The sequence below is a fragment of the Stutzerimonas stutzeri genome (genome assembly GCF_002890915.1).
GTDB lineage: Bacteria > Pseudomonadota > Gammaproteobacteria > Pseudomonadales > Pseudomonadaceae > Stutzerimonas > Stutzerimonas stutzeri_AF.
The window spans coordinates 1-56990 of sequence record NZ_POUT01000007.1 but is presented as its reverse complement, the minus strand read 5'-3'; the positions used below and the strand labels follow the sequence as shown (position 1 = coordinate 56990).

The window sequence follows — 56990 nt, the reverse complement described above, 5'->3', positions numbered from 1 at the left end:
CGCCCTCGGCGGTTACGCCATGGGCATGTACCTGATGCGCCAGAGCGCCGGCGACGGCCTGCCGGCATTCATGAGCTTCCTCGCCTGGAACGAGCTGCCCTGGTACTGGTATGGCACCTCGAGCTTTCTCTGGGCCATGTGCCTGGTGGTGCTGGCGCCCGGCGTGCTGGCCTTCGTCTTCGGCTTCTTCGCCTTCCGCTCGCGGATCAAGGGCGTGTACTTCTCGATCATGACCCAGGCGCTGACCTTCGCCGGCATGCTCCTGTTCTTCCGCAACGAGACCGGCTTCGGCGGCAACAACGGCTTCACCGATTTCAAGACCATCCTCGGTTTCTCGATCTCGGCGCCGGCGACCCGCGCCACGCTGTTCCTCGCCACCGTGGCGCTCCTGGCCGGCAGCCTGTACCTGGGCTTTCGCCTGGCGCGCAGCAAGTTCGGCCGGGTGCTCACCGCCCTGCGCGACGCGGAGAACCGGCTGATGTTCTGCGGCTACGATCCGCGCGGCTACAAGCTGTTTATCTGGGTATTGAGCGCCGTGTTGTGCGGCCTGGCCGGCGCGCTCTACGTGCCGCAGGTGGGCATCATCAACCCCAGCGAGATGGCGCCGACCCAGTCCATCGAGGCCGCGGTGTGGGTCGCCCTCGGCGGGCGCGGCACGCTGATCGGCCCGCTGCTGGGCGCCGGCCTCGTCAACGGCATGAAGAGCTGGTTCACCGTGGCCTTCCCCGAGTACTGGCTGTTCGCCCTCGGCGCGCTGTTCATCCTCGTCACCCTGTACCTGCCCAAGGGCGTGATCGGCCTGCTGCGCCGGAGGGGAGAATCATGAAAGTCGTACCCACTCCCGAACTCATCGATCCCGTCGACACCGGCGGCAACGGCCGCGACGCCATCGGTCTCGGCCGCACGGCAGGCGAAGGCCTGGATGCACGCCACGGCACCATCCTCAGCCTGGAGGACATCAATGTCAGCTTCGACGGCTTCCGCGCGCTGACCGACCTCAGCCTGTACATCGGCGTCGGCGAACTGCGCTGCATCATCGGTCCCAATGGCGCCGGCAAGACCACCATGATGGACGTGATCACCGGCAAGACCCGTCCCGACAGCGGCAGCGCCTGGTTCGGCGACACCCTCGACCTCACGCGCCTGAGCGAGGTGGAGATCGCCCAGGCCGGCATCGGCCGCAAGTTCCAGAAGCCCACGGTGTTCGAGGCGCTTTCCGTGTTCGAGAACCTGGAGCTGGCGCAGAAGACCGACAAGTCGGTGTGGGCCAGCCTGAAGGCCAAGCTCAACGGCGAGCAGAAGGACCGCATCGACGAGGTGCTCGCCACCATTCGCCTCGAAAATTCCCGCAACCGGCCGGCCGGGTTGCTGTCGCACGGCCAGAAGCAGTTCCTCGAGATCGGCATGCTGCTGATGCAGGACCCGCAGCTGCTGTTGCTCGACGAACCGGTGGCCGGCATGACCGACGCCGAGACCGAATTCACCGCCGAACTGTTCAAGCGCCTGGCGCACAAGCACTCGCTGATGGTCGTCGAGCACGACATGGGCTTCGTCGGCACCATCGCCGACCACGTCACCGTGCTGCACCAGGGCCAGGTCCTGGCCGAGGGTTCGCTGGAAACCGTGCAGAACGACGAGCGGGTGATCGAGGTGTATCTGGGGCGTTGAGCAAAAAGGGTGGATGGCTTCGGCCATCCACCCTACGCCCGCCGAATCGTAGGGTGGATAACGCCGCAGGCTTATCCACCGAAAGCGGCGCAGCCTTTTCCAAGCGTCACGCAAGAAACAAGGACATCGACATGCTGCAAGTCCAGCAACTGCACCAATACTACGGCGGCAGCCATATCCTGCGCGGCCTGACCTTCGAGGCGAAGGTCGGCGAGGTGACCTGCCTGCTCGGGCGCAACGGCGTCGGCAAGACCACTCTGCTCAAGTGCCTGATGGGCCTGATCCCGGCCCGGGAAGGCGCGGTCAGCTGGGAGGGCAAGGCCATCACCGGCTACAGGCCGCACCAGCGGGTGCAGGCCGGCATCGCCTACGTGCCCCAAGGGCGGGAAATCTTCGGCCGGCTGACAGTCGAGGAGAACCTGCTGATGGGGCTGTCGCGTTTCAGCGCGAAGGATGCCAAGCAGGTGCCGGCCTTCATCTACGAGCTGTTCCCGGTGCTCGAACAGATGAAGCACCGCCGCGGCGGCGACCTCTCCGGCGGCCAGCAACAGCAGCTGGCCATCGGCCGCGCGCTGGCCAGCCGGCCGCGCCTGCTGATCCTCGACGAACCCACCGAAGGCATCCAGCCCTCGGTGATCAAGGAAATCGGCACGGTGATCCAGAAGCTCGCCGCCAAGGGCGACATGGCCATCCTGCTGGTCGAGCAGTTCTACGACTTCGCCGCCGAGCTGGCCGACCAGTACCTGGTGATGAGCCGCGGCGAGATCGTCCAGCAGGGCCGGGGCGAGACCATGGAGGCCGACGGCGTGCGCGGGCTGGTGGCAATCTGAACCGCGGACGATTGTGCACCATAGCGATGCATTCTTACCTGTGCGCACCAGGTTGGCGCACGCATTGCGTCATGCGAACCCCATGGCTGCCGCCGATGGCGCAGCAACACCGGCCGCGCTGGCCTCGCACCAAGGCGGCGCATAACGGCACGGCGCTTGCTCTGCCAACCGGACCGAACGAAGAACCTTGCGCCCCGATGAATGCCCATGCCCCGCTGTTCACCCCCCACTGGCACGCCGAACTGGAACTCGGCTATGCCCGCGTGGGCGGCGTCAGCCGGCCGGTGCTGCGCCGCCACACCGGCCCGTTGCGGGTGCAGAAGCACCTGTATGCCGAGGGGCCGGAGGTCTGCCAGCACATCATCGTGCATCCACCGGGCGGCATCGCCGGTGGCGACCGCCTGGACATCGACGTCGCGGTCGGCGCTGGCGCCTGGGCCCAGCTGACCAGCCCCGGCGCGGCCAAGTGGTACCGCGCCGCCGCGCCTGCCTGCCAGCAGCTGCGCTTGCGCGTCGAAGCCGGTGCCACGCTGGAATGGCTGCCGCAGGAAACCATCGTCTACTGCGCCGCGCAGGCCGAGTTGGGCACATGCATCGAACTCGAAGGCGATGCGCGGCTGTTCTACTGGGACGTCATCGCCCTCGGCCGGCCAGCCGCGAACGAGCGCTTCGATGCCGGGCACTTCCAGGCGCGGCTGGACATTCGCCGCGACGGCGCGCTGCTCTGGCACGAGCGCCAGCGTGTCGCCGGCGGCGACGGTCTGCTGGACTCGCCCATCGGGCTCGACGGCCAGCCGGTGTTCGCCACGCTGATCGCCAGCGGCGAGATCGATGCCGCGCTGCTGGAACGCTGCCGTGAACTGCCGGGCCGGGTGCGCGGCGACCTGACGCAATTGCCGGGGCTGATCGTCGGCCGCTGCCTGGCCCGCGAAGCGCTGCACGCGCGCGCCTGGCTGATCGGATTGTGGCGCCTGCTGCGCCCGCAACTGCTGGGGCGCGAGGCCGTACCACCACGTATCTGGAGCACCTGAAACAGATTTTTGTAGGAGCCGGCTTGCCGGCGATCAGCGGGCGCCGCATCGCCGGCAAGGACCCGGTGTCTCCCCGGGCTCCTACCAGTTGAAAAACAACCCCGTAGGGTGGAAAACCGCGCAGCGTTTTCCACCGACAGGACCGAAGACACCCCGATGGGCAAGGCTTCCCCGTTGCCCATCCCAGACTGGAGCCGTTATGGATTTGTCGCCGAGAGAAAAGGACAAACTACTGATCTTCACCGCCGGCCTGGTCGCCGAACGCCGCCTGGCGCGCGGGGTGAAGCTCAACTACCCGGAGGCGATGGCCTACATCTCCGCGGCGCTGCTCGAAGGCGCCCGCGACGGCCAGACGGTGGCCGAGCTGATGCACTATGGCACCACCCTGCTCACCCGCGAGCAGGTGATGGAGGGCGTGCCGGAAATGATTCCGGAGATCCAGGTCGAGGCCACCTTCCCGGATGGCACCAAACTTGTCACCGTTCATCAACCGATTCCCTGAGAAACTGGTCAATGTCTACCTGACCTCTTCCCGAAGGATTTTCACCGTGCTGATACGTGACGCCCAGCAAGCCGACCTCCCAGGCATCCTGCAGATCTACAACGACGCCGTGCTGAACAGCACGGCGATCTGGAACGACACGCCGGTGGACCTGGCCAACCGCCAGGCCTGGCTCGCCGAGCGCGAGGAACAGGGCAACCCGGTGCTGGTGGCGCTGGACGACGACGGCCTGGTGATCGGCTACGCCACCTATGGCCCGTGGCGCCCGCACGAGGGCTTCCGGCATACCGTCGAGCACTCGGTGTACGTGCGCGACGGCCAGCGCGGCAGCGGCATCGGCCGCGGCCTGATGCGCGAGCTGATCGGCCGCGCCCGCGCCGCCGGCAAGCACGTGATGGTCGCCGCCATCGAGAGCGAGAACCGCGCCTCGATCCACGTGCACCAGCAGCTCGGCTTCATCCATGTCGGCCATATGCGCCAGGTGGGCTGCAAGTTCGGCCGCTGGCTCGACCTGACCTTCATGCAACTGATCCTCAACACGGAGCGCAGGACCCCATGATCCCCGGCGAATACCAGATCCAGGACGGCGACATCGAACTCAATGCCGGCCGCCGCACCCTGACCCTGAGCGTGGCCAACGGCGGCGACCGGCCGATCCAGGTCGGCTCGCACTACCACTTCTTCGAGACCAACGACGCCCTCGCCTTCGACCGCGAACAGGCGCGCGGCATGCGCCTGAACATCCCCGCCGGTACTGCAGTGCGCTTCGAACCGGGGCAGAGCCGCGAGGTGGAACTGGTCGAGCTGGCCGGCAATCGCCGCGTGTTCGGCTTTGCCGGACGGGTGATGGGCGACCTCTGACGCGGCCCGATTCGTAGGGTGGAAAACGCCGAAGGCTTTTCCACCGTGACCCTGACCGGTGGATGGCTGCGGCCATCCACCCTACCGAGACGAAACGCATGAAGATTTCCCGCCAAGCCTATGCCGACATGTTCGGCCCCACCGTCGGCGACAAGGTGCGCCTGGCCGATACCGAGCTGTGGATCGAAGTGGAGCAGGACTTCACCGTCTATGGCGACGAGGTGAAGTTCGGCGGTGGCAAGGTCATCCGCGACGGCATGGGCCAGGGCCAGCTGTGCGCCGCCGAGGTGGTCGACACGGTCATCACCAACGCGTTGATCCTCGACCACTGGGGCGTGGTCAAGGCCGACGTCGGCCTCAAGGACGGGCGCATCGCCGCCATCGGCAAGGCCGGCAACCCGGACATCCAGCCCGGCGTAAGCATCGCCATCGGCGGCGCCACCGAGGTGATCGCCGGCGAGGGCATGATCCTCACCGCCGGCGGCATCGATACCCACATCCACTTCATCTGCCCACAGCAGATCGAAGAGGCGCTGATGAGCGGCACCACCACCATGATCGGTGGCGGCACTGGCCCTGCCACCGGCACCTACGCCACCACCGTCACGCCGGGGCCGTGGCACATGGCGCAGATGCTCAAGGCCGCCGAGGCCTTCCCGATGAACATCGGCTTCACCGGCAAGGGCAACGTCTCGCTGCCCGGGCCGCTGGTCGAGCAGATCGAGGCCGGCGCCATCGGCCTCAAGCTGCACGAGGACTGGGGCACCACCCCGGCGGCCATCGACAACTGCCTCGCCGTGGCCGACCAGTACGACGTGCAGGTGGCGATCCACACCGACACGCTGAACGAATCCGGCTTCGTCGAGACCACCCTCGGTGCGTTCAAGGGCCGCACCATCCACACCTACCACACCGAGGGCGCCGGCGGCGGCCATGCGCCGGATATCATCAAGGCGTGCGGGTTCCCCAACGTGCTGCCGAGCTCGACCAACCCGACCCGGCCGTTCACCCACAACACCATTGACGAGCACCTGGACATGCTCATGGTCTGCCACCACCTCGACCCGAGCATCGCCGAGGACGTGGCCTTCGCCGAAAGCCGTATCCGCCGGGAAACGATTGCGGCGGAGGATATCCTGCATGACCTCGGCGCCTTCTCCATGATCAGCTCCGATAGCCAGGCCATGGGCCGCGTCGGCGAGGTCATCACCCGCTGCTGGCAGACCGCCGACAAGATGAAGAAGCAGCGCGGACCGCTGGCCGAGGATGCGCCGGGCAACGACAACTTCCGCGCCAGGCGCTACATCGCCAAGTACACCATCAACCCGGCGATCACCCACGGCATCGCCCACGAGGTGGGCTCGATCGAAGTGGGCAAGTGGGCCGACCTGGTGCTCTGGCGCCCGGCCTTCTTCGGCGTCAAGCCGACGCTGATCCTCAAGGGCGGGGTCATCGCCGCCAGCCTGATGGGCGACGCCAACGCCTCGATCCCGACCCCGCAGCCGGTGCACTACCGGCCGATGTTCGGCAGCTACGGCGGTTCGCTGCACGCGGCGAGCTTCACCTTCATCAGCCAGGCTGCGTTCGCTGCCGGCGTACCCGAGCGGCTCGGGCTGAAGAAGAAGATCGGCGTGGTCAAGGGCTGCCGCGAGGTGCAGAAGACCGACCTGATCCACAACGGCTACCTGCCGCGGATCGACGTCGACCCACAGAACTACCAGGTCCGCGCCGACGGCCAGTTGCTCTGGTGCGAGCCGGCCGAGGAACTGCCGATGGCGCAGCGCTACTTCCTGTTCTGAGGCCGGCCCGGCCCTGGTGGGCTTCAGCCCATCAGGGCGTAGTCACGCCGCCACGAGCGCTCAGCGCAACTGGCTGTCCTTGCTGCCGCGGCGGTTGTAGCCGCTGAAGGTGGCCTCGCGCTTGTCCTGCTCGCTCTGGCAGGCGATGCACAGCCGCACGCCCTTGACCGCCTGGCGGCGCGCCTCGGGAATCTCCGCCCCGCACTCCTCGCAGTGCGTCAGGCTCTCGCCCTGGCCCAGCTTGCTGCGGGCCCGCTGGATGGCGTCCTCGATGGTGCTGTCGATCTGCTCCTGCACCGCGCCGTCGTTCGCCCAACCTGTGGCCATGCTGTCCTCGCTTGCCGGCCGTTCGGGGTGCCGGCGCTTGCTGATGTGCATTCGAGTCCATGCCCAGCTTGCGCGTTCGCCCGGACGAAAACCAGCGCCTCGGGATGCCCCAGGCCGGCCGCGCATCACACGCGGCCAAGGCCCGGCGCAGAGCGGCGCCGCCTGTCGAGAGAAGCCGTCCAGGCGACGGATGGGGCTCGCCGGCGGATATCGCTGGTTATGCTTGCGGTGCCCTGCAACGAGATCCGCTCCCACCTGCCGCCGCCCATGTACCCGCCATGACGCTCAAGAACACCCTGCTCCGGCTAGCGCTGCTGCTGGTCGCCGGCTGCGCCACGCAAAGCAAGGTGGTGGAGCGCGAGCTGGGCGATTTCGACCTCAAGCTGGGCTCCGCCCCCACCCGCAGCATGGCCCATGGGCTGGTGCAGCCGACGACCGCCGGGGTCTTCCACGGCGGCCTCGACCTGAGCCATGCCAGCGGCTGGTATGTCGGTCAATGGTCGCCCAGCGTCGGCCTCGGCGAAGGCAGCCAGCTGGAAATGAATTCCTACCTGGGCTATGCCCGCCGCCCCCTCGACGAAGCCCCGGGCTACGAGCTGGGCGTGATCCACTACAGCTTCCCGGAAATCGCCGACCGTGACCGCGACGAATTCTATGCCGGGCTGAACTTCGCCGGCACCCGCCTGGGCGCGGCGCTGAGCAGCAAGCCGCGGCGCACCGACAGCACGCTGTACCTCGATTTCGGCTCGGTGACGCCATTCGGCGTCGGCCTGCGGCTGAAATACGGCACCTATGCCCTGGACCGGCCCCGTTTCTTCGATGACGGCAGCAGCGTACGGGTGTTCAACGACTGGTCGCTGAACCTGTCGCGCCCCTGGCAGGGCATCCAGCTCGACTTTTCCTACACCGACTCGGACCTGCAGGGCCCCGAGTGCGGCGCCTACTCCGGGCAGAATGGCCAGTGCGCCAGCCTGCTGATGTTCAGGGCCGAGCGGCCGCTGTACTAAGAGCCTGTTCACGATCTCGCGAGCTAGAGCCCTGCAGATCATGAACAGGCTCTAAGCGCAGCGGGTCACTCCTTGACCTGCATATATTCCTCGGCCCAGACCACGTACTCGTCGGCGGTGGAGTATTTCACCGACAGCTGCGAGGCGTTCAGGTCCAGCGCATCGATCTGGCGCTGCTCGCGCAGGCAGTCGTAGGTAGCCTTGATCGCAGCGAAGTAGGCGGCGTGGCCGTTGACCACGATGCGCACGCCGAGCTCGGCCAGACGGGCGTTGTCGCGCAGGTTCGGGTTGCCGTAGGTGACCAGCATCAGCGGTGTGCTGAGCTGGCTGGCGATGCTGTGCAGATGGTCGAAATCCTCGATACCGACCAGGCAGATGGCGTCGGCGCCGGCCTTCTCGTAGGCCTGGGCGCGGGCGATCACCTCCTCGAAGCCGATCACGCCGGCATTGGTGCGGGCGATGATGGCCAGCTCCGGATCGACCCGCGCCTCCAGCGCCGCGCGGATCTTGCCGACCGCCTCGAACATGCCGATCAGGTCGGTGGACTTGCGGCCGAATTTCGGCGGCAGCAGGGTGTCCTCGATGGTCAGCGCGGAAATCCCGGCGCGTTCCAGCTCGGTCACGGTGCGCATCACGTTGAGCGCGTTGCCGTAGCCGTGGTCGGCATCGGCGAGCACCGGCAGCTGCGCGACGCGGCAGATGCGCGTGGCCTGCTCGACGAACTCGCTGAGGGTGATGAGGTTGAAGTCCGGCGCGGCCAGGACCTGCAGGGAGGCGACCGAACCGCCGAGGATGCCGACCTCGAAGCCGAGGTCGGCGGCGATGCGCGCCGACATCGGGTCGAACACCGAGGCGGTGTGGTAGCAGCGGTCGGCGCTCAGGAGCTGGCGGAAGTTGCGGCGCAGGGTGTGATGGGAAAGTCGCATGGTGGTTACCTGAGTTAAGCGGGCACGCAAGGGTCGAAACGCCCTGTCGAATCAAGATGGTTGGAAGCTGTCCGGACGGTCAAACGACACACCCGGGCGCCGAAAAAACGGTGCGGGATCACCCTGGGCCGCTCTGCCGGCGCTGCACATAGGCCATGAACAGGCCACTGGCGATGATCACCGCCATGCCGAGCAGGGCCCCGGCATCCGGCGCATGATCGAAGGCGACGTAGCCGACGATACCGGCGAAGACTATCTGTCCGTAGGTGAACGGCGCCAGCGTGGCCGCGCTGGCGAAGCGGAAGGCATTGGTCAGCAGCAGGTGGCCGAGCATGGCCATGCCGCCGAGCGTCGCCATCAGCAGGCCGTCATGCAGCGTCGGCGTGCGCCAGTTGAAGACCACCAGCACGCTCATCGTCACGCAGCCGACCAGGCTGGTGAGGTAGTTGCTGGTCACCGGGTGGTCAGTGCCAGCCAGGCGCCGCGTGACCAGCTGGTAGACCGTGAACGACAGCGCCGCGCCGAACGGCAGCAGCACCGCCGGGGTGAACAGCGCACTGCCCGGGCGCACGATGATCAGCACCCCGACCAGGCCGAGCACCACCGCGATCCACTGGCTGCGGCTGACCCGCTCGCCGAGCAGCGCCGAGGCGACGGTCACCAGCAGCGGCGTCAGGAAGATCACCGCGGTGGCCTCGGCCAGCGGGATGTAGTGCAAGCCATTGATGAACAGCAGGCTGACGCCGACCAGGCTCAAGCCACGCAGCAGCTGCGGCCAGGGGCGCAACGTGCGGAACACGCGCTGCCCCATGCGCGGCACGAACAGCGCGGTCATCAGCAGCGTCTGCGCGACATAGCGCGCCCAGATGACCAAAAATACCGGGTAGAACTCGGAAAGGTGTTTGGCCAGCCCGTCATGGCTGGCCAGCAGCAGCCCCGACAGCAATATCAGCAGAACGCCGTAAAGCGGGTGGTGATCGTTCAAGGAAAGCCCCAAGCGGCTTGTTAGTGAGCTAATGATTATGCCTGCAATTACCGCCCCAGTCAGGCGAAGCGGCGAATCGCTGGCGCCTCGCATTTGGCGCGCACTGACGCTGAAGACGTTCCCGTAGCAAAAACGCCTCACCTCATGGAATGAGGTGAGGGGCACCGCCGCCATGCGGCCTCCCGCACGGGCAGGCCACCGCCCGGACATCCCGGCTTTCAGGTATGATGCCCGGCTTTTTGCCGAGCCGCGCGGCGTACCGCGGCGCCCGAGTGTAGTCGAGATGTACCAGCTGAGACCGATGCAGGAGCGCGATATTCCTGCCGTACTGGCGATCCAGGAACAATGCTATGCCGCCGAGGTGCTGGAAGAGGAAGCGGTGATCCGCTCGCGCCTGGCCGCCTGTCCACAACTGGCCTGGGTCGCCGAAGATGCCCGGGGTGTTTGTGGCTACCTGTTCGCCTACCGCTCGCGGCTGGGCAAGGTGACCCCGCTGGACGGCGAGTTCCAGCCGCACGACGAGGCGGACTGCCTCTACCTGCACGACCTCGCCGTTGCCAGCCGCGCCGCCGGCTGCGGCATCGGCCCGGCGCTGGTGCGGCATAACCTGCAACAGGCCAGGAGCGCGAAGCTGCGCTACTCGGCACTGGTCTCGGTGCAGGACTCGGCAGGCTTCTGGTCGCGCCTGGGCTATGCCGCCCACGACGAACTGGAACCGCGGCAGGCCGACAATCTGGCGAGCTACCGCATCCCGGCGGTGTATATGGTGCAAAGCCTGCACCATTAAGGCGCCTGTCCCGAATTCTCGCTCACAATGCGCACCATACGGGTGCGCAACAGCCCCAATATCTGGCACGCCTGCGCCAGGCAGCGGCGGGATGCGCGCGGCTGCCGAGGGTTGGCAAGCACCTTGCTCGGAATCCGGAAACATCCCGACCGGAACTCCGCAATGCTGGTGATTCGCCAACGCATCGAGGCCCGCCCAGACTGGCAGGCCGAACTCGAACTGAGCTACGACGCCCGCAGCAAGAGCCGCCTGCGCTGCTTCAGCCGCGATGGCGAGGAAGTCGGCCTGTTTCTCGAACGCGGCCAGCCGCCGCTGCACGACGGCGAATGCCTGCTCGCCGGCGACGGTCGCGTGGTGCGGGTACGCGCCCGCCCCGAGCAACTGCTGCACGTCACCTGTGCCAGCGCCTTCGAACTGACCCGCGCCGCCTACCACCTGGGCAACCGCCACGTCGCCCTGCAGCTCGGCGATGGCTGGCTGCGCCTGCTCGACGACTACGTACTCGAGGACATGCTGCTGCAGCTGGGCGCCCGGGTCGAACACATCGAGGCGCCGTTCCAGCCCGAGCATGGCGCCTATGGCGGCGGCCATCATCATTCCCACGCCGGCGAGGCGGAATTCAGCTACGCGCCGCGCCTGCACCAGTTCGGCGTGCGCCCGTGACCGCCAGCGGCATCCCATCGTCCTGGGCATTGCTCCGGCTGGCCAGCCCGCAACTGCCCATCGGCGGCTACAGCTATTCCCAGGGCCTGGAGATGGCGGTCGAGAGCGGTCTCGTAGCCGACCCGGACAGCGCCCGGCGCTGGCTGCAGGACCAGCTGCTGCTCAACCTGGCCCGCTTCGAGGCGCCGCTGCTGCTGGCCCATTGCCAAGCCGCGGCGCAAGGCGACTGGCCGCGCCTGCTGCGGCTGGCCGCCGAGCACCGCGCCAGCCGCGAAACCCGCGAATTGCAACTGGAAAGCCGGCAGATGGGCTATTCGCTGGCCCTGCTGCTCGACGGCCTGCCGGAACTCGATGCCGAGGCGCGCCGCTGCCTGGCCGAGGCCGGCGAGCCCGGCCTGGCCCTGGCCTGGGCGCTGGCTGCCCGCGCCTGGCACATCGCCCCCGCCGAGGCGCTGGCCGCCTGGCTCTGGGGCTGGCTGGAGAACCAGTTGGCGGTACTGATGAAGACCCTGCCGCTGGGCCAGCAGGCCGCGCAGCGGCTGACCTCGCAACTGCTGCCGATCCTCGACCAGGCGCAGCGGGAGGCCAGCGGGCTGCCGGAAGAAACCTGGGGCAGCACGCCGTTCGGGCTGGCGCTGACCAGCATGGCGCACGAGCGGCAGTACAGCCGGTTGTTCAGATCGTGAGGGCCTTTTCCAGCCTCGCCATGGGGTCGTGCACGTCGCCTGCAGGCATACGCTGGTGCATGGCCTCCGCAGGAGCGTGCCATGCCCGCGAAAGACGGCCACGCGGTGTACGGGTTTCGTTCGCAGGCATGGCCTGCTCCTACAGGACTGCCCATCGCCCGGCCCGGCGCCAACCCCGTTCACCAGCCAGCGCGCCCCCACGCTCGAGCGATGCAGCCATCTACGCCGGGCCTGTGCCCGACTATCCGCTTTCGTCAAGAGGAAACCAACCATGACCACCCAACCCCTGCGCGTCGGCATCGGCGGGCCGGTCGGCTCCGGCAAGACCGCCCTGACCCTGGCGCTGTGCCAGGCGCTGCGCGAGCGCTACAACCTCGCCGTGGTGACCAACGACATCTACACCCAGGAGGACGCCCAGTTCCTGGTGCGCAACGAGGCCCTGGCGCCCGAGCGCATCATCGGCGTGGAAACCGGCGGCTGCCCGCACACGGCGATCCGCGAGGACGCCTCGATCAATCTCGAGGCGGTGGAGCAGCTCAACCGTCGCTTCCCCGGCCTCGACCTGATTATCGTCGAGTCCGGCGGTGACAACCTCTCGGCCACCTTCAGCCCGGAACTCTCCGACCTGACCCTCTACGTGATCGACGTCTCCGCCGGCGACAAGCTGCCGCGCAAGGGCGGCCCGGGCATCTGCAAGTCCGACCTGCTGGTGATCAACAAGATCGACCTGGCGCCCATGGTCGGCGCCTCGCTGGAAGTGATGGAGCGCGACGCGCGCAAGATGCGCGGCGACAAGCCCTTCGTGTTCAGCAACCAGAAGGTCGGCCAGGGCCTCGACGAGATCATCGCCTTCATCGAGAAACAGGGAATGCTCAACGCCGCCTGAGCGGAATCAGGCCTGCAGGAACGAGCCTGCTCGCGAAAGACGCGCAGGCCGGCGCCAGCAAGGACCCGGCGCCTGCAACGGCACACCACAAATCCGACCGGCGCGAATGGCCTTCGACGATTCGCGACCGCCATGCCAAACCAGAGGAACACCGCATGAATCTGCACAGAAAACTCGCCTTCGCCTGCGCACTGCTGCTCAGCCCGGCCCTGGCCTTCGCCCATGCCGGCCATGACCATGCCGGCCTGCTGTCCGGCATCGCCCACCCGGTATTCGGCCTCGACCACCTGCTGGCGATGCTCGCGGTCGGGCTCTGGGCCGCGCAACAGCAGGGCAAGGCGCGCTGGGCGCTGCCGCTGACCTTCGTCGCGACCATGCTGCTCGGCGGCCTGTTCGGCTTCGCCGGCCTCGAGATGCCGCTGATGGAAACCGGCATCGCCGGCTCGGTGCTGGCCCTGGGGCTGCTGGTGGCGCTGGCGGTACGCCCGCCGCTGGCGATCGCGGCGGCGCTGACCGCGCTGTTCGCCCTCGGCCATGGCGTCGCCCACGGCCTGGAACTGCCGGAGCTGTCCAGTCCCTGGGGCTATGCCGCCGGCTTCGTCGCCGCCACCGCTGCCCTGCATGCCGCCGGCTATGCGCTGGTGCGTTACCTGCCGCAGGCCGCCGCGCCGCTGGTGCGCATCGCCGGCGCCGGCGCGGCGCTCACCGGCGCCTGGCTGCTGGCGGCCTGAGAGTCAGGCAACGGCGGCGTAGCATCGTATGCGCTACACCGCCGTCCCGCCCTGGCGCAATGCCAGGCTGAGCCGGTCGACCACTTCGGCCCAATCGGCATCCTCGAGAATCTCGTCACGCAAGAAGGCCGCCTGGGCCGGACTCCAGAATGGCGCGTCGGCCAGGTACATGCCTTCCGGCAGGGGCGAATGGGTCTCGATGAAACGCTTGATCGAAGCGTCGTCGTTGGGCAGGCCCAGTTGCTCGAACAGGTTGTGGAAGGCGTGGATCGACTGTTCCATGTGAATCTCCGGTATGGAAAGCGGGAGTGAACGACTTGAGTATCGTCCATTCCCGCGGATGCGCTGGCCGCGGCGGGGCGGATCAGCGGAACGGCGGCTCGTCGAAGCTGCGCAGCTTGCGCGAGTGCAGCGAGTTGAGCTGGTTGCGCAAGAGATCCAGCGCGGTGATGCCGATCTTCAGGTGTTGCGACACCGCCCGCTCGTAGAAGGCATTGGCCGAGCCCGGCAGCTTGATCTCGCTGTGCAGCGGCTTGTCCGACACGCACAGCAGCGTCCCGTAGGGCACCCGCAGGCGGTAGCCCTGGGCGGCGATGGTGCCGCTTTCCATGTCCACCGCCACCGCCCGCGAGAGGTTGATCAGCGGCCGCTCCTGCGCCCAGCGCAACTCCCAGTTGCGGTCGTCGTAGGTCAGCACGGTGCCGGTGCGCAGGCGCTTCTTCAGCGCTTCGCCCTGCTCGCCGGTAACCTGCGCGGCCGACTCCTGCAGCGCCTGCTGCACCTCGGCCAGGGCCGGCAGCGGGATATGCGGCGGCAGCACGCGATCGAGGATGCCGTCGCGGCGCATGTAGGCGTGGGCCAGCACGTAGTCGCCGATCGACTGCGACTGCCGCAGCCCGCCGCAGTGGCCGATCATCAGCCAGCAGTGCGGGCGCAGCACGGCGAGGTGGTCGGTGATGTTCTTCGCGTTGGACGGACCGACGCCGATGTTGACCAGGGTGATGCCGTGGCCATCCTCGGCGATCAGGTGGTAGGCCGGCATCTGGTAGCGATGCCACATCATGCTGCCGATGATCGCCTGGGCCTCGCCCTCCTCCGTGCCGCGCTCGATCACCACGTTGCCCGGCAGCACCATGCGCACGAAACGGGTGTCCTCGCGCAGCTGGTCGAGGCCGTGGCGGATGAACTGGTCGACGTAGCGGTGATAGTTGGTCAGCAGGATCCACGGCTGCACGTGGCGCCAGTCGCTACCGGTGTAGTGCACCAGGCGGCGCAGGGAAAAATCCACGCGCGCGGCATCGAACAGCGCCAGCGGATAGGGATCGGCGTGTTCCCAGTCGTACAGGCCATCGGCGATGTCGTCGCTGGCGGCGGACAGGTCGGTACTGGGGAACACCCGCGCCAGCTCGGCCGCGGTCACACCGCTGCCGGCCAGCTCGTCGCCCTGCTCGATGACGTAGGGATAGGGGATGTTGCGCTCGCTCATGCCGACTTCGACCTTGACGTTGAAGTCCTGCATCAGCGGCCGCAGCTGGTCGAGCAGGTAGGTGCGAAACGCCGCCGGATGGGTCACGGTGACGCTGTACACGCCCGGCGCCTGGACCTTGGCATAGGCACGGGTGGAAGCCGGCACCTCGCCATGGCATTCGTAGGTCAGGCGCAGCTGTGGATAGCGGAACAGGCTGCGTTCGTCGGCACTCGGCTCGGTGCGGCTGGCGACGTAGCGCTTGAGCGCCCGCTCGAGCGCCGCAGTGGCGCGCTGGTGGAGCTCGGCAAGGTAGTCCACGGCTGCTTCGGCGCTGGTGGCAATGCGAAAAGTATCACCGGCTGGGTTCATGCTGGATTTCCTTGTTCAGTCGTTGGAAACATCTTGCCTGCTCGGCGGCGACAGCGATAGCGCCGCGCAGGCATTTGCCTGTTGCCCTGCGGCAAGCCGGTCGGCCAGCGCCTGCAGGGCGCCCTTCAGCGCGACCAGCCCGGGCGCCGCGGTCAGGCTCAGGCGCACCGCATCCGGCGCGCCGGGCCCGACGGCGAAGGCCTGCGCAGCCGCCGCCTCGATGCCGGCCGAACGGCAGATACCCGACAATCCGCTTTCGCCCACCTGTGCGGCCAACCACAGGTGCGGAGAAGCGCAGGCCGGCACCCGTGGCCCAAGCATCTTGCGCGCCAGACGCCAGCGTCGGGCCACCTCCTGGCGCTGCCAGTGCAGCCGCCGCAAGGCGGTGCCGTCCTCGATCCATTGGCAGGCGATGCGCAGGCACAAGGGCGACAGCGCCCAGCCGGTGCCCTGTGCCTCCGGATCGATACGCGCCAGCCATCGTCCATCCGCTGCAATGAAGCCGAAACGCAGCCCCGGGGCGACGGTCTTCGACAGGCTGCCGACCAGCACGCTGCGCTCGGCCAGCAGCGCGGCGAGCGGCGCCTCATCGCCGAGCGCACCGTAGACGTCGTCCTCGATGACCAGCAGATCGTGCCGGCGCGCCACCACGGCGATCGCCTCGCGGCGCTGGGCGTCCATGCTGACGCCCGTCGGGTTCTGCATGCAGGGCGTCAACACGGCCACCCGGGCGGCCGTGGCGCGGGCCAGGCGATCGAGCGCGTCCGGCAGGATGCCCCGCCCGTCCATCGCCACGCCGTGCAACGGCAAGCGCAGCTGGCGGGCGGCGGCCTTGATGCCGGGCGAGGTCAAGGCTTCCACCAGGATCGGCTCGCCCGGTTCGCACAGCCCCAGCAACGCAGCGAACAGCCCCTGCTGCGCACCGGCGCAGAGCATCAGCTGGCGCGGCGGCACTTCCAGGCCGCGACCACGCAGCCAGGCACTCACGGCCAAGCGCCCACGCTGCATGCCGGCTGCCGAGGCATACCCCTGCAGCTCGGCGAGATCGGCCGCCGCGCCGAGTTCGAACAGGCTACGCGGCAGGTCCTGATCTTCCCTGTCGATCGCCGGCAGGTTGGTCGACAGATCGAGCGATACCGGCTGCGCGTCGGCCTGCTTGAGCAGAAACAGGCTGGCCTCGCGGCTGCTGGCCAGTACATAGGTCCCGCGCCCGACCTCGCCGCCGACCAGGTGCCGGCGCGCCGCCTCGCGATACGCCTGCATGGTGGTGCTCGGGTTCAGGCCCAGCGCCCAGGCCAGCCGACGCTGCGGCGGCAGCCGGTCGCCGGGCTTCAGCTCGCCCTGCTCGATCGCCCGGGAGATCGCATCCACCAGCGCCAGATAGAGCGGCTGGTCGTCATCGACAAGTCTGGGAAGCCACATTGCCTGCCATGCAATATAAAGATTTACCCATACAATGCGCGGCTCTAGGATCTTCGTCAAACCCGCCGAGGAGCCGCCCATGTTCGATCTCACCGCACTGCGCCAGGCCGCCGGGCTGATCGCCCAGAGCGTGCCGCCGACCCCACAGCATCGCTGGCCGCTGCTGGCCCGGCGACTGGGCTGCGAGGTCTGGGTGAAGCACGAGAACCACACCCCCGCCGGCGCCTTCAAGGTGCGCGGCGGCGTGCTCTACGTCCAGCGCCTGCTCGAACGCGAGCCGCAACTGCGCGGCATGATCAGTGCCACCCGCGGCAACCACGGCCTCAGCCTGGCCATGGCGGCGCAGAAGGCCGGCGTGCCGCTGAAGATACTGGTGCCGGAGGGCAACTCGGCGGAAAAGAACGCCGCGATGAGTGCCTGCGGGGCACAGCTCATCGAATTCGGCCGTGACTTCGATACGGCCCGCGAGCGGGCGGCACAGCTTGCCGCGCAGAGCGGCTGGCACCTCGTCCCCGCCCTGCACCCGGACCTGATCCAGGGCGTTGCCACCTATGCGCTGGAACTGCTCGAAGCCGCACCGCCGCTGCGCCGGGTCTACGTCCCCATCGGCATGGGCTCGGGCATCTGCGGCATGATCCGCACCCGCGATCTGCTGGGCCTGGAGACAGAAATCGTCGGCGTGGTGTCCAGCGCCGCGGATGCCTACGCGCAGAGCTTCGAGCAGGGCCGCATCGTCTGCACCGAGACAGCCGAGACCTTCGCCGACGGCCTGGCCTGCCGAATGCCGGCCCCCGAGGCGCTGGACATCATACGAACGGGCGCGGCACGCATCCTGCGCGTCGAGGACGCGGCCATCCGCGCAGCGATCAGGGCGCTCCACGAAGACACCCACAACACCGCCGAAGGCGCCGGCGCCGCCGCCCTGGCCGGCGCCATGCAGGAACGCGAGCGCAACCAGGGCGAGCGCATCGCGGTGGTCCTCAGCGGCGCCAATATCGATCGCCGGCTGCTCGCGGGCATTCTTGGCGAGTAGCCGGGGGCGAACGTCAGTTCAGTGCAGCGTTCATCATCTCAGTCGAGATGGCCGCTGCTCCGTTCGAGAAACGCGGTTCATCCCCGCGGGTGCGGGGAACACATCCCCTCGAGCGTGATCTTGTCGTCCAGCATCGGTTCATCCCCGCGGGTGCGGGGAACACAGCCTCGGCCTCAGTGCGGGCCTGTTCGTCGGCGGTTCATCCCCGCGGGTGCGGGGAACACCTCGCCGGACTCGGCGTCGCCGAAGTCGATTTCGGTTCATCCCCGCGGGTGCGGGGAACACTCGTCCAGGGCAATCCGAGCTCGGTTGACCGTCGGTTCATCCCCGCGGGTGCGGGGAACACGCGCCGCTCGGGGCTTACTTCGGTGCGACGACCGGTTCATCCCCGCGGGTGCGGGGAACACGTGCGGTCCTGGCTGTTGGTCAGCAGCGCCCACGGTTCATCCCCGCGGGTGCGGGGAACACTGATTGACCACAGCGAAGCCATCCCGCGCAATCGGTTCATCCCCGCGGGTGCGGGGAACACAAGTCGACACCGATATGCAGCGCCTCGCCTGGCGGTTCATCCCCGCGGGTGCGGGGAACACTGCAGGGCAACATCGCGCCGGACGTCGTCGAACGGTTCATCCCCGCGGGTGCGGGGAACACTGGATGGGCTGGCGGGTGACGGATATCGCCGACGGTTCATCCCCGCGGGTGCGGGGAACACGGTTGCATAGCCCGGCGGCACTGGGCCGGGGTCCGGTTCATCCCCGCGGGTGCGGGGAACACGGCGTCAACCGGGCCGGCGCCGAACGGCTCGCCGGTTCATCCCCGCGGGTGCGGGGAACACATCCGCTTCGCGGCGCGACTGCGCAGGGCGAACGGTTCATCCCCGCGGGTGCGGGGAACACTCGCCTACGCCGACAACAAGCGCCGCACGATACGGTTCATCCCCGCGGGTGCGGGGAACACCAAACCCGACCGAACCCGTTCAGGCGCCAATGCGGTTCATCCCCGCGGGTGCGGGGAACACGACCTGCTGCCCGACCTCAGCCTGCCGCCCCACGGTTCATCCCCGCGGGTGCGGGGAACACGCTGTGATCGACACCTCCGAGGTGCAAGCCACCGGTTCATCCCCGCGGGTGCGGGGAACACAACCGAGGGTGGCGGCCAGGGTTACCAGGCCACGGTTCATCCCCGCGGGTGCGGGGAACACTAGTCCGCCGCCAGGGTGATGAGGTAGTCGGGCGGTTCATCCCCGCGGGTGCGGGGAACACACCGGGCAGCCCCATACCCGGTTCAGTTCGCGCGGTTCATCCCCGCGGGTGCGGGGAACACCCTCGTCTCCTGCTCGCTCATGCCTGGCTGTCCGGTTCATCCCCGCGGGTGCGGGGAACACGCCAAGTTCAATCCAGCATTCGCCGCAGAGCACGGTTCATCCCCGCGGGTGCGGGGAACACGCTGACCCTTGGATCGACCTTGTACACGCTGGCGGTTCATCCCCGCGGGTGCGGGGAACACATCGCGCGGGCCAAGGCCATCGTGGAGGGTGACGGTTCATCCCCGCGGGTGCGGGGAACACATCGCGCGGGCCAAGGCCATCGTGGAGGGTGACGGTTCATCCCCGCGGGTGCGGGGAACACCGGGCTGTACTCCTCGAGCAGCGCGCCGGCCACGGTTCATCCCCGCGGGTGCGGGGAACACGCCGGCGCCATGTCCAGGTGAATGAACCGCCCGGGTTCATCCCCGCGGGTGCGGGGAACACCTGCAGGTGGGCTCGGACATTGGCGACTGGGACGGTTCATCCCCGCGGGTGCGGGGAACACAGTTTCGTTTCGTACCCAAGCATTAGCGGGTGCGGTTCATCCCCGCGGGTGCGGGGAACACTGCAGGTTCGGCGCCTCGCCGGCCACCTCAGCCGGTTCATCCCCGCGGGTGCGGGGAACACTCCTATAACGAGCGTAGGGACCCGTCAGATTCCGGTTCATCCCCGCGGGTGCGGGGAACACCCATCGGCGCTATTGACCGCGCCCTGAAGCCGCGGTTCATCCCCGCGGGTGCGGGGAACACCCCAATGCATCGGCAAGTCCATCGCGGCCCGCCGGTTCATCCCCGCGGGTGCGGGGAACACTTCAGTGGTGCACCCAAAGCCTGGGCGATCTGCGGTTCATCCCCGCGGGTGCGGGGAACACAGGTACTGGCAGGTGCCCTTCTCCTCCAAGTGCGGTTCATCCCCGCGGGTGCGGGGAACACCTACCTCATGATCCATAGCGACGACCCGAACGCGGTTCATCCCCGCGGGTGCGGGGAACACGTGACGCGCACCGTTTCGAGCTGGATCATGGACGGTTCATCCCCGCGGGTGCGGGGAACACCTGGAGAAGGCCAAGTCCAGCCCCGAGGCGCGCGGTTCATCCCCGCGGGTGCGGGGAACACCCCATGCGATAGATCGAGCCACCCATCACGACCGGTTCATCCCCGCGGGTGCGGGGAACACGCCGAACTGGTACGAAGGTCTCAATCAGGAGGCGGTTCATCCCCGCGGGTGCGGGGAACACACGCGAAGGACCTACGAGAAGTAGACGAGTGGCGGTTCATCCCCGCGGGTGCGGGGAACACCGTGCCCAACCTTCGCCTGCCTACCCTGTCGCCGGTTCATCCCCGCGGGTGCGGGGAACACATCACGCCCGACACCAGGAAGAACAGCAGCCGCGGTTCATCCCCGCGGGTGCGGGGAACACCCAGCCAGTTTCTCAACCGCCCGATTCCCTGGCGGTTCATCCCCGCGGGTGCGGGGAACACATCGGCGGTGCTGTCGTGGACCCCGGTAAAACCGGTTCATCCCCGCGGGTGCGGGGAACACGACAGTTGCAGCGCGGCGTCCACGGTGACGTTCGGTTCATCCCCGCGGGTGCGGGGAACACCGCCTGCAGGCGCAGGTGCGCCTGAACGGCACCGGTTCATCCCCGCGGGTGCGGGGAACACCAGCGGGCGCCCATGGTGTTGCTGGCGGTGCGCGGTTCATCCCCGCGGGTGCGGGGAACACGCCTGATCGCGTCCTGGACGAAGTCGTCGAAGCGGTTCATCCCCGCGGGTGCGGGGAACACTGCCGGGGCTGACCGTCGCCGTGCCCGTAATACGGTTCATCCCCGCGGGTGCGGGGAACACACCGGTGCGCCGCCCTTGGCCTTGCTGAAATGCGGTTCATCCCCGCGGGTGCGGGGAACACGGTGAGCCCGGCGCTACGGGCACGGCCAGCCGCGGTTCATCCCCGCGGGTGCGGGGAACACACTTAGCGTAACCAATTAATCTTCAAGGGAAAAATCGGCCGCTAAAAATCTACCAGCTTTTTTTCCTTGTTAAAGATCGGGATTTTCCAGCGGATGGAAGGCAACCAGATGCAGGCCATCGAACTCCACGGGGAGGCGGCGATTGGGGCCGAGGGTTTGGAATTCGTAGCCGGACTCATGACTGCTCGCCCAAGCCATCACTACATTTCCGTCCTCGTGTCCTTCGCTCAGTTGCTCCCAGATCATTTCCCGGGTGCGCTTGGAGACATCGCCGATATAGACGCCCGCGCGCACTTCCAACAGCCAGATGGCCATACGGCCACGCAGGCGCGGCGGCACGTTTTCGGTGACCACGACGAGAAAACTCATCACTGCGTCCTGTGCCCGGCTTCGCCGATGCTTTCAGGGTTGGGGATGGCAGGCGGTACGGATTCGGGTGGCGCTTCGGGCGGCGAGATGCCGCCGGCGGACAGCACCTCTTCGATGGTGGGGATGATCTTCGCGAGGATCTTGCTGGAGCGGAACAGATCACGGCACCCCAAGCGCACTTCCCGTTCGGGTTGCGGCGGTGACTTCGCGGCGATGCGGAAAGCCAGCGGCACCACGGTCTCGAACTTGAACAGATCGGCGATATCGTAGACGAAGGACAACGGCTTGCCGGTGTGGATGAAGCCCACCGCAGGTGCATAACCAGCCGCCAGCACGGCGGCCTCGGCGATGCCATACAGGCAGGAGGTGGCCGCCGACAGGCAGCGGTTGGGAATGTCCGCCGCATCCCATTGCTGCCGATCGTAGTTACGCGCCCGCCAGTCGACACCGTATTGCTTGGCCAGCAGCTTGTAGGTTTCGCGTACCCGCGCACCTTCGATGCCGCGCAACTGTTCGACGCTCCGGCGCGCCGGCGCCGGCTCCTGGAAACGCAGCTCGTACATCTTGCGCACCACCTTCAAGCGCAACTCGTCGTCCAGTGCCAGTTTGGCCTGATAAAGCAGACGATCCGCCCGAGCCCCACCCGGCTGGCCGCTGGCATACAGGCGTACACCGGATTCGCCCACCCATACCAGCAAGGTGCCTACCGTAGAAGCCAGATGCACGGCGGCATGAGACACACGCGTTCCCGGTTCGAGCATGATGCAAGCCACCGAGCCGACCGGGATGTGCATGCGCACGCCGGTCTTGTCGATCACCACGAAGGCGCCATCCAGCACGTCGATCTGCCCGTACTGGACGAAGATCATCGATACCCGGTCCTTCATCGGCAAGGGCTTGAGCGGCGGCAGCAGATTACCCGCCACGTTTAGACGCCCCCATCGAGCAGCGGCTGCTGCGTCGCCTCGACCAGCACGCGCATCTGCCGAATGGCCAAATCATTCTGCAGGCGTTCGGGCTGGGGCAGCCCTTCGCCGATGAAATGTGCATTCATCGACTCCAGGTTGGCCAGGCAAACCAGCTGATGCACATTGGCATGGTCGCGCAGATTGCCTTTCAGCTCTGGGTTGGCATCGCGCCATTGCCGAGCGGTGACGCCGAACAGTGCCACGTTCAACAGGTCGGCTTCGCTGGCATAGACGAAGCCGATTTGCTGCGCGCTCAAGGTATCGGGAATCAGGTTTTCGCGAATGGCGTCGGTATGGACCAGGTAGTTGACCTTGGCCAGGTTGCGCCGGATATCCCAGCCCAGCTGCTGGAACTCCTGTGCCTTGAGGCGCTGGAACTCCTTGATCAGGTAGAGCTTGAACTCCACCGAAATCCAGCTGGCGAACTCGAAGGCAATATCCTTCTGGGCGAAGGTGCCGCCATAACGCCCGGCCTTGGAGATCACGCCGATGGCGCCGGTCCGCTCGATCCACTGCTTGGGCGTTAGGGTAAAGCTGTTAAGCCCGGCCTGCTTTCTAAACCCGTCGAATTCGACGGATTTAAAATCCGGGTTATTGAGCTGCTCCCAGATACCCAGGAAGTCAATGGTGTTGCGGTTGCGTAGCCAGTTGCGGATCAGGTCGTCGGTACGATCCGGGTTCTTGTAGCGGGCGATGTCAGTGATACAAATGTACTCCACACCGTCCCTGGTGTAGGTATTGATGTCCTGCTCCAGTACCTGCAGTTTGGCTTTCATGGCGCCCTCCTTGGTCTAATCCACACTCAGCCACGCGCCACGCTGAGCAGCCCGCAACCGAACGCCTTGCCAGGGCCAATGCCTTGCAACAACGCCCGGCTGAACGCGGTCAGTTCGCGCACTTGCAAACGCCCCTCGAAACACACCCGCTGCAGGCTGATGCAGCTGTCGCCCTTGCGGCTTGCCAACACATCGCTGGCCGTGACCAGAGCGGCCTCGATACCAAAGCCATGCCGCTCACCCTGCCGGTTCAACCAGGCCAGTTGCTCCTGCTCACCTGCCAGGCCGTAGCGCTTGCCCTGGCGAGTGACGGTCGGGTTGGCCTGCAGGCGAAAGCGGTAACGCGCACCGCCCTCGACCCATGTTTCAAACTTGAGTGGCTTGCTCTCGATCTCGCGCTGCAGGTAGTTGGGCAGCACCTGCAAGGCGGACCAATCGCCTGCCAGGGTCGACTGCACCAGCACGACGGGCGTCGCCCAGGCACTGCTGCCGGCCTCCAAACGCCAGAGAAAACGAGCCGGAGCGCTGTGCTCATCCGTCACGAAGACACGTGCCAGGGTGCGGTGCATCTCGTAGGCATCGGCCAAATCACGCCGCGCCTGAGCGCTGCGCGGGTCAAGCGTCAGTCTGGTCAGGTACATGCAGCACTCCCGATTTCACGAAACGTGGGCCGAAGCGACGTTCGGCGAAAGGTGCGACGGGCTGATCGAGGCGGATGGCGCCTTCCTGGTCGTTCTCCAACAGACAGCGCAGAGTCGACTGCGAGACAGCCCGGCGCGCGCCGGAGAGCCGAGGGTACTGAGCCAGCGCCTCTTCCAACGACAAGGATGAGAGGCCGTCGGGCAGCCAGACCGGCAGCCCCGGTGCAAAGCTCTTGCGCCCCAGCGCCAGCGGCCAGTGCGGGGCGCGCAAGGCGGCGTAAATACGCGCCAGCAGGGCGTCATCCGTGCCCTCCAGGCCGACCAGAAAGGCCGCGTCCGCCAAGTAGTAGCGCGGGCTGACCACGGTGCGGCGCAAATCGGACTTACCGGTGGCGATCAACACGCCGGTAGCGGTCTGGTAGTCGCGCATCGGCGCACCTTCGTGATCGACACGTACGCCCATGCGCAGGGCGGCCAGATCCTCCACGGGCTCATGCCGATCACGACCCAGCGCCGCACAGACCAGCCCGAGCACACCCGACTTGGAAGGCTCCAGCTGGGTGTCGCGCTCATCGAAACGGCTGGTGGTGCCCCAGGATTGCATCGGCCCCTGCAAGCGCAGCAACAGGGTGGCCATGCTCAGCCCTCCAGTTGCGCAGCGACCTGCATGCGTACCCAGCTCGCCAGTTCGCCCAGGTTATGCACTTGAGTCCCCTTCTGCTGCGGCCAGGCCTCGCTCAGATCGAGGTAGGCCCACTGGTCACTGGCATCGGCATAGACCGCCGCCAGCTTGCCCTCGTGCCTGGCCAGTTCGCCGACCGACAGGCTGCTCAGCGCTGCATCGTGATGTGCGGCGATGGGCTTCTCGAAGGCGTTGGCCAGGTTCAGCGGGCCGGCATGGCGCAGGCAGACGCCGACGAAGCTCGGCAGGTTGTGCGCGGCGAAGGTGTTCTGCTTGCCCGTCGGGATAGCGCGCACCATGGCCTGGGTAAAGGCCTCCAGGGCGGAAAGGGTCAGCTCGCGATCCTGCTGTAGGTTGCCGAGCAGCTTGCCGGCATCGACCACGGCATAGCGGTACAGCGTCGCTGAATTGAACTCCACCTGGCCGATCATGCCGGCGCCGGTTTCGTCCGGCCCGCCCTTGTCGTCGACGGCGGTGAAGTAGTCGAACTCGCGCTCCACACGGTGCGTGCTGATGGCATGGGCCACCTGGCAGGCGGCGTCCTGGTTGACCTCCGGCATATCGGCGAGCATGCGCCCGAACAAGGCCACATCCACTGCCTTGCCGCCATCGAGCAGGGCCTTGGCCTTTTTCACCACCTCGGCCGGCGCGCTGGCCTTGGCTTCCTTCTTGCCCTTCTTTTCGCCGCCTACCGGGGCACCGGCCAGCTCGTCCCAGTGTTGCTCGATCAGCGTGGCGAAGCCGGCGATCTCTGCCTCGCCAAGAAACAGCAGGTATTCGGTCTTGCCGTCGTCCTTGAGCTTGAGGCCGGCAGCAGCCAGCGCCACTTCGATCTTGCCCTCGGCTTCGAGCGGGTCACGCCCGGCCAGGCGCTCCAGCAACAGTGTCTTCAGTTTCTTGGTACGCACACCGCGAAACTCCGGAGCGACCAGCTCATGCTCCTGGGCAGCCAGGCGGATGGCGCGCTTGAAGCACTGGCTGCTGACCCGCGCACGGCGATGACCGCCGAACAGGGCATCCTTGGGTGCGCCGGTGTCGTCACGGTTGAGGTTGGATGGGGCGAAGTTCTGGATCAGGTGGAACTCGACGAACAGACTCATGATGTCCCTCTCAGTCGTTGGCAGCTTGTTCGGGGATGTCGGCGGCAGGTGCCGCCAGTGCGCGATAGAAGTCCCGTGCCCAGCGCTGGCGCACGTTATCGCGGCGTTCGGCATCGATACGCGGATTGAGCCAGACGCTCAGATCACGCAGCAGCACGCCGTAGTCCAGTGGGCGATCATCGGCCGCCAGCAGGCTGATGATCTGCCGCAGATACACCGCCAGGTTTTCCGCATCGGCGCCGAGCAGAGCGATGAAACGTTGCTCGATGCTGGCGCTGTCGCGCTTGCGCATCAACTCGCCGAGGCTACTGGCCAGGCTTCTCGCGCCGTGGTGAGGATGAGCGGCGTACAGGCCGGCAGTCAGGTACAGCGCCAGCCGCGAGGCATCCTGGGCATGTCGCTCGGTCGCGACGAAGCGCTCCACATGGGGGTAGGCCGGCGGGTAGCAACCCGGCTCGAAGCTCAGGCTGCGACGCAGGGTGGCCATGGCGCCCCGGTCGCGCTCCTGCAGGCGCTGCAAATGCGCGATAAAGCTCTGCGCGAACTCACTCATGCGCGAACCTCCTTGTCGGGTGTGGGAGTCTCCCGCAACGGGCCGAGCAGCCCCAGCAGGCGTGGATAATGGCGCGCCTCGGCACGCAGTGCTTTGGCGCCTCGCCCCAGGTCGGCCAGCACGGCCTGCCAGGACTCGCGCACTGCCTGATGCAGGCTCTGCCGCCAGAGTGCCTCTGCCTCGTCCAGTTCGTCGTTGCCCAGCAGCGCCATGACGCGCCCCAGATGGCGCTCGGCGCCGGCGAAGTACAAAGCACCCGCCGGGCCGGCGTCGATCAGGCTGCGCGCACGCGCCCAGGTGTCCTTGCTGCCGGGGTCGGGCAGGGTTTCGGCGAGCATGCCGGTCGCCAGCTTGCGCAGTGCACTGAACAACTCTTCGGCATCGCGCACATAGCGGCGCAGCTCGTTGGCGTGATCGGGCGAAGCGAGCAGCTTGGCCGGCAGCGCGATGCGCTCGGAGCGCCAGCGCAGCAGCTTGGCCTGATCACTGGCCAAGCCTGCAATCAGCAGCGGCTGCACGCCATCGCCCAGGTAGAACTGCAGATTGGCCGCCCACTCCAGCACTGCAGCAGGCTGCGAGGCCTTGCCTTCAGCGTCTGGCAACAGTGCAGGAAGATCGCGCCACAGGGCACGCCCCTCGGTGAAGCTCAGACGCACCAGGCTGTTGCTACCCGCCCGATAACTGGCCATGGGGTCGGGTGCCTGCATGTCATCGCCCAGTGCCAGGCCAGCGGCGAAGCGAATCCACTGCACACGCTGCTCATCATCCGCTAACAACAGAACGGCCCGGCTCTGTCGGGAGTAACGATCATTGGGGCCGGTCGCCACCTCAGGGTCGCCACGCAGTTGGGTAATGCTCAGTGCGTTGCGCTCCCAAGCGGGCAAGTCTTCATGCCCCGTCTGGGTCGGTGGATGCAGGGCCAGGCACAAGCTTTGCGCCAGCGAATCGCCCATCGGCATGACGGCCGCCGTATTCGCCAGCGCGCCTGCCTTGTCGGAATCGCGCAGCGTCTTGACCAGGCCGCCGGGAGTGAACTGCAAAAAGCCCAGCAGGGTGCGCAACGCATCGGCGGCACCGATGCTGCGTGGTGCTAGATCACAGGAATGGTCGAACACCACCGGCGCATTGCCGTTGGCGCTGGCCAGGGAGATTTGCGTCCAGGGTTTGAGCTTGTCGCGGGTTTCTTCGGCGTCGGCCAGCGCCGCCACCTGCATGAAGGGATACTGCGGATGGAACAGCCAGAAGCGTTCGCGCCAGTGTTCCAGATAGTCGCGAATGGCCGCCAGCGGCAGGCCGTCCCGATGCCAGCGCATGCGCTCGGCATCCGTCCAGCGCCCTTGCGCCTGGGTAATGGCGCGATGGGTAATCGCCAGCAACAACCGGTATTGGGCGATCAGGCTCGGCGGCGAGGTCTCCGCCAGGGCGCCGATCTCGCTGGAGCGCTCGAAAAGTTCCAGCAAACTCAGTTCACGCACCTGCCCATCGTGCATCCGTACCGCCAGCCATGGCTCGTCGAGCAGATTGAAAGACTCACTCATGCCGCTCCTCCACTCCCTGTTGCCCGCACGATTCCATATCCCTCTCCCTGAATCCGGCAGGTCTGAGTAAAGCAGACAAAGTGCCACTACGGCATGAGGCAAATCAATTCAACCGGCAAACTCCCATGGGTTGATCAGCGCCACGCCTGTGGGCAGAAAGTCCGCCACGTTGCGTGTGGCGACCGTCATGCCATGCACCAGCGCCGTGGCCGCGATCAAGGCGTCGCGTTCGGCACGCGGGTCGGGGACGTGCAATTGCGCGCAGCGCTGCGCCACGGCGGCATCGACCGGCAGGATGCGTCCGGCGAAACCGGGTAGTACGTGGCCCTCGAGCCAGGATCGCAGCAGGCTGCCCTGCTGCGGGTCGCGTCTTTCCACCAGCAGCACGCTGGTTTCCAGCTCAAGAATGGTGATCGCGGAGAGGAATAACTGCCCCGGCACCAGGCGTTGCGCCCAGGCCACCAGACGTGGGTCGGCCTTGCCACTCTTGGCCTTGCGCAGTTCGGACACGACATTGGTGTCGAGAACGAACATCAACTCAAGTCCGCCGGACGTGACAAGCCCTGCGCACGCGGCGCTTCGAACTCGATGTCCTCGACTGCCGGCATGGCCAGCAAGTCGATGATGCTGCCGGGGCCGCCGGTCAGACGCTGGTATTCCTCGATGCTGAGCAGGACATGAGCCGGCTTGCCACGGTCGGTGATGAAGACCGGCCCATGGTTGGCGGCCCGCTTGGCGCCACTGGCGTCTTGATTGAATTCGCGACTGGTAAGGATGGTTTGCATGGCTTATTCTCGACTTGTAGAAACGTATCTACATAATACCCCTGATCATGACTCAGGCAAGCCATTGGCCACGTCCCGCTGATAAACCAGACCCAGCTCATCATCCAGACGCACCGTCAAACGGCCAATCTGCAAGCAACCGTCGGTGAGCAACAAGGGCTTGAGGTGACGCAGCAGCGGATGTCCGCTGAATGCGCGGGGCGATACTTCGCCCTGTACATGCTTGACCAGCGCCGGGCGCGAACTCTTCAGCTGTCGGGCGTGGAGTTGCCTGGCAAGGGTGTTTGGCAGTAGATGATCCGGATCGAAGGCCTCCCCCTCTGGCGTCAGGCTCCAGCCGCCAGGCACCTGGTGTATGGGGATCAGAGTCACGGAGTCCTCGCCCAGGCGGGTGTAGTTGGGCAGGCCCAGACCTTCCTCGCCCTCTTCATAACCTCGATTCTTCTGGGTATAGGCGTTCTGTGGCTCGGCCTGCGGGTCAATGGCGACATTGAGCGCCATCATCCGCTCGGTTTGCCGCTTGCCCAGGTGGCTGCCGTAAGCGTCATCCTCGATAAAGGCACGATCGGCCTCGGCAAGATCGGCCGGCAGATCCTCGCCGTCGTACACCGCCTGCACCAGACGGTCGATATCCTGCGGCAGATGCAGTTCCTGCTCGCGCGACAGCAGCGCCCAGGTGCGACCGAGGATGTAGGGCTCGTAGACGTACTCCCAGGCGGTGCTCTTGAGGTCGGGCAATGCAGCGGGGTCAAGACCTGCCACATACAAAATCGCCTGCCGATGCGCTTCAGGGCGCTCGCGCCGGTGGCGATGCAAACGGCCGGCACGTTGCAGGATCAAGTCCACCGGCGCCAGGTCGGTGAGCATGAAGTCGAAGTCGATATCCAGGCTCTGCTCGGCCACCTGAGTGGCGATCAGCAATGCCTTGGCAGGCCGTTCGCCATCCTGGCCGAAGCGCGCCAATACCATTTGCTCCTGCTCGCTGCGTTGGTCCGCCGGGAAGCGTGCATGAAACAGCAGCAGAGGCACCGCATCGCCCAACTCGGCCTTGAGCTTGAGATAAACGTTCTGCGCGCGATCCACGGTATTGACGATCAGCGCCCCGCAGCCACCCTGCTGCACCAGCGCCAGGGCCTTGGCGACCAGGCTGTCGATATCCTCGGCCACTGCCTGCAGCTGGATCGGTGGCAGTGGGCGCGAAGCACAGGTGCTGCCCTGCAACCCGCGCTCATCGGCCAGCAGCAGGCGCGGATAGGCCAGCTCGGGAATCTCGTCCATCGCCACGCCCCAGGCGCGCAACAGCACATCGCGGCGCGGCGCCGGCAAGGTGGCGCTCATCAGCACCACCGAGCTGCCCATGGCCTTGAGCCAGCGCAGCAGGGCTTCGATCAGGCCGCTGGTGTAGGTGTCGTAGGCATGCACCTCGTCGAGCACCACCACGCGATTGCTCAGCCCCCACAGCCGCACGAAGTGGTGTTTGACGTTGAGCGTGGCGAACAGCGCCTGATCCACAGTGCCGACGCCATAGGGCGAAAGCAGCGGCCGGCGACGCTGGGAAAACCAGGCCGATGAAGTGACATCCTCACCCACAGCACCATGAATGCCACGCAGCGCCAGGACCTGCTCATTGAGCGCGGCACCGCCATGCACCAGTTGCACGTCCAGCGGGGTATCGGCGGCAAAACCGTGCAAAAACGTCAGCGCACGGCTGAACAGTGCATTGCCCGTGGCCTGGGTCGGCAGCGCCACATAGAGGCCCCGGTGCCTGTTGGCCGCCTGCAGGCGCAGGTGGGCGAGGAAGGCCAGCTCGGTCTTGCCCTCCCCCATCGGCGCCTCGACCAGCAGCAGCGCCGGGCCTTGCACGCCATCGAGCAGGCGGTCGGCCTCGCGCTGCAGGGGGCGGGCCGTCAGTTCCGGACGCTGGACGATCTGCCCAATCAATTGATCCGCCGTAGACGGGGCAGCCAGCAGCGCCTGAAAGGGACGCCAGCCGATCTGCTGCAAGGCCTGGTCGGCGCGCCTGCCGGCATCGGCATAGTGCTCGGCGAGCAGCGCATGACGCTCGCCCAATGGAAACCACTCGGGGTTGGAGCCGATCCAGTCGGCCACGCTGGTCAGCCCGGCCAGCCACTGCACTGCGGGCTGCGACAGCGCTTCGATCTGCGGTGCCCCTTGAGGAGCCAACACGGTCCAGTAGGCCGCGAAGATTTCCCGGCGCACCTCGCTCCAGGCCGGCGGCTCGAACGACGGTTTGCCCCGGTTGAGTTCCGTCTGATTGAAGTTGTAGCCGTGATGGGCACTGATGGCCTGCAAGGCGTGGCGAATCCATAGCAGATGGCCAATACCCTGGTGCGGCAAATGTTCCCAGAGCAGCGCAGCACTGGCACAGGCATGATCGGTAACGCTCAGTGAACGGGCGGGGAAGGCCAAACCCAGCCCTTCGTCGGTTTGCCGCCCCTCGGACCACTTATCCTGAAAACCGGGGATAGCCTTGCCGAAATCATGTAACCCCACCAGACAGGCCACCCAGCGCGCGACCTGCGCTCGCTCCAGCCCCAACGCCCGAGACGCCCACTCCAGCGTGCTCGCGGGCTCATGCGCGAGCATCCGCTCGGCCACCGCCGCCACATCCAGCAAGTGGGCCAGCACGCCATGACCAAAGCCCTCACCACTCTTGGCCCAGAGCCTACGAGCCGGGTCGCCCAGATCAGAGAATCCTTTCATCATGCCTCATCCGTCTTGCGATACGCGACTATGGCATACCTGACAAGATCAAATTGCCACTACTATTTGCGGCGGAGTCAAGCTCGATCTTTAACAAAAAAACTAGAAGGAAACCTCGGTAGATTTTTGGCATTCGATTTTTCCTCATAGGATCAATCGTTTACGCTAAGAGTGTTCCCCGCACCCGCGGGGATGAACCGTTGGAGGGAGAGGCCGTGATCCGGACGCACCCGTGTTCCCCGCACCCGCGGGGATGAACCGGTCAGCCACTTCGTCGGAGTCGCATACGTACTGTGTTCCCCGCACCCGCGGGGATGAACCGACCACCCGCACATCGCCGGCCTGAACCGCACCGTGTTCCCCGCACCCGCGGGGATGAACCGATCGTTCGGCGCAGTAAATGCCTGATCACTTGGTGTTCCCCGCACCCGCGGGGATGAACCGTGCAGCTCTGCGCCGTTCCACAGCACGATGGGGTGTTCCCCGCACCCGCGGGGATGAACCGACTGAACGCACCTTCGACTGGGACCTCTACGGGTGTTCCCCGCACCCGCGGGGATGAACCGGCGATCGCCACCAACGTGGGCAGCTACCGGCCGTGTTCCCCGCACCCGCGGGGATGAACCGGCGCGTCGACAGCATCAGCAGCCGGCGAAGCCGTGTTCCCCGCACCCGCGGGGATGAACCGTGCTGCGCCGTTCGTCTTTCGCTTGATCACGGGTGTTCCCCGCACCCGCGGGGATGAACCGCACGCCGGCGCGCTCGTCTTCGCCAAGCGCATGGTGTTCCCCGCACCCGCGGGGATGAACCGCAGCTTGCGGACCGTTGGCGCCTCCTCGCCGGGTGTTCCCCGCACCCGCGGGGATGAACCGTCAGCGGATGAGCTGCTGGCCACGCCGCGTCGGTGTTCCCCGCACCCGCGGGGATGAACCGGCTACGCCCTGCCGGAGCTGGATATCCGCTGGGTGTTCCCCGCACCCGCGGGGATGAACCGGCTGAGGAGTTCAGGCAGGCTCAGTTGGAGTAGTGTTCCCCGCACCCGCGGGGATGAACCGACTACTCCGTTTAAGGTGATGGCGGCGTTGTCGTGTTCCCCGCACCCGCGGGGATGAACCGCCGATGCCCAGGTAGATGGCCCAGGAGCAGTGGTGTTCCCCGCACCCGCGGGGATGAACCGCCGCATCAATGAGCTGGGCTGTCTTCCTAGCAGTGTTCCCCGCACCCGCGGGGATGAACCGCGCCCCAGGCGCTTGAGGATCGGCACATGCTCGTGTTCCCCGCACCCGCGGGGATGAACCGCTGCCGGACACCAACTCGAACGCAGGCACGTTGTGTTCCCCGCACCCGCGGGGATGAACCGCAGGGCGAACTGCAATCCCGTCTGCAGGAGGCGTGTTCCCCGCACCCGCGGGGATGAACCGCCGGCCCATGGCAGTTCGCGCTGCAGGTGCTGGTGTTCCCCGCACCCGCGGGGATGAACCGGCGAACTCGTCCAGCAGCACGTTGGCCGAGAAGTGTTCCCCGCACCCGCGGGGATGAACCGCTCCGCGGCAAGAACTGCGAATACGAGGCGTAGTGTTCCCCGCACCCGCGGGGATGAACCGTCTCTTGCGTGTGTCTCGAAAATCCGCGATTAGTGTTCCCCGCACCCGCGGGGATGAACCGAATGACGTTCATCACTGCGCCCCCATGCACTTGTGTTCCCCGCACCCGCGGGGATGAACCGGTTCTGCAATCGGATGCCAACAGCTGGCAGTCGTGTTCCCCGCACCCGCGGGGATGAACCGCCGCCTCAGCTTGCGTATGACCGTTGGTCGCGGTGTTCCCCGCACCCGCGGGGATGAACCGGCAGGGCCGGTGCCCTTGCTTCGCCAGTTGGCGTGTTCCCCGCACCCGCGGGGATGAACCGCCTTACACCTGGCTGACGAAGCCGCAGGCAGCGTGTTCCCCGCACCCGCGGGGATGAACCAATTTCAGTAGCGCCTCAAGATTCAGCGGCACCGTGTTCCCCGCACCCGCGGGGATGAACCGCCGGAATCGCCACGACCCGCCGCGCCTGGACCGTGTTCCCCGCACCCGCGGGGATGAACCGTCGATGTTCTTACCGGAAAACCCCCGAGCGGTGTGTTCCCCGCACCCGCGGGGATGAACCGCTGTCTTCGATCGGCGCCGGTCTGGGCGAAAACGTGTTCCCCGCACCCGCGGGGATGAACCCGTATAAAGAAGAACAGCATCGCCCAGATCAGCGTGTTCCCCGCACCCGCGGGGATGAACCGCCAGCCCTAGGCAGTAGCTCTCGGTAGTAGTCGTGTTCCCCGCACCCGCGGGGATGAACCGGTCGAGCTGAAAACCAGCTTCAAGGACGCCGAGTGTTCCCCGCACCCGCGGGGATGAACCGTATTTGCGCCTGTAACTATTGGCGTGAATGACCGTGTTCCCCGCACCCGCGGGGATGAACCGCACGCCGCTCTTGGCGTAGTTGAGCTGAGTGCGTGTTCCCCGCACCCGCGGGGATGAACCGGCTCTGCTTTATCCCGAAGGGTGGTACCACTCGTGTTCCCCGCACCCGCGGGGATGAACCGCTTACTCGATCCTTTGCCGATGTATTCGGCTTGTGTTCCCCGCACCCGCGGGGATGAACCGTTGATTCGAACCATGCCCTCCGGAGCCTTCTTGTGTTCCCCGCACCCGCGGGGATGAACCGGCTGGATGCTCCTCTCCCGTTACCGTTCCGCTGTGTTCCCCGCACCCGCGGGGATGAACCGCTGAAAGGCGAGTTCGAAAAGCTCGGGGATACGTGTTCCCCGCACCCGCGGGGATGAACCGCGCTTGCGAACTGGAGCGGCGCGGCCAGTACGGTGTTCCCCGCACCCGCGGGGATGAACCGGGTGCCAGCGGTCTGCTCTCCGAGGAGATGAGGTGTTCCCCGCACCCGCGGGGATGAACCGCGAGGAGCAGGCACAGGCGCAGCGCCGCGCGAGTGTTCCCCGCACCCGCGGGGATGAACCGAAGTCGCCGAACATGAACTGGACGTCGCCAGCGTGTTCCCCGCACCCGCGGGGATGAACCGCGAGGTGATCGACTGGCCCTGGCTGGTCAGGGGTGTTCCCCGCACCCGCGGGGATGAACCGGTATTCAATCGGGTATCGGTACTGCGTGATGCGTGTTCCCCGCACCCGCGGGGATGAACCGCCCTGGGCTTGTCCGGCAGCCGGATCGCCGATGTGTTCCCCGCACCCGCGGGGATGAACCGTCGATTCACCAGTATTATCAAAGCGCGACAAAGTGTTCCCCGCCCCCGCGGGGATGCGCGCGGACCAGACAAGGGCGCGATCCATACAGGCTGTCGGCCCCCAGTCAAACCAGATGCGGCGCGCTACGCTCCAGCAAGGCATCGATATCCAGCCCCCGCGGCAGTGTGCCGTAGACCCGGCCGCGGCCTTCGAGGCGGCTGGCGAGGAAGGCGTCCGCTACGGCGGCGTTGCCCGCTTCGAGCAGCAGCCTGGCCTGCAGGGCGACCGCCACGTCTTCGGTGAGCTGGCGGGCGCGGTACTGGATGTCGTCGGTATCGCCGAAGGCGCTCTGCAGCCGCTGGATATGCGCCCGCAGCCGGGCATCGCCATGGCCGTCGCCGAGTTCGGCGAACAGCGCTTCGAGCACGCCGGGCTCTTTCGACAGGGCGCGCAGCACGTCCAGGCACTGCACGTTGCCGGAGCCTTCCCAAATGGAGTTGACCGGCGCTTCGCGGTACAGCCGCGGCAGGATGGTTTCCTCGACGTAGCCGGCGCCACCCAGGCACTCACTGGCCTCGGCGATCATTTCCGGTGCGCGCTTGCAGATCCAGTATTTGCCGATGGCGGTGACCAGGCGGGCGAACTTGTCTTCCTGCTCGTCGTGGCGGTTGTCCTGGGCGCGGCCCATGCGCAGGGTCAGCGCCAGCGCCGCTTCGCTCTCCAGCGCCAGGTCGGCCAGCACGTTGCGCATCAACGGCTGTTCGAGCAGCACGCGGCCACCGACCAGCCGGTGTGCGCAATGGTGCATGGCCTGGGTCAACGCCTGGCGCATCAGCGAGCTGGAGCCGATCATGCAGTCAAAGCGGGTAGAGGAAACCATCTCGATGATGGTCGGCACGCCGCGCCCTTCCTCGCCGACCATCCAGGCCAGCGCGCCGCGATACTCCACCTCGCTGGAGGCGTTGGCCCAGTTGCCCAGCTTGTTCTTCAGCCGCTGGATGTAGAACTGATTGCGCGTACCGTCCGGCCGGTGCCGCGGCAGCAGGAAGCAGGACAGCCCCTTGTCGGTCTGCGCCAGAGTGAGGAAGGCGTCGCACATCGGCGCCGAGCAGAACCACTTGTGGCCGAGCAGTTCGTAGGGCTGGCCCGGCCCGCCGCTACCGACCGGATGGGCGCGCGTGGTGTTGGCGCGCACGTCGGTGCCGCCCTGCTTCTCGGTCATGGCCATGCCGATGGTGACGCCGGCCTTGTGCTCCATCGGCACGTTGCGCGGGTCGTAGGCACGGGCGAGGATCTTCGGCAGCCAGACCTCGGCCAACTCGGGCTGCAGGCGCAGCGCCGGTACGCTGGCGTAGGTCATGGTCAGCGGGCAGCTGCTGCCGGCCTCGGCCTGGTTGTGCAGGTACATCAGCGCCGCGCGCGCCACCTGCGCGCCGGGCTGCGGATCGCTCCACGGCAGCGACGGGATGCCGTGTTCGACGGCCGTGCGCATCAGCTCGTGGTAGGCCGGATGGAAGTCCACCTGGTCGATGCGATGGCCGTAGCGGTCGTGGCTCCTGAATACCGGCTTGTTCTCGTTGGCGAGAAAGCCCGCCGCCATCAGCGGCCCGCCGGCGAGCCCACCGTAGGCGTCGAGCCGCTGCTCGGCCCAGCCACCCTGGTAGCGCTGTACCCATTGCTGCAACGGCAGGTCGAGGCGGTAGAGGTTGGCGCCGTCGAGCGGCGGCACCTGGTTGGTGACTTCGTGGGTTTCGGCGCAGTACGGCAGGTTCATCTCGGGGCTCCTCGATCGGTGCGACCGTTGCAAAGCCCGCGCAATGGCGGACGGCGTGTGTCAGCAAGCTTAGCCGGCCCTGTCCCGGGCACGGGCCTGGGACGGGCAGCGACGTTACGAGGGGCAGTGGAGCATGCTTGGAGGCGGCGACTGAAGCGAGGTTTCGGCCAAAAGCCCAGTGTCTCAGGCAATCTTCCCCGAGGGGCGATCGGCACGCGCGGTGACGGGATCGAGCAACGCCAGGCGCACGCTGATGCGGAAACGGCTGCCCAGGCCCGGCCGCGATTGCTGGTCGAGCTGGCCGCCGAGCACCTCGGTCAGCCCGCGGCTGATCGCCAGGCCGATGCCAAGGCCGCCATAGCGGCGGGTCATGGAACCATCCACCTGGCGGAACTGGTGATAGAGGAAGGCTTCGTCGGCATCGCTGAAGCCGATGCCGGTATCGATGACCTCGACCTGCAGCGCCAGTTGCCCCGGTGCCGCCGCGTGCCCGCTCAAGCGCAGCGTCACGCTCCCGCGCGCGGTGAACTTGATGGCGTTGTCGAGCAGATGGGCGATGCCCTGCTCGAGCTTGCCGCCATCGCCAAGCACCCGGTCCGGCAGGTCGCTGGCGACCTCCAGCTCGAAGTCCAGCCCCTTGTCGCGGGTCCGCGGCGCGAACTGCAGTTCGAGGCGCCCCGCCATTTCGCGCAGGCTGAAGGCGGTGTCGTACGGCCGCAGCTTGCCGGCGCGCAGCTCGCTGAGTACGAGGATGTTGTTGACCAGCCGCATCATGTCGCGCGCCGAGCCGGTGGCGATGTGCTGGTACTGCTGCAGTTCTTCCGGGGTTTCCGAGGCCGGCAGCAGTTCGAGCGCGCCCATCACGCCCATCATCGGCGTACGCAGCTCATGGCTGATGTTGGAGAGGAATTCGTCCTTGAGCCGGTTGCTCTCGGCCAGCTCGCGGTTGAGCTGTTCCAGCTCGGCGCGTGCGGTTTCCAGGATCTTGGCGCGTTCGTCCTTGAGGGTGTTGATGCGATCGGCCAGCGCCATCGACAGCAGCACCACTTCCAGCGCCGCACCCAGCTGGCTGGCATACATGGTCAGGAAGGTATTGGGCAGATAGCCCAGCACCATCAGGCTGTTGATCTGCCCGCCGACCAGCAGCGCGCTCCAGGCGATGATGAAGTAGCGCGCCACGCGCATCCCACGCAGCCAGGCGAGGATGCCGGCGGCGAACACCGCCAGGGTGAACAGCAGCGCCAGGGCGGTGGCCAGGCGCAGCGCCACGCCGTAATCCAGCGTCAGTGCAAGGGCGATCACCACCACGGCGAAGCCGATCATCAGCCGCAACAGCCCGTCGATCCAGCGGCTGTGTTCGGCCGTGCGCAGGAAGCTGCGGGTGAACAGGCAGCCGAACAACGCCGCGATGCCGATCAGCAAGGGCGTCGCGGCGTTGGTCCACCACGGCCGATCCGGCCAGAGGAACTGCACACCGGCGCCGTTCACCGAGACCTGATAGAGGCCGAACGCAGCGATGTAGAGGATGTAGTACAGATAGCTGGGGTCGCGGATGCTGATATAGATGAACAGGTTGTAGACCAGCATCGCCAGCAGCACGCCATAGATCATGCCCAGCACGTAGATACGCCCGGGCTGGGCCTCGAGGTAGGCATGATGCGACCAGAGGCTCAGCGGCACCTGGATCGAACCTTCGCTCTGCACCCGCAGGTACAGCCGCTGCGGTCGATCGGCCGGCAGCTCGACCTCGAACAGGTAGTTGCCCTGGCCGATCTCGCGGCTGGCCCAGGGCCGGGTATCGCCGGTATCGCGCGCCAGGCGATAACCACCCTGCTCATCGGGCAGGTAGAGCTGCAGGCTGTCCAGCGGCGGATAGGCCACCTCCAGCAGCCAGCGCCGCGCCCCTTGCGCGGCCAGCGGCCGGTAGTGCAGGTCGACGCGCAGCCAGTGCACGGAACGGGAATAGCCGGCATTGAGCACGGCCGTACGGTGGGGCTGGAAACGGCTGTCGAACGCTGGCGACGCGACATCCTCGATCCGCGCCTCGCCGAGCGGGTCTTCGAACACCGCCATGTGCTGGCCGAGCGGCAGGTGACGGGTTCGCTCGTCGAGTTCGACGGCAGCGGCCAGGGCGGGCAGAAGGGCCAGGATGAACAGGAAAACGTGCCGCATGGTGCCTCGTGCAGGCCTGGCGACGATCGCAAGCGCATGGCTCGCGAACCGCACTACAGTCCGAAATCAAAGTGCCAGCAATCTACCACAGCGACAGTGCCATCCGGAAAACCGGATGGCGCTACGACGCACAACTGCCGCGTCCCGCCGATGCCGTTTGGTGATAAGCTCGCACGCCATGAAAAACCCTACTTCAAGACCCGTCGTCCTCTGCCTTTCCGGCCATGACCCCAGTGGGGGCGCCGGCCTGCAGGCGGACATCGAGGCCCTGCTCGCCCAGGGCTGCCATGCCGCGCCGACGGTTACCGCGCTAACCGTGCAGGATAGCGTCAATGTCTCCGATTTTCGCGTACTCGACCGCCAATGGGTACTGGCCCAGGCCAATGCTGTGATCGCCGACCTGCCAATCGCCGCGGTCAAGCTGGGCATGCTCGGCTCGGTGGAAATGGTCGAGACCGTGCTCGAGATCATGCGCAAGCTGCCCGGCGTGCCGCTGGTCTGCGATCCAGTGCTGCGCGCCGGCGGCGGCGGCGCGCTGGGCAAGGACGACGTCGGCTACGCCATGCGCGAGCGACTGTTTCCGGTGGCGACCATCGCCACGCCGAACCTGCCCGAAGCGCGCATCCTCGCCGAGCTGCCCGAAGGCAGTGCCGACGAATGCGCCGAACGCCTGCTGCCGCATATCGGCCATCTGTTGATCACCGGCGGCCATGGCGACGAAAGCGAAGTGCACAACCGCCTGTATTGCCGCGATGGCGCCCGCCACGACTTCACCTGCGCACGCCTGCCCGGCAGTTACCATGGCTCCGGCTGCACCCTGGCCAGTACCCTTGCCGGTCGCCTGGCGCTGAGCGAAGCACTGGCCAGCGCGGTCGAATCCGCACTCGATTACACCTGGCGCACCCTGCGTGACGCCGAAGCCCCAGGCCACGGCCAGTACATCCCGCGCCGCCTGCCGCTGGACCTGGCCTGACCGGAGAGTTGCGCATGAAGGAAACCACCCGGCTCCGCGGCCTCTACGCGATCACCGACAGCCAGCTGCTGGCCGAAGGGCGCCTGCTGCCCTACGTCGAAGCCGCGCTCAAGGGTGGCGCACGCCTGCTGCAATACCGCGACAAGTCCGGCGACGATGCCCGTCGCCTGCGCGAGGCCGATGCCCTGCTGGAACTCTGCGCGCACCACGGCGCGCAATTGATCGTCAACGACGATGCCGAACTGGCCGCACGCCTGGGCGTCGGCCTGCACCTGGGCCAGGAGGACGGTTCGCTGTCCGCCGCGCGCGCCCTGCTCGGCCGCCAGGCGATCATCGGCGCCACCTGCCACGCGCAATTGGCGCTGGCCGAGCAGGCGATCGCCGAGGGTGCCAGCTACATCGCCTTCGGCCGCTTCTACAACTCGAATACCAAGCCCGGCGCACCGGCCGCCGACATCGAACTGCTGCAGCAGGCCCGGGCGCGCTTCAGCCAGCCGATCGCCGCCATCGGCGGCATCACCCTGGAGACCGCACCACGGCTGATCGCCCAGGGCGCCAGCCTGATCGCGGTGATCCACGCACTGTTCGCCGCCGACTCCGCGGCCGAGGTGCAGCGCCGCGCCGAAGCCTTCGCCCAGTTGTTCGCCACCCCCTGATTTCCAATGGCGGGCCGCACCGACGCCGGCCCGCCCCATGCATTCGCGAGGCCCCGCATGTCCCGTTCCGAAACCCTCTTCGCCAGCGCCCAGACCCACATTCCCGGCGGCGTCAATTCGCCGGTGCGCGCCTTCCGCAGCGTCGGCGGCACGCCGCTGTTCCTCAAGCACGCCGAAGGCGCCTACGTCATCGACGAGGACGACAAGCGCTACGTCGACTACGTCGGCTCCTGGGGTCCGATGATCCTCGGTCACAGCCACCCGCAGGTGCTCGACGCGGTGCGCCGCCAGCTCGAACACGGGCTGTCCTACGGCGCGCCGACCGCCATGGAGACCGAGATGGCCGAGCTGGTCTGCAGCCTGGTGCCGTCGATGGAGATGGTGCGCATGGTCAGCTCCGGCACCGAGGCGACCATGAGCGCCATCCGCCTGGCCCGTGGCTACACCGGCCGCGACGCCATCATCAAGTTCGAAGGCTGCTACCACGGCCACTCCGACAGCCTGCTGGTCAAGGCCGGCTCCGGCGCACTGACCCAGGGCGTGCCCAGCTCGGCTGGCGTGCCGGCCGACTTCGCCAAGCACACCCTGACCCTGGCCTACAACGACCTCGCCGAAGTCGAGGCCACGCTGAAAGAGAAAGGTGAGCAGGTCGCCTGCATCATCGTCGAGCCGGTGGCCGGCAACATGAACTGCGTACCGCCGGCGCCGGGCTTTCTCGAAGGTCTGCGCCGCCTGTGCGACGAACACGGCGTGGTGCTGATCTTCGACGAGGTGATGACCGGCTTCCGCGTCGCCCTCGGCGGCGCCCAGGCGCACTTCGGCGTGACGCCGGACCTGTCCACCTTTGGCAAGATCATCGGCGGCGGCATGCCGGTGGGCTGCTTCGGTGGCAAGCGCGCGATCATGGAAAGGATCGCCCCGCTGGGCCCGGTCTACCAGGCCGGCACCCTGTCGGGCAACCCGCTGGCCATGGCCGCCGGCCTGACCACGCTGAAGCTGATCAGCCGTCCCGGCTTCCATGCCGAGCTGAGCGACTACACCAGCCGCATGCTGCAGGGCCTGCAGGATCGCGCCGATGCCGCCGGCATCCCCTTCGTCACCACCCAGGTGGGCGGCATGTTCGGCCTGTACTTCAGCGGCGCCGACGACATCGTCACTTTCGCCGACGTGATGGCCAGCGATGCCGATCGCTTCAAGCGCTTCTTCCACCTGATGCTCGAAGGCGGCGTGTACCTGGCACCGAGCGCCTTCGAGGCCGGCTTCACCTCCATCGCCCACGGCGAGACCGAGCTTGCACTCACCCTGGAGGCGGCCGAGCGCGCCTTCGCCAGGCTCAAGTGAGCCCGGCGATGGACCTGCTGCAGACCCTGCTGCTGGCGCTGGGCGCAGGCGCCGGTGCGCTGCGGGTCGGCCGCGCGCGGCGCCACTACGGCGAAGCCGAGCAGCCGGCACTGTTCGGCGCCCTGCTGGGCTTCGTTCTTCTCGCGGCCAGCGGTGCCGTTGGCGTCGCCGGTTTCGCGGGCATGGCCGTACAGGAGGCGCAACAATGGCTGGAACGCGCCAGCCTGCTACTGGGGCTGCCACTGATCGCACTGGCCATGCTGACCCTGGCCCGCGGCTGGGCCTGGAGCCGGCCGAACTGGGGGCGCGTGGTGCTCGGGCTCTGCGTGTGCTTCGAACTGGCGCGGCAACTCGGCTGGAGCGCGCCTTACGCGCTCGGCCTGCTGCTGGCCAGCGCCCTGCTGGTGCTGTATGCCGGCCTGCTGCAATGGCCGGCGCGCCTGCCTGGAGTAGCAGGGCTGGGCGCGGCCATCCTGCTGCTGGCCGGCACGCCGATGGACGGCACGCCGCTGGAGAACCCACTGAACGCGTATCGGCCACTGCTGCTGGCACTGGCCAGCCCATTGCTGGCCTGGCTGTTGCTGCGATTGCCGAACAGCGCACACGGAAAGCTGGGCCGCGCTGCCTAGAGTGGCGCTGAGCGCAGCGAGGCCGCGGGGATCGGCATGAACACGTTGTGCTTCATCGCTGCGCGCCTCAACCCAACCTACGATCTGACCTGCTGTCGCTCCCATTCCCGGGCAGTGCCCGCAGGGGCGTCGCCAGGTCGCATAAAAAGCCGGTAAGCGGCGGTTAAAGGCTTTGTAAGCGGACTGCAGCTTATCCATAATGTGACGACGGGCTCGTTTCCCGGTCAAACCCATTACCGCCCTGCTTCTCGAGGCGCCAGATTTTCATGACCCGCACCGGCCGCATCCTGTCTTTGGGCTGTCTGCTGCTTCTCTCGCCTCTGACGGCTTCGGCCGGCGGCAATACCTTGCTGATCCCGGCGACGGCCCGCTGTGCGCTCAACACCCTTCCCGAAGAACTCCCCGAAGCCCTGCGCGCCTGCCAGCAGGCGGCCAGCGAAGGCGACCTGCAGGCGGCCTACGAATTGGGCGAGTTCCACTACGACGGGCGGCGCGCCCCGCGCGACCTGGCCAAGGCGCTGCACTGGTTCGAACAGGCCTCGCTGGGCGGCCATGCCACGGCGCAGCATCGACTCGGGGTGATGTTCTTTCGCGGCGAGGGGGTCAAGCCCAACAACGTGCAGGCCTATATCGTCCTCAAGATGGCCGCGGTCAATGGCGAGGAAGAGGCACTGGACACCGCCGACCGGGTCTCCGCGCAGATGCGCCGCGACGAACTGGAAATCGCCACCCAGGTGCTCGGACAGATCTTCCGCGACTACCTGATGGAACTGCAGGCCGCCGAGGGTCGCGGCCCGTTCCGCCCGTAGCCGATCCGTCCCTGCGGCGTTTTATCGAGCGCCCATGCTTTTATCGGCTTATCCCTGGCCCTATAATCCCCGGTCATTTTTTGCACAACGCCGGCCCGTAACATGACCCGCAAGCTTTTCATCGAAACCCATGGCTGCCAGATGAACGAGTACGACAGCTCGCGCATGGTGGACCTGCTGGGTGAACACCAGGCCATGGTGATCACCGAGAACCCGGCGGAAGCCGACGTGATCCTGCTCAATACCTGCTCGATCCGCGAAAAGGCCCAGGAAAAGGTCTTCTCCCAGCTGGGCCGCTGGCGCGAACTGAAGCAGGACAACCCGCAACTGGTGATCGGCGTCGGCGGCTGCGTGGCCAGCCAGGAAGGCGCGGCGATCCGCGATCGCGCGCCCTATGTCGACGTGGTCTTCGGCCCGCAGACGCTGCACCGCCTGCCGGAAATGATCGACGCCGCGCGCACCACCAAGACGCCGCAGGTGGACATTTCCTTCCCCGAGATCGAGAAGTTCGACCGCCTGCCCGAGCCACGCGTCGACGGCCCCAGCGCCTTCGTCTCGGTGATGGAAGGCTGCAGCAAGTACTGCACCTTCTGCGTGGTGCCCTATACCCGCGGCGAGGAAGTCAGCCGGCCGCTGGCCGACGTACTGGCGGAGATCGTCCACCTGGCCGAGAACGGCGTGAAGGAAATCACCCTGCTGGGGCAGAACGTCAACGGCTACCGCTACGACGGCCACGACTTCGCCGACCTGCTACATGCGGTGGCGGCCATCGACGGCATCGGCCGCATCCGCTACACCACCAGCCACCCGCTGGAATTCTCCGACGCCATCATCCAGGCCCACGCCGACATCCCGCAGTTGGTGAAGTACCTGCACCTGCCGGTGCAGGCCGGCTCCGACCGGGTGCTGGCGGCGATGAAGCGCAACCACACCGCGCTGGAATACAAGTCGCGCATCCGCCGGCTGAAGGCGGCGGTACCGGACATCCTGATCAGCTCGGACTTTATCGTCGGCTTCCCCGGCGAGACCGACAAGGACTTCGAGCAGACCATGAAGCTGATCGAAGACGTCGGCTTCGACTTCTCCTATTCCTTCGTCTACAGCGCGCGCCCCGGCACCCCGGCGGCGGACCTGGTCGACGACACCGCGGAGGAAGTGAAGAAGCAGCGCCTGGCGATCCTGCAGCAACGCATCAACCAGCAGGGCTTCGAGAACAGCCGACGAATGGTGGGCACCACCCAGCGCATCCTCGTCAGCGACTACTCGAAGAAGGACCCGGGCATGCTGCAGGGCCGTACCGAGCACAACCGCATCGTCAACTTCCGCTGCGACAACCCGCGGCTGATCGGCCAGTTCGTCGACGTACACATCGACGACGCCCTGCCGCACTCCCTGCGCGGCAGCCTGCTGCCTTGAGACGCACCGCATCAGCCCCCATGTATCCCATGCGGGGCTGAAAATCGGCGCCGCGACTGCGCTTTCCGCTTTTCCCGAGCGGCGCTATTCTTCCTTCATCACTTCGCCGAACCCGGCCATACCTATAAGCCCTTGAACGCACCCATAGAACCTCATCGTTTCACCCTCGAACCCTTTGAAGCCCGTCGCTTCGCCAATCTCTGCGGCCAATTCGACGAGCACCTGCGCCTGATCGAGCAACGCCTGGAACTGGAGATCCGCAACCGCGGCAACCAGTTCGAGCTGATCGGTCCGCCCAACGTGGCCCAGTCCGCGGAGAACCTGCTGCGCCGACTGTACCGGGAAACCAAGACCACCGAGCTGTCGCCGGACATGGTGCACCTGTACCTGCAGGAATCCGGGATGGAAGACCTGGCCAACCCCAACGCCCACCAGGGCGTCGCCCTGCGTACCCGCAAGGGCAACATCCGCCCGCGCGGCGCCAACCAGCAGCGCTACGTCAAGGCCATCCTCGACAACGACATCAACTTCGGCATCGGCCCGGCCGGTACCGGCAAGACCTACCTGGCCGTGGCCTGCGCGGTGGACGCGCTGGAACGCGAGCAGGTCCGGCGCATCCTGCTGGTACGCCCGGCGGTGGAGGCCGGCGAGAAGCTCGGCTTCCTCCCCGGCGACCTGGCGCAGAAGATCGACCCCTACCTGCGCCCGCTGTACGACGCGCTCTACGAGATGCTCGGCTTCGAGCACGTGGCACGGCTGATCGAGAAGCAGGTGATCGAGATCGCACCGCTGGCCTACATGCGCGGACGCACCCTGAACAACAGCTTCATCATCCTCGACGAAAGCCAGAACACCACCCAGGAACAGATGAAGATGTTCCTCACCCGTATCGGCTTCGGTTCCACCGCGGTGATCACCGGCGACATCACCCAGGTCGACCTGCCGCGCGGCACCAAGAGTGGCCTGACGCACGTAATCGAGGTGCTCAAGGACGTCAACGGCATCAGCTTCACCCACTTCCAACCCAAGGATGTGGTGCGCCACCCGCTGGTGCAGCGCATCGTCGAGGCCTACGAGTCCTTCGAAGGCAAACAGCCCCAGCCGGGCAAGCGCGCCGCCCAGGAACAAGCCGGTGATTGAACTCGACCTGCAATGCGCCAGCAGCGGCGCCGCCCCGGACGCCCGCGAGCTGCAGCGCTGGTGCGAACTGGCGCTGCGCCAGCGTAGCGGCGACTCCGAGCTGACCATCCGCCTGGTCGACGAGGACGAAGGCCGCGAGCTCAACCGCACCTGGCGACACAAGGACTACGCGACCAACGTGCTGTCGTTTCCCGCCGACGTGCCGGACGACTTGCTCGACATCCCCCTGCTCGGCGACCTGGTGATCTGCGTACCGGTGGTCGAGCGCGAAGCGGCCGAGCAGGGCAAGGCACTGGCGGCGCACTGGGCGCACCTGGTCATCCACGGCTGCCTGCACCTGCTCGGCTACGATCACATCGAAGACGCCGAAGCCGAAGAAATGGAAGACCTGGAGCGCCAGTTGCTGGCCGAACTGGGACACCCCGACCCCTATGCCGAAGAACAGCCCGACACGGGCAAGGACTCCTGAGTCAACGACATGAGCGAAGATCGATCGATCAGCGGGCAGAAGACCTGGCTGGAAAAAATCACCCAGGCTTTTGCCCATGAGCCGAAAAACCGCCAGGAACTGCTGGAAATCCTGCGCGAAGCCCACCAGAACAAGCTGCTCGACAACGAGGCACTGGCCATCGTCGAAGGCGCCATCCAGGTCGCCGACCTGCAGGTGCGCGACATCATGGTGCCGCGCTCGCAGGTGATCAGCATCAAGGCCGACCAGTCGCCGAAGGAATTCCTCCCGGCGATCATCTCGGCCGCCCATTCGCGCTACCCGGTGATCGGCGAGAGCCTCGACGAAGTGATCGGCGTGCTGTTGGCCAAGGACCTGCTGCCGCTGATCCTCAAGGACGACCAGCACAGCTTCGACATCAAGGACCTGCTGCGCCCGGCCACCTTCGTGCCCGAATCCAAGCGCCTCAACGTGCTGCTGCGCGAATTCCGCGCCAACCACAACCACATGGCCATCGTCATCGACGAATACGGCGGCGTGGCCGGCCTGGTGACCATCGAGGACGTGCTGGAGCAGATCGTCGGCGACATCGAGGACGAGCATGACGTCGAGGAAGACAGCTACATCCGCCCGCTGCCCAGCGGCGACTTCCTGGTCAAGGCGCTGACGCCGATCGACAGCTTCAACGAGTACTTCGGCAGCGCCTTCCCCGACGACGAGTTCGACACCGTCGCCGGCCTAGTGATGAGCACCTTCGGCCATCTGCCCAAGCGCAACGAAGTCACCGAGATCGACGGCTTCCGCGTGCGCGTGCTCAATGCCGACAGCCGCCGCGTGCACATGCTGCGCTTCAGCCGGCTCAACGACTGAAGCGATCGAGACGCCCGAGCGCCCCGATCGTCTTCGCGAAGGAAACCCCATGCACTGGATCATCCGCCCCGGCTGGCCGGGCAACCTGCTGGCGCTGGCGGCCGGCACGCTGACCACCCTGTCGCTGGCACCGTTCGACCTCTGGCCACTGGCGTTGCTGTCCATCGCCCTGCTCTACCTCGGGCTGGGTGAAGTCGCGCCGAAACAGGCGGCGCAGCGCGGCTGGTGCTACGGTTTCGGCCTGTTCGCCTCCGGCGTCAGCTGGGTCTACGTCAGCATCCACGATTTCGGCGCTGCCTCGCCGGCACTGGCGGGCCTGCTGACGCTGGGCTTCGTCGCCGGTCTGGCGCTGTTCTTCGCCCTGCTCGGCTGGATCTGGGCGCGCCTGCTGCGCAATCGCCATACGCCGCTGGGCGATGCGCTGGCCTTCGCCGCGCTCTGGCTGGCGCTGGATGCGCTGCGCGGCTGGATTCTCACCGGCTTTCCCTGGCTCTATAGCGGCTACAGCCAGCTCGACGGCCCGCTGGCCGGGCTGGCGCCGCTCGGTGGGGTCTGGCTGCTGAGCTTCGTCATCGCCCTCAGCGCCGCACTGCTGATCGCGCTGCCACGGCTGCGGGCCGACAAGCCGCGCCTGGCCGCGGGCGCCGTGCTGCTGATCGCGCCGTGGCTGGCGGGCCTGGCGCTCGAGGGCCAGGCCTGGACCAGCGCCAAGGGCGAGGCGCTGACCGTCGCCGCGGTACAGGGCAACGTCGCGCAGAGCATCAAGTGGGACCCGAAGAAGCTGGAGATGCAGCTGCTGCTCTACCGCGACATGACCTTCCGCAGCCGCCCGGCGGACCTGATCGTCTGGCCGGAAACCGCGGTGCCGATCCTCAAGGAACATGCCGAGGGCTACCTGTCGATGATGGCCGGCTTCGCCGAACAGCGCGACGCGGCGCTGATCACCGGCGTGCCGGTGCGCCAGCCGAACGCGGAAGGCGAGCTGCGCTACTACAACGGCCTGACCACCACCGGCGTCGGCGCGGGCACCTACCTCAAGCAGAAGCTGGTGCCGTTCGGCGAATACGTGCCGCTGCAGGAGCTGCTGCGCGGGCTGATCGCCTTCTTCGACCTGCCGATGTCGGACTTCGCCCGCGGCGAGCCGGGGCAGCCGCTGCTGCAGGCCAAGGGCCTGCAGGTCGCGCCCTACATCTGCTACGAAGTGGTCTACCCGGAATTCGCCGCCGGCCTCGCGGCGCAGAGCGACCTGCTGCTGACGGTGAGCAACGACGCCTGGTTCGGCCGCTCCATCGGCCCGCTGCAGCACCTGCAGATGGCGCAGATGCGCGCCCTGGAAGCCGGTCGCTGGATGATCCGCGCCACCAACAACGGCATCACCGTGCTGATTGACCCCCAGGGGCACATCACCGAGCAGATCCCGCAGTTCGAGCAGGCCGTGCTCTACGGCGAGGTCACGCCGATGCAGGGCCTGACGCCCTACCTGCGCTGGCGCTCGTGGCCGCTGATCGCGGTCTGCGGCCTGCTGCTGGGCTGGGCGCTGGCCAGACGCAAGGCGTAGGCTGGGTTGAGCCGCGAAGCAGCGAAGCCCGACTTTGCAGGGCCGAGCTCGCTAGAACGCACCCACGACGCAACGACTCCGCCGCCTGCGGCCTCGTTCGTTGGGCTTCGCGAAGCTCAACCCAACCTACGCGCCCCCAGCTCCCTCACTCGTCCTCTGCGCCGTAGACGAGCGGGTACACCAGCATCCCGACGGCCTCGTTGAGCAGCATGCCGTTCTGCCAGAAGGCCTTGGCCTCCGGCAGCCAACCGCCCAGCGGGCGCGCGTTGTGCGCACCCATGAAGCCCATCGGCGCAGCGATCACCTCGAGGCCGTTCTGCTCGAAGCACCAGCGCGAACGCGGCATGTGTGCCGCCGACGTCACCAGCACCACCGTCTCGACGCCAGCGGCACGCAGCATTTCGGCACTGAGCACGGCATTCTCCCAGGTGGTGCGGCTACGCTCCTCGAGCCAACGGGTCGGCACGCTGAAATCCCGCTGCAACACATCGGCACCGAGCATCGCCTCGCTCGGCGGCTGGCCATAGTGGAGGCCGCCGCTGGTGAGAATCGGCAGGCCGGAGGCCTTCGCCAGGCGCGCGGCATAGCGCAGGCGCTCGAGGGCGACATAGCTCGGCTGATCGCCGCCCCAGGCCGGATCGGCCTGCTCCCGCCCGGCCCCCAGCACCACGATGGCGCCGGCCTGCCCGCGCAGGCCCGGCCATTGCGCCGTGCTCAACGCCGGCTCGCGTTCGATCGCCCGCGCCGCCCATTCCACCACCACCGGCAGGCTCATCAACCACAGCCCGCCGAAGCCCGTGACGAAACACAGCGCCGCCAGCCGCGGCGCACGCCGGCGCAGCCACCAGCCCAGCAGCAACAGGAACAGCAGGCCGCCAGGCGGCAGCAGCAGTTGCTTGAAGAAATAACGAATCGGCATCCCGCCTCCCCCGGTCAATGCCGCCACTCTACCTGTCGCAGCGGCATTTGTCGGGGACGGGCGGCCCCATTGCCGTCTCGTTCACGGCTCGCGACGATACGGCAACAGTCCTCCTAGTGACGCGGATAGGTATGCAGGCGCTGTCGGGCACGCAACAACTGCGAGCCGCAGGCTGGGCACATGGCCGGTCCCGCCCCCTCGGGCCAGGGCACTTCGGTGTTGCACAGGGCGCAGCTGAGCGCCTGCTTCAAGGCCAGTGGCGCATGCTTGCGGCCATTGTGACGCTGACGGCTGGTGCCACGCACGCCAGGACGCAGCGCCTGACGCGACAGGTGCGCCTGCTCCTCGGCGGCGGCATGCCAACCGGACAACCACTGGGAATCGCGTTGCAGATAGGCACGGATCAGCTCGAACTCCGCCGGGGTCAACCCACGTACCTCCAGCTCGCCGGACACGCCTGGACCACCACCGGCATCACGTTCCGCCTCCTGCAGCGCCAGGCTCAATCGCTGCAGTACCCGCGCGTAGAGATTGTTTTCCTCCGCTTGGGACTCTCTTTCCATCAAACTCACCTCGTATTCATCCCCCCCCTTGAATCAAGCGTAGCTCAGCCTGACCGCCCCAAACCCGGCGCGACGGACGGAGCCCCGGTGCAGCGGCAAATCGGGTTTCCCTAGGCCGCGGAGGGTCATGTATGCTACGGCGCTTCCATGCCCTCCGTTTGCAACCCGCCGGGTCGCGGTTCGCGCCAGGTCCACAGGCCGGCCGCCAAACCTGCAAAAGCCGCGTTTGCGGAGAGCCAGCCCCTTTTCAACGCCAGTAGCCATGCACGAACAGTATCAGCCCCGCGAAATCGAAGCCGCCGCGCAATCCCACTGGGATGCGAACAAATCCTTTGAAGTGAGTGAACAGCCCGGCAAGGACACCTTCTATTGCCTGTCGATGTTCCCCTACCCCAGCGGCAAGCTGCACATGGGCCACGTGCGCAACTACACCATCGGCGACGTGATCGCCCGCTACCAGCGCATGCAGGGCAAGAACGTGCTGCAACCGATGGGCTGGGACGCCTTCGGCATGCCGGCCGAGAACGCCGCGATGAAGAACCAGGTGGCGCCGGCCAAGTGGACCTACGAGAACATCGCCTACATGAAGGCCCAGTTGAAAAGCCTGGGCCTGGCCATCGACTGGTCGCGCGAAGTCACCACCTGCAAGCCGGACTACTACCGCTGGGAGCAGTGGCTGTTCACCCGCCTGTTCGAGAAGGGCGTGATCTACCGCAAGAACGGCACCGTGAACTGGGACCCGGTCGACCAGACCGTGCTGGCCAACGAGCAGGTCATCGACGGCCGCGGCTGGCGTTCGGGCGCGCTGATCGAGAAGCGCGAAATCCCGATGTACTACTTCAAGATCACCGCCTACGCCGACGAACTGCTGGAAAGCCTGGACGAGCTGGACGGCTGGCCGGAACAGGTCAAGACCATGCAGCGCAACTGGATCGGCAAGTCGCGCGGCATGGAGATCAGCTTCCCCTACGACGTCGCCAGCATCGGCAGCGAAGGGCTGATGAAGGTCTTCACCACCCGCCCCGACACCCTGATGGGCGCCACCTACGTGGCGGTGGCCGCCGAACATCCGCTGGCCACCCTGGCGGCGCAGAACAACCCCGAGCTGCAGGCCTTCATCGACGAGTGCAAGCGCGGCGGCGTCGCCGAAGCCGACATCGCCACCCAGGAGAAGAAGGGCCTGGCCACTTCCCTGCGCGTGCAGCATCCGCTGACCGGCGAGCTGCTACCGGTGTGGGTCGCCAACTACGTGCTGATGAACTACGGCGAAGGCGCGGTCATGGCCGTGCCGGCGCACGACGAGCGCGACTTCGAATTCGCCAGCAAGTACGCCCTGCCGATCAAGCCGGTGGTGCGCACCCGCTTCGGCGACGAGACGCCCGCCCCCTGGCAGGACGCCTACGGCGAGCATGGCGAATTGATCAACTCCGGCATCTTCGACGGCCTGGATTTCGAAGGCGCCTTCGATGCCATCGAAGTGGCCCTGCAGAAGAAGGGCCTCGGCCAGGCGCGTACGCAGTTCCGCCTGCGCGACTGGGGCATCAGCCGCCAGCGCTACTGGGGCTGCCCGATCCCGATCATCCATTGCGACAGCTGTGGCGACGTGCCGGTGCCGGAAGACCAGCTGCCGGTGGTGCTGCCCGAAGATGTGGTGCCGGACGGTACCGGCAGCCCGCTGGCGAAGATGCCCGCGTTCTACGAGTGCAGCTGCCCGAAATGCGGCGCCCCGGCCAAGCGCGAAACCGACACCATGGACACCTTCGTCGAGTCGTCCTGGTACTTCGCCCGCTACGCCAGCCCGAACTACGAGGGCGGCATGGTCGACCCGCAGGCGGCCAACCACTGGCTGCCGGTGGATCAGTACATCGGCGGCATCGAGCACGCCATCCTCCACCTGCTCTACGCGCGCTTCTTCCACAAGCTGATGCGCGACGAAGGCCTGGTGTCGTCCAACGAGCCGTTCAAGAACCTGCTGACCCAGGGCATGGTAGTCGCCGAAACCTACTACCGCACCCTGGAAAACGGCGGCAAGGACTGGTTCAACCCGGCCGACGTCGAAGTCGAGCGTGACGCCAAGGCCAAGGTCATCGGCGCCAAGCTAAAGAGCGACGGGCTGCCGGTGGAAATCGGCGGCACCGAGAAGATGTCCAAGTCGAAGAACAACGGTGTCGACCCACAGGACATGATCGACCAGTACGGCGCCGACACCTGCCGTCTGTTCATGATGTTCGCCTCGCCACCCGACATGAGCTGCGAATGGTCGGATGCCGGCGTCGAAGGCGCCAACCGCTTCCTGCGCCGCGTCTGGCGCCTGGCCCACGCCCACATCGGCGCCGGGCTGCCGGGCGCGCTCGATGTGGCCGCGCTGAACGACGAACAGAAGGGCGTGCGCCGCGCGATTCATCTGGCGATCAAGCAGGCCAGCACCGATGTCGGCCAGCACCACAAGTTCAACACCGCCATCGCCCAGGTCATGACGCTGATGAACGTGCTGGAGAAGGCGCCGACCGCCGCCGAACAGGACCGTGCCCTGCTGCAGGAAGGCCTCGAAACCGTCGCCCTGCTGCTGGCGCCGATCACCCCGCACATCTGCCACGAACTCTGGCAGCAGCTGGGCAAGAGTGGCGCGATCATCGACGCGCCGTGGCCCAAGGTCGACGAAGCCGCCCTGGTGCAGGACAGCCTGACCCTGGTGGTGCAGGTCAACGGCAAGCTGCGCGGTCAGATCGAGGTGCCGGCCAGCGCCAGCCGCGAAGAGGTCGAGACCGCCGCGCGCGGCAACGAGAACGTGCTGCGTTTCACCGAAGGCCTGGCGATCCGCAAGGTCATCGTGGTGCCGGGCAAACTGGTCAATATCGTCGCAAACTGATCCGGCCCCGGCGCCTCGCGCCGGGCCTGCAAGGGGATAACAAGATGATCAAACGGAATCTGGTGGTACTGGGCCTGAGCCTGCTGCTGAGTGCCTGCGGCTTCCAGCTGCGCGGTACCGGCGACGTGGAGTTCGGCCTCAAGGAAATCGACCTGCAGGCGCGCAACAGCTACGGTGAGACGGTGCAGCAACTCGGGGCGCTGCTCGAAAGCAATGACGTGCGCGTCCATCCCGGTGCCAAGTACAGCCTCAACCTCGCCAACGAGCAGACCCGCCAGCGCACCGCCAGCTACACCAGCTCGGCACGCAGCGCCGAGTACGAGCTGACCAGCGTGCTCGACTACGAATTCCGCGGCCCGCAGAACCTGCTGCTGCTCGAAGACAGCGTCGAGGTGCAGAAGGTCTACGTGCACGACAGCAACAACCTGATCGGCTCGTCCCAGGAAGGCGACCAGCTGCGCCAGGAAATGCGCCGCGAAATCCTCCAGCAGCTGGTCATGCGCATCCAGCGCATCACCCCGGCGCAACTCGACCGCCTGCAGCAGGAAGCCGAGACCCGGGCCCGCGCCGAAGCCGAGGCACTGGACGCCGCACGCCGCGCCCAGGAGGCGCAGCCGCAACAATCCCCCGTCCAGCTGCCCATTCAGTGATGCGCACGGGGGCCGCCGGTCCCCGTCACTCCCCATGAAGCTGTCTCCCGCCCAACTCGGCAAGCACCTGCAAGGCACCCTGGCACCGGTCTATGTAGTGTGCGGCGACGAGCACCTGCTCTGCCAGGAAGCCTGCGACACCATTCGCAGTGCGACTCGCGCGCAGGGCTTCAGCGAGCGCCAGGTATTCAACGTGGAAAGCGGCTTCGACTGGAACCAGCTGATCGAGGCCGGCGCCAGCCTTTCGCTGTTCGCCGAGAGGCGCCTGCTCGAATTGCGCATTCCCAACGGCAAGCCCGGCGACAAGGGCGCCGCGGCGCTGCTGGAATACCTGGCCCGCCCCGCGGAAGACACCGTGTTGCTGATCAGCCTGCCCAAGCTCGACGGCAGCACGCAGAAGAGCAAGTGGGCCAAGGCGCTGATCGACGGCAAGGACGTGCAGTTCCTGCAGATCTGGCCGGTGGATGCCGCACAGCTGCCGCAATGGATTCGCCAGCGCCTGGCCCAGGCCGGGCTGTCCGCCGACCAGGAAGCGGTCGAACTGATCGCCGCCCGGGTCGAAGGCAACCTGCTGGCGGCCGCCCAGGAAATCGAGAAGCTCAAGCTGCTCGCCGAGGGCGCCCAGGTCAGTGCCGATACCGTGCAGGCCGCGGTGGCCGACAGCGCCCGCTACGACGTCTTCGGCCTGATCGACGCCGCCCTGCACGGCCAGGCGGCGCACGCGCTGCACATGCTCGAAGGCCTGCGTGGCGAGGGCGTCGAGGCGCCGGTGATTCTCTGGGCACTGGCCCGCGAGCTGCGCCTGCTGGCCAACATCGCCCAGCAATACAACCAGGGCATCCCGCTCGAACGGGCCTTCAGCCAGGCCCGCCCACCGGTCTGGGACAAGCGCCGCCCACTGCTCGCCAAGGCCCTGCAACGCCATAGCGCCGCACGCTGGAGCCAGCTGCTGATGGATGCGCAGCGCGTCGATGCACAGATCAAGGGCCAGGCCGAGGGCGATCCGTGGATCGGCCTGGCCAATATCTGCCTGCAACTGAGCGGACGGCGGATCGGAATCTAGCAGCGGGGCTCGGCGGTGTGTACGGACCGCTTTTGTGGGAGGCCCGGCAGGACTGCCAAGCCCGAAACTTCAAGCCTAAGAGCATCGCTCCGAAGAGGCCTATTTCACGCTTGCGCCTCTAGATCTGGACATTTTTTGCACAATGCCTATGATGCCCTCGCCCGAATCCGGGCCAGCCAGAGGGCAAGTACATGAGCAAGAGTCGAAAACGGCCGAACAAGGCCAAGCGCCTGGTGGCGCAACCACTGTTCCGCAGCCGCCAGGAAACGCCGAAGAAAGGCAAAGGCAGCTACCGCCGCGAAGCCTCCCAGTCCACCCACTGGGAGGCTTCGGTCCTTCTGACGGCCTGAAAACCCAAGCCACCGAAAGCGTGATAAGGTCTGCGGCCGATGACGCCTTTCGAGAGTGGTGCATGTATTACACCTTCGTTCCCGTTCTGCTGCTGCGCACCCTGGTCGCCGCCTCGGCGATGAGCCTGGTGGTCGCCTGTGCTGCCGAACCGCTCGCCCGGACCGAGCTGGTCCGCAACGCATCCGCCTCGACCAGCCAACGTAGCGACAGCCCCGTCGTCGACGCCCAAACGGAGTCCACGCAACCCAGCTTCAGCCAGTGGCGCGAACAGTTTCGCGTCGAAGCGCTGGCCGCCGGCATCTCCGCGGAAACCTTCGACCGGGCCTTCGCCGGCGTGCGCCCCGATCCTGCCGTGATCGAGGCGGACCGCAGCCAGCCGGAATTCACCCGGCCGGTCTGGCAGTACCTGGAAGGCGCCATCTCGCCACAGCGCGTGCGCAGCGGCCAGCGCCTGCTCGACGAACACGCTGCCAGCCTGGACAAGATCGAAGCCCGTTACGCTGTCGACCGCGAAACACTGGTCGCAGTCTGGGGCCTGGAAAGCAGCTTCGGCCAGATCATGGGCGACAAATCGGTGATCCGCTCGCTGGCCACCCTCGCCCACGAGGGCAGGCGCCCCGCCTTCGCCAAGAGCCAGCTGATCGCCGCCCTGGAGATTCTCCAGCACGGCGACATCACCGTGCAGCAGATGCGCGGCTCCTGGGCCGGCGCCATGGGCCAGACCCAGTTCATCCCGACCACCTACAACACCCATGCGGTGGATTTCGACGGCGACGGCCGGCGCGATATCTGGAACAGCCCCGTCGATGCCCTTGCCTCGGCGGCGCATTACCTGCAGGCATCCGGCTGGAAACAGGGCCAGCCCTGGGGGTTCGAGGTGCAACTGCCGACGGGCTTCGACTACGCCCTGGCCGACAACGAGATACGCAAGCCACTGGCCGACTGGCGCCGCCTCGGCCTGCGCGGCCTGCCCAGCGGCCGCGACGAGGCCAGCGCCAGCCTGCTGCTGCCGGCCGGGCATCGCGGCCCGGCGTTCCTCATCCTCGACAATTTCCGCGCCATCCTGCGCTACAACAACTCCTCGGCCTATGCGCTGGCCATCGGCCTGCTATCCGAAAGCTTCCAGGGCAGAGGTCGAGTGGCCGCCAGCTGGCCGCGCGGCGAACAACCGTTGAGCCGCTCCGAGCGCCTGGAACTGCAGGAGCGCCTGCTGGCCCAGGGCTTCGATGCCGGCACGCCGGACGGCATCATCGGCGCCAATACACGCCGGGCCATCCGCGGTTTCCAGCAACGGCTGGGCTGGCCGGCCGACGGGCATCCCACCCAGGAGCTGCTGGGTCAGCTGCGCGCCCAGCCCTGATCGGGGCGGCAGCTGCCGCTCTTCAAGAGGCCAGGCATTGCGATCTCCCATAAAAAAGGTTCTTCGCATTGCATGGGGACAGGCTGCTTGACACCGGACTGGCAAGTTTGGGTGTGTTGAATGAAAGTTTTGCTTTCATTGGCGATTAACGAGTTGCTTGAGAGCTTGGTTTCGCCCTGCTGGGCGACTCACTTTTTTCAGTCGCGAAAAAAGTAAGCAAAAACGCTTGCCCCTGCATACGGCCCTGCGCTTCGCGCAGGGTTCGTTACTCGCTTCGCTCGCCCTCCGGGCCAGCCTGCGGCTGTTACTCCGCTACGCTCCGTTTCGCTCCATCGCCGCTCCAGGGGCACGCCGCGAAGGGACGTCCATGCCGCTCAACCCCCTACGCAACGATTCCGCTCACCCTCCTGAAGGGGCGTTGAGCGTCGCCTGATAGTTCGTGCATTGAGCAAAAAGCGAAAAGAGAAAAGAGAAAAGAGAAAAGAGAAAAGAGAAAAGAGAAAAGAGAAAAGAGAAAACTTTGATCTTCCAGGCAACTCGGACTCCGCTCCCGTCAGGAGGCCGAGTGGAGGTGTCGCGCAGGGGGACGCGAGGCAGGACGCCGAGCGAGGAACGATGGAAGGGGCCGCCGGGGTAGGGACGTCCCATCGTGACGGCCCCCGGAGCGGCGCCGGAACGAGCAACCGTGTTCGGCGTCAAGCAATTTGCGTATGGAAGTGCGCTTTATCCCGGATCATGGCATTCAGAATCACCAGCAGCTTGCGCATGCAGGCCACGATGGCAACCTTGCTCTTCTTGCCAGCG

At 66.7% G+C, this 56990-nt stretch carries 51 protein-coding genes, 1 pseudogene and 2 CRISPR repeat arrays (1 of these 54 running past the window's edge); of the genes and pseudogenes, 30 read left to right on the top strand and 22 right to left on the bottom strand.

Annotated features, from left to right (window positions below; translation table 11 throughout):
* The 8 genes from urtC to ureC all read left to right on the top strand — a co-directional run.
* A protein-coding gene (gene urtC, locus CXK94_RS13300; protein WP_102894695.1) for an urea ABC transporter permease subunit UrtC crosses the window boundary here: on the top strand, positions 1–826 show its 3' portion. It extends 254 nt beyond the left edge of the window; the window shows 826 of its 1080 coding nt (coding positions 255–1080); the start codon falls outside the window, past its left edge; it ends in the stop codon at positions 824–826.
* Entirely contained in the window at positions 823–1668 is an 846-nt protein-coding gene (gene urtD / locus CXK94_RS13295; RefSeq protein ID WP_102894694.1) for an urea ABC transporter ATP-binding protein UrtD, read from the top strand. Before urtC ends, urtD begins: the two co-directional genes overlap by 4 nt.
* Before the next feature lie 131 nt (positions 1669–1799).
* Entirely contained in the window at positions 1800–2498 is a 699-nt protein-coding gene (urtE, locus tag CXK94_RS13290) for an urea ABC transporter ATP-binding subunit UrtE (protein WP_102894693.1), read from the top strand.
* A 197-nt stretch (positions 2499–2695) separates the two neighbouring features.
* On the top strand, positions 2696–3529 hold the full coding sequence (locus CXK94_RS13285) for an urease accessory protein UreD (protein WP_102894692.1): 834 nt from the start codon (positions 2696–2698) through the stop codon (positions 3527–3529).
* A 199-nt stretch (positions 3530–3728) separates the two neighbouring features.
* A complete protein-coding gene (ureA, locus tag CXK94_RS13280; protein WP_102894691.1) occupies positions 3729–4031 on the top strand; it encodes an urease subunit gamma in 303 nt (100 codons plus the stop codon).
* A gap of 46 nt (positions 4032–4077) precedes the next feature.
* Entirely contained in the window at positions 4078–4590 is a 513-nt protein-coding gene (locus tag CXK94_RS13275) for a GNAT family N-acetyltransferase (protein ID WP_102894690.1), read from the top strand.
* Complete coding sequence (locus CXK94_RS13270) at positions 4587–4892, top strand: urease subunit beta (RefSeq protein WP_102894689.1); 306 nt, start codon at positions 4587–4589, stop codon at positions 4890–4892. Before CXK94_RS13275 ends, CXK94_RS13270 begins: the two co-directional genes overlap by 4 nt.
* A gap of 98 nt (positions 4893–4990) precedes the next feature.
* A complete protein-coding gene (gene ureC / locus CXK94_RS13265; RefSeq protein WP_102894688.1) occupies positions 4991–6691 on the top strand; it encodes an urease subunit alpha in 1701 nt (566 codons plus the stop codon).
* Positions 6692–6751: 60 nt separating this feature from the next.
* Here the strand turns inward: ureC and CXK94_RS13260 are convergent, their stop codons facing one another.
* Positions 6752–7018 (bottom strand): DksA/TraR family C4-type zinc finger protein, encoded by a 267-nt coding sequence (locus tag CXK94_RS13260; RefSeq protein ID WP_102894855.1) that lies wholly within the window; start codon positions 7016–7018, stop codon positions 6752–6754.
* A 278-nt stretch (positions 7019–7296) separates the two neighbouring features.
* Here CXK94_RS13260 and CXK94_RS13255 point away from each other — a divergent pair, with 278 nt between their 5' ends.
* Positions 7297–8025: a TorF family putative porin gene (locus tag CXK94_RS13255; RefSeq protein WP_102894687.1), complete on the top strand. Its 729-nt coding sequence runs from the start codon at positions 7297–7299 to the stop codon at positions 8023–8025.
* Between the two features lie 65 nt (positions 8026–8090).
* Here the strand turns inward: CXK94_RS13255 and CXK94_RS13250 are convergent, their stop codons facing one another.
* Entirely contained in the window at positions 8091–8951 is an 861-nt protein-coding gene (locus CXK94_RS13250) for an isocitrate lyase/PEP mutase family protein (RefSeq protein WP_037044022.1), read from the bottom strand.
* Between the two features lie 118 nt (positions 8952–9069).
* Entirely contained in the window at positions 9070–9936 is an 867-nt protein-coding gene (locus CXK94_RS13245) for a DMT family transporter (RefSeq protein ID WP_102894686.1), read from the bottom strand.
* A gap of 301 nt (positions 9937–10237) precedes the next feature.
* On the opposite strand from CXK94_RS13245, the gene CXK94_RS13240 reads away from it, so the two are divergent.
* The 5 genes from CXK94_RS13240 to CXK94_RS13220 all read left to right on the top strand — a co-directional run bounded on the left by CXK94_RS13240 (position 10238) and on the right by CXK94_RS13220 (position 13689).
* A complete protein-coding gene (locus CXK94_RS13240; RefSeq protein WP_102894854.1) occupies positions 10238–10723 on the top strand; it encodes a GNAT family N-acetyltransferase in 486 nt (161 codons plus the stop codon).
* A 162-nt stretch (positions 10724–10885) separates the two neighbouring features.
* A complete protein-coding gene (gene ureE, locus CXK94_RS13235; RefSeq protein WP_102894685.1) occupies positions 10886–11386 on the top strand; it encodes an urease accessory protein UreE in 501 nt (166 codons plus the stop codon).
* 11 nt (positions 11387–11397) lie between these two features.
* The gene (locus CXK94_RS13230; RefSeq protein ID WP_102894853.1) at positions 11398–12072 is read left to right on the top strand and encodes an urease accessory protein UreF; all 675 of its coding nucleotides are present in this window, start codon (positions 11398–11400) and stop codon (positions 12070–12072) included.
* Between the two features lie 271 nt (positions 12073–12343).
* Positions 12344–12958 carry an urease accessory protein UreG gene (ureG, locus tag CXK94_RS13225; RefSeq protein ID WP_037045356.1) on the top strand — a complete coding sequence of 205 codons (615 nt, stop codon included), beginning with the start codon at positions 12344–12346 and terminating at the stop codon, positions 12956–12958.
* Between the two features lie 155 nt (positions 12959–13113).
* Positions 13114–13689 carry a HupE/UreJ family protein gene (locus tag CXK94_RS13220; RefSeq protein WP_102894684.1) on the top strand — a complete coding sequence of 192 codons (576 nt, stop codon included), beginning with the start codon at positions 13114–13116 and terminating at the stop codon, positions 13687–13689.
* A 33-nt stretch (positions 13690–13722) separates the two neighbouring features.
* Here the strand turns inward: CXK94_RS13220 and CXK94_RS13215 are convergent, their stop codons facing one another.
* The 3 genes from CXK94_RS13215 to CXK94_RS13205 all read right to left on the bottom strand — a co-directional run bounded on the left by CXK94_RS13215 (position 13723) and on the right by CXK94_RS13205 (position 16948).
* Complete coding sequence (locus tag CXK94_RS13215) at positions 13723–13971, bottom strand: DUF2789 domain-containing protein (RefSeq protein ID WP_102894683.1); 249 nt, start codon at positions 13969–13971, stop codon at positions 13723–13725.
* Positions 13972–14053: 82 nt separating this feature from the next.
* Positions 14054–15526, bottom strand: coding sequence for an AMP nucleosidase (amn, locus tag CXK94_RS13210; RefSeq protein WP_102894682.1), 1473 nt, complete (start codon positions 15524–15526; stop codon positions 14054–14056).
* Positions 15527–15541: 15 nt separating this feature from the next.
* Positions 15542–16948, bottom strand: a complete 1407-nt coding sequence (locus CXK94_RS13205; RefSeq protein ID WP_102894681.1) for a PLP-dependent aminotransferase family protein — start codon at positions 16946–16948, stop codon at positions 15542–15544.
* Between the two features lie 79 nt (positions 16949–17027).
* Between CXK94_RS13205 and CXK94_RS13200 the strand changes: the two genes are divergently transcribed.
* Positions 17028–17981 (top strand): threonine dehydratase, encoded by a 954-nt coding sequence (locus CXK94_RS13200; protein WP_102894680.1) that lies wholly within the window; start codon positions 17028–17030, stop codon positions 17979–17981.
* A 73-nt stretch (positions 17982–18054) separates the two neighbouring features.
* Positions 18055–21256: direct repeats of the CRISPR family, unit length 29 nt; unit sequence CGGTTCATCCCCGCGGGTGCGGGGAACAC.
* A gap of 69 nt (positions 21257–21325) precedes the next feature.
* Here CXK94_RS13200 and cas2e read toward each other — a convergent pair.
* From cas2e to CXK94_RS13135, 13 genes are all read right to left on the bottom strand, one after another.
* Positions 21326–21625, bottom strand: a complete 300-nt coding sequence (gene cas2e, locus CXK94_RS13195; protein WP_102894679.1) for a type I-E CRISPR-associated endoribonuclease Cas2e — start codon at positions 21623–21625, stop codon at positions 21326–21328.
* Positions 21625–22512 carry a type I-E CRISPR-associated endonuclease Cas1e gene (gene cas1e / locus CXK94_RS13190; protein ID WP_102894852.1) on the bottom strand — a complete coding sequence of 296 codons (888 nt, stop codon included), beginning with the start codon at positions 22510–22512 and terminating at the stop codon, positions 21625–21627. The genes cas2e and cas1e overlap by 1 nt, the downstream gene beginning before the upstream one ends.
* A 41-nt stretch (positions 22513–22553) precedes the next feature.
* A complete protein-coding gene (locus CXK94_RS13185; RefSeq protein ID WP_102894678.1) occupies positions 22554–23369 on the bottom strand; it encodes a KilA-N domain-containing protein in 816 nt (271 codons plus the stop codon).
* Positions 23370–23395: 26 nt separating this feature from the next.
* Positions 23396–24010, bottom strand: a complete 615-nt coding sequence (gene cas6e / locus CXK94_RS13180) for a type I-E CRISPR-associated protein Cas6/Cse3/CasE (RefSeq protein WP_102894677.1) — start codon at positions 24008–24010, stop codon at positions 23396–23398.
* Positions 23985–24647 (bottom strand): type I-E CRISPR-associated protein Cas5/CasD, encoded by a 663-nt coding sequence (gene cas5e / locus CXK94_RS13175; protein ID WP_102894676.1) that lies wholly within the window; start codon positions 24645–24647, stop codon positions 23985–23987. The genes cas6e and cas5e overlap by 26 nt, the downstream gene beginning before the upstream one ends.
* Positions 24648–24649: 2 nt before the next feature.
* Positions 24650–25792: a type I-E CRISPR-associated protein Cas7/Cse4/CasC gene (cas7e, locus tag CXK94_RS13170; RefSeq protein WP_102894675.1), complete on the bottom strand. Its 1143-nt coding sequence runs from the start codon at positions 25790–25792 to the stop codon at positions 24650–24652.
* Between the two features lie 10 nt (positions 25793–25802).
* Positions 25803–26345, bottom strand: coding sequence for a type I-E CRISPR-associated protein Cse2/CasB (gene casB, locus CXK94_RS13165; RefSeq protein WP_102894674.1), 543 nt, complete (start codon positions 26343–26345; stop codon positions 25803–25805).
* Complete coding sequence (gene casA / locus CXK94_RS13160) at positions 26342–27883, bottom strand: type I-E CRISPR-associated protein Cse1/CasA (RefSeq protein ID WP_102894673.1); 1542 nt, start codon at positions 27881–27883, stop codon at positions 26342–26344. The genes casB and casA overlap by 4 nt, the downstream gene beginning before the upstream one ends.
* Positions 27884–27991: 108 nt before the next feature.
* Positions 27992–28417 (bottom strand): type II toxin-antitoxin system VapC family toxin, encoded by a 426-nt coding sequence (locus CXK94_RS13155; protein WP_102894672.1) that lies wholly within the window; start codon positions 28415–28417, stop codon positions 27992–27994.
* Positions 28417–28668 (bottom strand): type II toxin-antitoxin system Phd/YefM family antitoxin, encoded by a 252-nt coding sequence (locus tag CXK94_RS13150; RefSeq protein ID WP_102894671.1) that lies wholly within the window; start codon positions 28666–28668, stop codon positions 28417–28419. Before CXK94_RS13150 ends, CXK94_RS13155 begins: the two co-directional genes overlap by 1 nt.
* Positions 28669–28713: 45 nt before the next feature.
* Positions 28714–31392 carry a CRISPR-associated helicase/endonuclease Cas3 gene (locus tag CXK94_RS13145; protein WP_102894851.1) on the bottom strand — a complete coding sequence of 893 codons (2679 nt, stop codon included), beginning with the start codon at positions 31390–31392 and terminating at the stop codon, positions 28714–28716.
* A 171-nt stretch (positions 31393–31563) separates the two neighbouring features.
* Positions 31564–34706: a CRISPR direct-repeat array (repeat unit 29 nt; unit sequence GTGTTCCCCGCACCCGCGGGGATGAACCG).
* 43 nt (positions 34707–34749) lie between these two features.
* Positions 34750–36399 (bottom strand): acyl-CoA dehydrogenase family protein, encoded by a 1650-nt coding sequence (locus CXK94_RS13140; protein WP_102894670.1) that lies wholly within the window; start codon positions 36397–36399, stop codon positions 34750–34752.
* Between the two features lie 183 nt (positions 36400–36582).
* A complete protein-coding gene (locus CXK94_RS13135; protein WP_102894669.1) occupies positions 36583–38571 on the bottom strand; it encodes a sensor histidine kinase in 1989 nt (662 codons plus the stop codon).
* Between the two features lie 178 nt (positions 38572–38749).
* On the opposite strand from CXK94_RS13135, the gene CXK94_RS13130 reads away from it, so the two are divergent.
* The 10 genes from CXK94_RS13130 to lnt all read left to right on the top strand — a co-directional run bounded on the left by CXK94_RS13130 (position 38750) and on the right by lnt (position 48411).
* Positions 38750–39544 carry a bifunctional hydroxymethylpyrimidine kinase/phosphomethylpyrimidine kinase gene (locus tag CXK94_RS13130; RefSeq protein ID WP_102894668.1) on the top strand — a complete coding sequence of 265 codons (795 nt, stop codon included), beginning with the start codon at positions 38750–38752 and terminating at the stop codon, positions 39542–39544.
* 14 nt (positions 39545–39558) lie between these two features.
* A complete protein-coding gene (gene thiE / locus CXK94_RS13125) occupies positions 39559–40200 on the top strand; it encodes a thiamine phosphate synthase (protein ID WP_102894667.1) in 642 nt (213 codons plus the stop codon).
* 57 nt (positions 40201–40257) lie between these two features.
* Positions 40258–41541: a glutamate-1-semialdehyde 2,1-aminomutase gene (gene hemL / locus CXK94_RS13120; RefSeq protein WP_037042416.1), complete on the top strand. Its 1284-nt coding sequence runs from the start codon at positions 40258–40260 to the stop codon at positions 41539–41541.
* Positions 41542–41549: 8 nt separating this feature from the next.
* Positions 41550–42170: a hypothetical protein gene (locus CXK94_RS13115; protein ID WP_102894666.1), complete on the top strand. Its 621-nt coding sequence runs from the start codon at positions 41550–41552 to the stop codon at positions 42168–42170.
* Between the two features lie 266 nt (positions 42171–42436).
* Positions 42437–42979, top strand: coding sequence for a tetratricopeptide repeat protein (locus CXK94_RS13110; RefSeq protein WP_037042418.1), 543 nt, complete (start codon positions 42437–42439; stop codon positions 42977–42979).
* Positions 42980–43081: 102 nt separating this feature from the next.
* Positions 43082–44395, top strand: coding sequence for a tRNA (N6-isopentenyl adenosine(37)-C2)-methylthiotransferase MiaB (miaB, locus tag CXK94_RS13105; RefSeq protein WP_102894665.1), 1314 nt, complete (start codon positions 43082–43084; stop codon positions 44393–44395).
* Between the two features lie 132 nt (positions 44396–44527).
* Positions 44528–45535: a PhoH family protein gene (locus CXK94_RS13100; RefSeq protein WP_102894664.1), complete on the top strand. Its 1008-nt coding sequence runs from the start codon at positions 44528–44530 to the stop codon at positions 45533–45535.
* Entirely contained in the window at positions 45528–46004 is a 477-nt protein-coding gene (gene ybeY / locus CXK94_RS13095) for an rRNA maturation RNase YbeY (RefSeq protein ID WP_037042429.1), read from the top strand. Before CXK94_RS13100 ends, ybeY begins: the two co-directional genes overlap by 8 nt.
* Positions 46005–46013: 9 nt before the next feature.
* Positions 46014–46853: an HlyC/CorC family transporter gene (locus tag CXK94_RS13090; protein ID WP_037042421.1), complete on the top strand. Its 840-nt coding sequence runs from the start codon at positions 46014–46016 to the stop codon at positions 46851–46853.
* A gap of 49 nt (positions 46854–46902) precedes the next feature.
* Positions 46903–48411, top strand: a complete 1509-nt coding sequence (gene lnt, locus CXK94_RS13085) for an apolipoprotein N-acyltransferase (RefSeq protein ID WP_102894663.1) — start codon at positions 46903–46905, stop codon at positions 48409–48411.
* Positions 48412–48556: 145 nt separating this feature from the next.
* Here the strand turns inward: lnt and CXK94_RS13080 are convergent, their stop codons facing one another.
* Positions 48557–49330 carry a YdcF family protein gene (locus tag CXK94_RS13080; RefSeq protein ID WP_102894662.1) on the bottom strand — a complete coding sequence of 258 codons (774 nt, stop codon included), beginning with the start codon at positions 49328–49330 and terminating at the stop codon, positions 48557–48559.
* 113 nt (positions 49331–49443) lie between these two features.
* Entirely contained in the window at positions 49444–49893 is a 450-nt protein-coding gene (locus CXK94_RS13075; RefSeq protein ID WP_102894661.1) for a hypothetical protein, read from the bottom strand.
* A gap of 262 nt (positions 49894–50155) precedes the next feature.
* Between CXK94_RS13075 and leuS the strand changes: the two genes are divergently transcribed.
* The 5 genes from leuS (at position 50156) to CXK94_RS13050 (ending at position 56186) form a co-directional block, all read left to right on the top strand.
* The gene (gene leuS, locus CXK94_RS13070) at positions 50156–52762 is read left to right on the top strand and encodes a leucine--tRNA ligase (protein WP_102894660.1); all 2607 of its coding nucleotides are present in this window, start codon (positions 50156–50158) and stop codon (positions 52760–52762) included.
* Positions 52763–52806: 44 nt separating this feature from the next.
* On the top strand, positions 52807–53412 hold the full coding sequence (gene lptE / locus CXK94_RS13065; protein WP_102894659.1) for an LPS assembly lipoprotein LptE: 606 nt from the start codon (positions 52807–52809) through the stop codon (positions 53410–53412).
* Positions 53413–53446: 34 nt separating this feature from the next.
* Positions 53447–54475: a DNA polymerase III subunit delta gene (gene holA, locus CXK94_RS13060; protein WP_102894658.1), complete on the top strand. Its 1029-nt coding sequence runs from the start codon at positions 53447–53449 to the stop codon at positions 54473–54475.
* A 191-nt stretch (positions 54476–54666) separates the two neighbouring features.
* The gene (gene arfA, locus CXK94_RS13055; RefSeq protein ID WP_037044731.1) at positions 54667–54825 is read left to right on the top strand and encodes an alternative ribosome rescue factor ArfA; all 159 of its coding nucleotides are present in this window, start codon (positions 54667–54669) and stop codon (positions 54823–54825) included.
* A gap of 62 nt (positions 54826–54887) precedes the next feature.
* Entirely contained in the window at positions 54888–56186 is a 1299-nt protein-coding gene (locus CXK94_RS13050) for a lytic murein transglycosylase (protein ID WP_102894657.1), read from the top strand.
* Positions 56187–56881: 695 nt separating this feature from the next.
* Here CXK94_RS13050 and CXK94_RS13045 read toward each other — a convergent pair.
* Positions 56882–56990: pseudogene (locus tag CXK94_RS13045) on the bottom strand (IS110 family transposase); the annotation flags it as partial.

Bases quoted from the DNA above. Each gene is read 5' to 3' on its own strand.
- urtD (WP_102894694.1), top strand. From the start codon at position 823: ATGAAAGTCGTACCCACTCCCGAACTCATCGATCCCGTCGACACCGGC.
- CXK94_RS13135 (WP_102894669.1), bottom strand. From the start codon at position 38,571: ATGCGGCACGTTTTCCTGTTCATCCTGGCCCTTCTGCCCGCCCTGGCC.
- ureC (WP_102894688.1), top strand. From the start codon at position 4,991: ATGAAGATTTCCCGCCAAGCCTATGCCGACATGTTCGGCCCCACCGTC.
- CXK94_RS13205 (WP_102894681.1), bottom strand. From the start codon at position 16,948: ATGTGGCTTCCCAGACTTGTCGATGACGACCAGCCGCTCTATCTGGCG.
- CXK94_RS13255 (WP_102894687.1), top strand. From the start codon at position 7,297: ATGACGCTCAAGAACACCCTGCTCCGGCTAGCGCTGCTGCTGGTCGCC.
- CXK94_RS13250 (WP_037044022.1), bottom strand. From the start codon at position 8,951: ATGCGACTTTCCCATCACACCCTGCGCCGCAACTTCCGCCAGCTCCTG.
- casB (WP_102894674.1), bottom strand. From the start codon at position 26,345: ATGAGTGAGTTCGCGCAGAGCTTTATCGCGCATTTGCAGCGCCTGCAG.
- ureE (WP_102894685.1), top strand. From the start codon at position 10,886: ATGCTGGTGATTCGCCAACGCATCGAGGCCCGCCCAGACTGGCAGGCC.
- leuS (WP_102894660.1), top strand. From the start codon at position 50,156: ATGCACGAACAGTATCAGCCCCGCGAAATCGAAGCCGCCGCGCAATCC.
- CXK94_RS13200 (WP_102894680.1), top strand. From the start codon at position 17,028: ATGTTCGATCTCACCGCACTGCGCCAGGCCGCCGGGCTGATCGCCCAG.
- CXK94_RS13285 (WP_102894692.1), top strand. From the start codon at position 2,696: ATGAATGCCCATGCCCCGCTGTTCACCCCCCACTGGCACGCCGAACTG.
- CXK94_RS13075 (WP_102894661.1), bottom strand. From the start codon at position 49,893: ATGGAAAGAGAGTCCCAAGCGGAGGAAAACAATCTCTACGCGCGGGTA.
- CXK94_RS13130 (WP_102894668.1), top strand. From the start codon at position 38,750: ATGAAAAACCCTACTTCAAGACCCGTCGTCCTCTGCCTTTCCGGCCAT.
- casA (WP_102894673.1), bottom strand. From the start codon at position 27,883: ATGAGTGAGTCTTTCAATCTGCTCGACGAGCCATGGCTGGCGGTACGG.
- CXK94_RS13145 (WP_102894851.1), bottom strand. From the start codon at position 31,392: ATGAAAGGATTCTCTGATCTGGGCGACCCGGCTCGTAGGCTCTGGGCC.
- CXK94_RS13220 (WP_102894684.1), top strand. From the start codon at position 13,114: ATGAATCTGCACAGAAAACTCGCCTTCGCCTGCGCACTGCTGCTCAGC.
- arfA (WP_037044731.1), top strand. From the start codon at position 54,667: ATGAGCAAGAGTCGAAAACGGCCGAACAAGGCCAAGCGCCTGGTGGCG.
- CXK94_RS13215 (WP_102894683.1), bottom strand. From the start codon at position 13,971: ATGGAACAGTCGATCCACGCCTTCCACAACCTGTTCGAGCAACTGGGC.
- CXK94_RS13150 (WP_102894671.1), bottom strand. From the start codon at position 28,668: ATGCAAACCATCCTTACCAGTCGCGAATTCAATCAAGACGCCAGTGGC.
- cas5e (WP_102894676.1), bottom strand. From the start codon at position 24,647: ATGGCCACCCTGTTGCTGCGCTTGCAGGGGCCGATGCAATCCTGGGGC.
- hemL (WP_037042416.1), top strand. From the start codon at position 40,258: ATGTCCCGTTCCGAAACCCTCTTCGCCAGCGCCCAGACCCACATTCCC.
- holA (WP_102894658.1), top strand. From the start codon at position 53,447: ATGAAGCTGTCTCCCGCCCAACTCGGCAAGCACCTGCAAGGCACCCTG.
- CXK94_RS13155 (WP_102894672.1), bottom strand. From the start codon at position 28,417: ATGTTCGTTCTCGACACCAATGTCGTGTCCGAACTGCGCAAGGCCAAG.
- CXK94_RS13240 (WP_102894854.1), top strand. From the start codon at position 10,238: ATGCAGGAGCGCGATATTCCTGCCGTACTGGCGATCCAGGAACAATGC.
- thiE (WP_102894667.1), top strand. From the start codon at position 39,559: ATGAAGGAAACCACCCGGCTCCGCGGCCTCTACGCGATCACCGACAGC.
- CXK94_RS13260 (WP_102894855.1), bottom strand. From the start codon at position 7,018: ATGGCCACAGGTTGGGCGAACGACGGCGCGGTGCAGGAGCAGATCGAC.
- CXK94_RS13110 (WP_037042418.1), top strand. From the start codon at position 42,437: ATGACCCGCACCGGCCGCATCCTGTCTTTGGGCTGTCTGCTGCTTCTC.
- cas2e (WP_102894679.1), bottom strand. From the start codon at position 21,625: ATGAGTTTTCTCGTCGTGGTCACCGAAAACGTGCCGCCGCGCCTGCGT.
- CXK94_RS13080 (WP_102894662.1), bottom strand. From the start codon at position 49,330: ATGCCGATTCGTTATTTCTTCAAGCAACTGCTGCTGCCGCCTGGCGGC.
- CXK94_RS13115 (WP_102894666.1), top strand. From the start codon at position 41,550: ATGGACCTGCTGCAGACCCTGCTGCTGGCGCTGGGCGCAGGCGCCGGT.
- CXK94_RS13050 (WP_102894657.1), top strand. From the start codon at position 54,888: ATGTATTACACCTTCGTTCCCGTTCTGCTGCTGCGCACCCTGGTCGCC.
- ureG (WP_037045356.1), top strand. From the start codon at position 12,344: ATGACCACCCAACCCCTGCGCGTCGGCATCGGCGGGCCGGTCGGCTCC.
- urtE (WP_102894693.1), top strand. From the start codon at position 1,800: ATGCTGCAAGTCCAGCAACTGCACCAATACTACGGCGGCAGCCATATC.
- CXK94_RS13185 (WP_102894678.1), bottom strand. From the start codon at position 23,369: ATGAAAGCCAAACTGCAGGTACTGGAGCAGGACATCAATACCTACACC.
- lptE (WP_102894659.1), top strand. From the start codon at position 52,807: ATGATCAAACGGAATCTGGTGGTACTGGGCCTGAGCCTGCTGCTGAGT.
- CXK94_RS13090 (WP_037042421.1), top strand. From the start codon at position 46,014: ATGAGCGAAGATCGATCGATCAGCGGGCAGAAGACCTGGCTGGAAAAA.
- amn (WP_102894682.1), bottom strand. From the start codon at position 15,526: ATGAACCCAGCCGGTGATACTTTTCGCATTGCCACCAGCGCCGAAGCA.
- CXK94_RS13140 (WP_102894670.1), bottom strand. From the start codon at position 36,399: ATGAACCTGCCGTACTGCGCCGAAACCCACGAAGTCACCAACCAGGTG.
- cas6e (WP_102894677.1), bottom strand. From the start codon at position 24,010: ATGTACCTGACCAGACTGACGCTTGACCCGCGCAGCGCTCAGGCGCGG.
- ureA (WP_102894691.1), top strand. From the start codon at position 3,729: ATGGATTTGTCGCCGAGAGAAAAGGACAAACTACTGATCTTCACCGCC.
- miaB (WP_102894665.1), top strand. From the start codon at position 43,082: ATGACCCGCAAGCTTTTCATCGAAACCCATGGCTGCCAGATGAACGAG.
- CXK94_RS13270 (WP_102894689.1), top strand. From the start codon at position 4,587: ATGATCCCCGGCGAATACCAGATCCAGGACGGCGACATCGAACTCAAT.
- lnt (WP_102894663.1), top strand. From the start codon at position 46,903: ATGCACTGGATCATCCGCCCCGGCTGGCCGGGCAACCTGCTGGCGCTG.
- cas7e (WP_102894675.1), bottom strand. From the start codon at position 25,792: ATGAGTCTGTTCGTCGAGTTCCACCTGATCCAGAACTTCGCCCCATCC.
- cas1e (WP_102894852.1), bottom strand. From the start codon at position 22,512: ATGAAGGACCGGGTATCGATGATCTTCGTCCAGTACGGGCAGATCGAC.